Consider the following 57,671-nt stretch of genomic DNA (forward strand, 5'->3'; position numbering starts at 1 on the left):
AGTTGCAACTTTTCTAAAAAGCTCGAAAATCATTTTAAAGCCTTTGATTTGACTTTCTTTTACCTTAATAACGGATTTGTTTAACGCTAGCATACTTTTTGAAACACCACCCAAAATCTTTTGCTCAACCTGATCATTTGGCAAAATATCACTGGCACAACCAGAATAAGTACATAAAAAAGTATCGGTTTCTATAGGTGAGCGGTCCACGTGATAGGAATACACATCTGTTGAAATGAAATCCAGCCCTTCATCCCGTTCATAACTTTTAAGTAAATTAAGAGATGGGGAGGCTCCGAAATCGGTTAATAGCTGGATATCGCTTAAGATCACTTCCCGAGCCAGATGACCTTGTTCTGAAAGTTGCAGCGCTAAAAGATCTTCCACAGAAACTTCAGTAATATTCTCTTTTAATTCCAGTTTAGTCACGATTTCTTTAAAATCACCAGCCAGATTTCTATACCAGCACATGGCATTTATATTTCCTTGAAACTTGGAATTGACCAGTTCAGGAAAAGTGGCAACCACACCAATTTGCTTGTGATCAGAAAGCGTATTTTTCATATGAGAATTAAATAATCAACCAAGTCTAATAATATACACTCAGCTTTACATAAATGCAGAATGATTCATGACACATGACCTGAAGAGAGTAAGGATGAAGTTCGCGATAAACCTAGGTTCACTCACCATAATTTCTGCACAATTATTGAAATCTTGTAATTTAGAAACGTGACATTTGCATAGATATGATAAAATTGCGAAAATTATTTTTTGCTTGATTGAATCAACTCTGTATAGAGTAAAGGTAAACCTATTTTGAACCCACCAAATATGCCAAATCAAATAGACTTTCAAAAAGTTGCATTAGAAACTTTGCGTATAGAAGAACAAGCACTGGAAATATTGGCAACACAAATTGATGATCGTTTTAGTCGTGCCTGTGAAATCATCTTGAAGTGTCGAGGGCGTTTAGTCATTACCGGTATGGGTAAGTCAGGGCATATCGGCCGTAAAATGGCAGCAACCTTTGCTTCTACAGGTACACCGTCATTCTTTATGCATCCAGGTGAAGCGGGACATGGCGATTTAGGCATGCTGGTTCCTGGCGATGTGCTGATTGCCATTTCTAACTCGGGCAAGAGTGATGAAATCATGATGCTTATGCCATTAATCAAGCGTCTGGAAATTCCTCTAATTACCATTAGTGGCGACAACAAAGGCCCTATGCCGCAAAATGCCGATGTGGCCTTAACTTTGGGGAATATTCAGGAAGCCTGTCCACTGGGTCTGGCACCGACATCAAGCACCACGGCAACTCTGGCTTTAGGCGATGCCTTGGCAGTTGCCTTGCTGGATGCACGTGGCTTTACTGCCGATGATTTTGCGCTGTCTCATCCTGCCGGCGCCTTGGGTAAACGCTTGTTGTTGCATGTCGAACACCTCATGCACACAGGTACAGAATTGCCAAAAGTTTCTCCAGATACACCAATGAACCAGGTTTTATACGAAATTTCAAACAAACGCCTAGGTTTAACCACAATTGTCGACCAAAATGACGTTCTATTGGGTATTTTTACTGATGGTGATTTACGTCGTTTAATTGATAAACAACAAGGCTTTGATGTGAACTTGCCGGTTTCTGAGGTCATGACTAAAAGTCCATTGACCATTTCGCAAGAGGCACGTGCCGTTGAAGCCCTAGAGCGCATGAACGAAAAGAAAATCAATCAATTTGTTGTAGTAGATAGTGCAAACAAGGTTATTGGCGTGATTAGCATGCATGACCTGATTCAAGCCGGGGTGAATTAAGAAATGGCATCTTATATTTTATTGGAACAGGCGCGCCATGTTGAAGCTTTGGTTCTTGATGTCGATGGAATTCTGAGTGATGGTTTTGTCACCCTGACCAATACTGGGGATGAAATCAAGTCCTTTGATATCCGTGATGGTTTAGGTATGAAACTCGTACAGAAAGCCGGTGTAAAAGTCATTATTATTACTGGACGTAAAAGCAATATTGTAGAAAAGCGCATGTCTGACTTGGGTGTAGACCTGGTTTTCCAGGGCCGTGAAGACAAAGGCACTGCATTACGCGAAGCCTGTGCCCAATTGAATGTTGCTCCAGAAGACTGTTTATATATGGGCGATGACTGGCCTGATCTTTCGGCATTTGCCATTGCCGGTATGAAAGTGACTGTTCCGAATGGTCATGTCGAAGTTCGACGCCGTGCTGACCTTGTCACTCAGGCCATGGGTGGTCGTGGTGCAGTGCGTGAAATCTGCGACATGATTCTGACGGCCAAAGGGGCTTATGAACAACTGCTTGAAAGCTATACCGCTGCCCCACATTAATTGTTAAACAATTCATTGAATTTGAGTTAAGTGCCACACTTATGGATACAAAAGTTTTATACCTGACTGCTATAGCAATTGCAGCTATAAGTGGTGGTTACTACTATTACAGTGGTAAGGGCAACAAGCTCGAGGTTGATTCAGCCAGAAGCATGACCTATTCCGCTGAAAAAATTAACCTGACTCAAACCGATGACAACGGTAATTTGTATGCCCGTGCTCAGGTCGACCGTATGGAACAGGACATGCAAAAGGAAACGGCCAAACTGGAAAACCTGAATGCCTCGCTGTATAAAAATGGCGCAGTTGATGCCACTTTTTATGCCAAAGTGGCGAACAGTTATGATGACAATCAACGGGTGATTCTGTCGGGAAATGTCGTGGCGACCAAGTTGATGCCACAGGGCAAAATGCAGTTTCAGACCCAGGAATTAACCGGATATCCTAAAACTCGGGAAATTGAGACAAATAAACAGGTCACTGTGCAATCTCCGCAAGCTGAATTTGTAAGCCAGGGGCTGAAAGCCAATCTAAATGACGGTCAATACGAATTTTTTAATATTCGAGGAAAATATGAACCACAATCTTAAGCTTACATTGTCTAAAACTTTGCTTAAACAGGCAGCTTTAGCCGGTTTGGTTGTATTCTCGTCGGCAGCGGCGTTTGCCATTCCATCTGACCGAAATCAGCCTATTTCACTGGTTGCTGACCGTGCTACCTATAATGAAAAATCCGGGGTGACGACCTATAGCGGAAATGTCATCATCGAACAGGGCACCATGAGATTGCAAGCCAACTCTATTGTTGCCAATCTGAACAGTCAAAAACAGATCAGTAGCATTACGGCGACAGGCGGTCCGGCACGTTTTCAACAACAAACCGAGGTGAATAAGGGTTTGGCAAAAGGTCAGGCGCAGAAAATTGTTTATAATGCCCAAACTGGCATTATCACCTTGTCTGGCAATGCATTTTTACAGCAGGATGGGGCAAGTATCCGCGGTAATACTTTGAAATACAGCATGAATAAGGGTGATGTTGAGGCAACGGGCACACCAAACAGTACCGGTTCATCTTCAGGTCGCGTACAAATTGTTATTCCGCCATCTAGCTCAAAATCATTCCCGGGAGCACGTGATTAATGGATCAATCGCTAAATCAACCCCAAACCTTGTGTATTAAACATCTGGCAAAAAACTATAGTAAAAGATGGGTCGTCAAGGATGTTTCTTTCCAGATGCAGAGTGGGCAGATTGTAGGCCTGCTTGGTCCAAATGGTGCAGGTAAAACCACAAGTTTCTATATGGTGGTGGGTTTGGTTCGAATGGACAAGGGCGAGATTCACTTGGATGATCTTGATTTGTCCGACTTGGCCATGCATGAGCGTGCGCGTAAGGGTATTGGTTACTTGCCGCAAGAAGCTTCCATTTTTAGAAAACTGACGATTTCTGAAAATATTATGGCGATTCTTGAAACCCGTAAGGATTTGAACAAACAGCAGCGTCAACAGCGTTTAAATGAATTGCTGGCTGACTTTAAAATCAGTCATATTAAAGATTCACTGGGCATGAGTGTGTCCGGTGGTGAACGCCGCCGTGCAGAAATTGCCCGTGCTTTGGCTGCCGATCCTAAGTTTATGCTGTTGGATGAACCTTTCGCCGGGGTCGACCCTATTTCTGTCGGAGACATCAAGGATATTATTCGTAATCTTAAAGACCGTGGAATTGGGGTGCTGATTACCGATCATAACGTCCGTGAAACTTTGGCGATTTGTGAGCATGCCTATATTGTCAGTGAAGGTGCGGTAATTGCAGAGGGTACACCTCAAGAAGTGCTTGCAAATGATACTGTGCGTAAAGTTTATTTGGGTGAAGACTTTACCGTTTAGTTAAAGTTTAATCAGAATGATCTAATCTTATAAATTACAGTATCATTTAACTTAAAATACTTTTTTAATTTAAAAACCTTCTTTTATAGAAGGTTTTTTTGTATCTGCAAGCCATTCAAAACAGGCTATACTGCCGTTGTGTTGTTATTTATTCCAGATTTATGCCATTTACCATTGCCTCATCCGTTACTTTTGAAGAAGACATTAAGAAAAGTCGCTTTCAGGCGATTGCTGCTCCTGTAGAAAATGAACAGGCAGTAAAAGATTTTTTAGAACTGCATAAAGATATCACCACCACACATCAGTGCTGGGCATGGAAAATTGGTCACAATGTCCGTTTTAATGATGCTGGAGAGCCGTCCGGCACAGCAGGCCGACCGATTCTGGCCACGATTGAAGGCAATGAATTGACCAATGTCATTGTTCTGGTCAACCGCTGGTATGGTGGTATTAAACTGGGAACTGGCGGTCTGGTTCGCGCCTATGGCGGTTGTGCCGGGCAGTGCCTGTTACTGGCGGAAAAAATTGAGCTGATTGAAAAGAAAAAAATCAGTTTTGCCTGCCAGTTTAATGAGTGGGCTATTTTTCAATATGAGCTGAACCAGCAACACATCGAATTTCAGGAACAATATACCGCCACAGGCGTACAGGTCGAAGCCCTATTACAAGTCCATCAGATTCAGCCTTTGACACTGAAAATACAGGATGTAACTCGCGGGCGCGAACAACTCAAAATTATAGAAGAGCCTGAACATGACTGAGCAAGACCCGCTTTTAAAATATCGTGAACAGCATAAGCACCGTTTGAATTACATGCCCTGGCTGTACTGGTCATTAAAACCGAAAAATCGCGGCTGGGCAGAGCAATGGCAAAAAGAATATCAAGCTTATTTGATGGAAATGGAAACCGTCGAAATTGGTGAAAACTGTTTTATTTCACCGCTGGCCCATATTTTTGCCGAGCCGGGCCGGAAAATAACGATTGGCGATAATACCTTTATTGCCGCAGACTGTACCTTGCATGGCCCTTTAGAAATTGGCAATGAAGTGGCCATCAACCATCACTGCATTCTGGATGGTGGACGTATGGGCATCAAGCTGCATGACCAGGTGCGTATGGCGGCATACTGTCATTTGTATGCCTTTGACCACGGCATGGAGCTTGCACAGCCCATTTACCAGCAACCGGTACGTTCTCAGGGCATCGAGATTGGGCAGGATGTGTGGCTGGGCGCGCATGTCGGTGTCAAAGATGGAGTAAAAATTGATGCTCATGCCATTGTGGGCATGAATAGCATGGTCACAAAAAATGTTGAAAAGGCGACTATTGTTGCCGGGAATCCGGCGAAGTTTATTCGTCATCGGGATTAAAAAATCCAATAAAATGAATATGAATCAGCCAGTAAGTTTAATTACATAAAAGCATGCACAGTGGTGAAGAGTTATGCTAAGTTAAAAATAACAATTAGACTTAAAGCCTGTATAGGCGAAAAGCGAGGCGAAAATGAAACGTGTAATCGCTTGTATTGATTCTTCTCCATGCGTAAATGCAGTTGCCGAAGCTGCAGCATGGGTCGCAAAGCAGACACAACGTGAATTGGTATTATTACAGGTTTTAGACTATTACCCAGCAAGTTATCATTTGGGTGAAATCAGTGGGGTGATTGGTTTTGAAAGTAATGCAATGTTACTGAAAGAACTGGCAGAACTTGAACAGAAACAAAGTGAACTGGCACTGGATTACAGCAACAATCTTTTAAATCATATTTCTGACATGATTCAGCAGAAGTATCAGATTAACGCCTCGCATCTTCAGGAAAAAGGCGATTTCCTGGAGCAAAGTTTTCATGTGCTTAAAGAAGATGACATTGCCATTATTGGCCGGGTCGGAGAGCGTTCTGCGGAACGCAACAAACCAATAGGCAGTAATGTGGAAAATTTTATCCGTGGCGCAAAATGTACCATCATGACTGTGGGGGAACAGTTTAAGCCACCCACACGATTCATTTTTGCCTATGAATATTCACCGACCTGCGTTAATCTGATGAAACGTGTCGCGCAAAGTGATTTACTCAGATTATTGCAATGTCACCTGTTATATGTAGGAGATCATCCGGAAATACTGAATGAGCCTTCACAGTATTTACGTGATGCCGGAATGGATGTGGTGACGGAATACCGTTATGGCGATGTCTCGGAAAATATACTGGAATACCAAAGCGAACACGGCATACAACTGATATTGCTCGGCGCATTTAGTCACAGTAAAATTCGCCAGTTCTTTTTGGGAAGCGTGGCAACCAGTATCTTCCGAAATTCAACCGTACCCTTACTGGTGGTGAAATAAGTTCATTCGCACTTGATCAGTGTGATGAATAATTGTACATAGTTATCCGCATAACTTGTGGATAACTATATGGACAATATTTGTAAGTTATTAATAAAAAAATAGAAAAACAAAAAGACTGTTTTTTAACCTTTGTGTCATATTATTTCACTATGGCCAGGGCAAATCCATCATGGCCTTTGCTGCCAACTGTTTGTAATGCGGTACAAGAGAGAATTCGAGGATGGTCTTGCAAGGCTGCAAACATATCGCGAATGCCCTCAATACTTGGTTTGTGATTGTCAGGATTAATGATCTCACCAGCGCGAATCACATTATCCAGCACAATAATGGTCCCTGAATGGGACAGGTTTAAGCTGAGTTCTAGATACTCTGCATAGCTTTGTTTGTCGGCATCAATAAACACAAAGTCAAAGGGCTCAAAATCGGCAGGTAATGCCTTTAATACGTCTGCAGCACGACCGACTTTAAGATCAATGGTCTGCGGAAGTTTGGCACGATCAATGTTTTCCTGACCCAAAGCTGCATGGGTATCACGACCTTCAATGGTCAGGATGTAGCCATCATCAGGCAGGGCACGAGCCAGCCACATGGTGCTGTAGGCAGCAAAAGTACCAAGTTCAAGCACGCGCTTGCATTTGTTCATCTGAATCAGCATTTGCAGCAGCATGCCCTGATTGGGCGCGACGGCGAGGTGATCTGGAAAACCTTTATCTTCAGTGTTTTTTAATGTCTGTAGCAGAATGGGGTCTTCTGGAATTAAATGTGCATCGATGTAAGCATCAATCTCTGTCCACATTTGTTGCATAGTCTGGTCACCTGTGTTGCGATGCATGCATTTTAAACCTTTCCATTCAGAGTGCAATTTATCGTTTTGATTTATTGAAAAAGGGAAAATAAAAAAGAGATCAGCAAGATCTCTTTTTTAACGCAATACACGGTTTTAAAAATTACACATCGAGCTGTGGCGTGACAGGTCTGGCCCCCAAGTACGGTAACCTTGAGTATCAATATGGATTTGACCAGAAGCATACAAGCCCAACCCCATATTCAGGCTTTGTCCGTACTGGGCCCAAAACTGGCACAATTTAAATTTGGTGTTTTCAATAAAAGCAAAATCTTCAGCTTGGGGAACTGCAGGTCCAATGCGAAAATCGATTGCCGAATTGAATAAGTGACGTGATGAATTTGCACCACCGGCACACTGGTTAAGCGGCAAATCCCGATAAACGGAGGTCACTTCAAAGTCGGTAAGCACTTTGGCGGCAACCAGATATTTAAAGACTCGTAAGGTTGCAATTTGATTGCTCCACAATTCACGATTTGGAATCATGTATTGGGCACGGCCACATTTTTGCCAGTCACGAGCAGAACGCAACAATTCGAAACTCGGAATAATATTGCCGACCCCATTGCGTTCCAGAAAACTTTCATATTCACGGACACGATGTAAATTATCGCCGATGGCAATCCATGAATTATAAACATAAGGTACTGTTTTAGGTGGAATTGGGCGCTCAAGGCTAATACGTTCTTGAGGAATGAAGATCCGTTTTCCATCGGGTATTTGCCCTTGTTTATGAGGAGATGTGCTACATCCAATCATGACAAGTGGGACTAGGCTTATGCCCAGTAAGCCCTTTAAAACATGCTTCATTATAGAAATCAAATATTTATAAATACGAGCTATTTTAATCCAATTTGAAGGATAAAATTTGAAAATATTGCAATCAAATGTTTTTTTAAGTATAAAAAAAGATCAGCATTTGCTGATCTTTTTTGCAAGTCCAAGAACAGTCTTATTTTTCCAGATACTGTAACTTGTCTGTTTTACCGTTCCATTCTTCACGATCGGCAGGCTGATCACCAATTTGAGTGATATTTGGCCATTTTTGCGACAGTTCAGCATTCAGTTCAATAAAGACTTCCTGACCTTCAGGTAACTCATCTTCCGAGAAAATAGCATTTGCCGGGCATTCAGGTTCGCATAATGCACAGTCAATACATTCATCTGGATTAATCACGAGGAAATTTGGACCTTCGTAGAAACAATCTACCGGACAAACTTCTACGCAGTCTTGGTATTTACATTTAATACAATTTTCAGTGACAACAAAGGTCATGGCGACAGCTACCTAAAAAATATGGTTCTAGTTACTCTTGCTGTATTTTAGGCAAAAATGCTGCTAACTAACAATTGCTTTTATTGATATTTATTATATATAAGGCTGTTAATTTTAATAAAAATTGAATATTTATTTAAATATATGTAGTAAATGAAAAAGACTTCTATTTAGAAGTCTTTTTCTGGCGCAGATTTAAACTAGCTTTCCAGGGCATCTTTTAAGGCATAAATCTGTTGCAAGGCTTCCCGCGGAGAAAGATTGTCCACATCCAGCGATCTTAACAGATTCAGTGCAGGCACATCTTTTTCAATTTCCACTACACGTTCTATAACTTCTACAGCCGGTTCATCGATTGCGCTAAACAGATCATTTTGTACTACCTTATTGACCTGTTGATGCTGCTGCTTTTCCAGAATCTTCAAGCGGTTTTGCGCCTCTTTGATCACGCTGGCAGGAATGCCGGCCAGTTTTGCCACCTGTAAGCCATGGCTTTGACTGGCAGGGCCATGCTGAACCTTGTGCAGCAGTATTAGATTACCGTTCAGTTCCTTGGCCGTGACATGATAGTTATCAATTCCCGATTCCTTGCCCAGTTCAGTGAGTTCAAAATAATGGGTGGCAAACAGGCACAGGCATTTAATCCGTTTGCTCAGGTCGATCACACAGGCCCAAGCCAAAGACAGGCCATCGTAAGTACTGGTTCCGCGTCCGACTTCATCCATCAGCACCAAAGACTGGTTGGTGGCATGATGCAGAATTTGTGAGGTTTCGGTCATCTCCACCATAAAGGTCGATTTACCAGTGGATAAGTCATCTGCTGAACCGATACGGGTAAACACCCGATCAATAGGCCCTAATACTGCGGACTGGGCAGGCACATAGGAACCGCAATAGGCCAGTAAACTGATCAGCGCGGTTTGGCGCATAAAGGTCGATTTACCACCCATATTCGGCCCGGTTACAATGGCCATACGGTGATTGTAATCTAAGCTGGTGTCATTCGGAGTAAAGGCGGTTTTGCTTAAGGCTTCCACCACCGGGTGCCGGCCTGCCACAATTTTGACCCCAATTTCAGGGCTGAATTCTGGACGGGACCAGTTGCGTAAACGCGCCTGATGGGCAAAATTGGCCAGCATGTCTATCTGTGCAATCGCGCTGCTCATCATTTGTAAATTGCCGATGTCCTGACGTAATTCATCCAGCAGCATTTCAAACAGCATTTTTTCACGCGCAAGGGCACGTGATTCACTCGACAAGACTTTATCTTCAAAAGATTTCAGTTCGGGCGTGATATAGCGTTCGGCATTTTTCAAGGTCTGACGACGGATGTAATGATCCGGTGCCTGCTCGGCTTGGGCGCGGGTCAGTTCAATATAGTAGCCACTGACCCGGTTATAGCCAATTTTCAGGGTTGAAATGCCGGTGTTGGCACGCTCTTGAGCTTCCAGATCAATCAGGAACTGGCCCGCATGATCGCGGATTTTACGCAGCTCATCCAGTTCACTGTCAAAGTCTTCTGCAATGACATTGCCATCACGGAGTAATACTGGTGGATTTTCGACAATCGCAGACATCAGGCGTTGATGCAGGCCATGAAAATCTCCCAGCTCATCTGTCAGTTGCTGAATCAGAACGGATTGCTTGGCTTGTACCATTGGCTGAAGGGCATGACGCAAGAAAGGAATTTGCGCACAGGCCTGACGTAGCTGTACCAGATCACGTGGACGTGCACTGCCTAAAGCGACACGACTCAGTACACGTTCAATATCACTGATCTCTTTAAGGACTAGACGAATCGGTGCTTCATGATAACCACCCAACATGGCGGCAATAGCATCCAGACGGGCATCAAGTATTTTGGTATCACGCAAGGGCTGCATCAGGGTACGGCTCAGCAGTCGAGCGCCCATGGCAGTCTGGCAGTCATTAATGAGCTGGAACAGGGAGGTTCCATGTTCGAATAAGGGTTCCACCAGTTCCAGATTACGTCGTGTGACCGGATCTAAAGCAATAAAGTCACTGCTTTGTTCCAGCTGAATGGAGCGGATATGCGGTAAAGCGGTTTTCTGGGTTTCTTTGGCATAATGGATCAGTGCCGCTGCCGCAGCCTTGGCCAGCGGTAAATGATCAATTCCAAAACCGGAAAGGGTAGCGACTGCAAACTGGTCACATAAGGTTTTTTGCGCATTATTTAAGTTGAAGTCGACATTGGGACGACGGGTCACAGGGCAGTCGAGCTGCTTTTTTATCTGCTCGATAATATTCGGATCGACAATATCTTCATCTACCACAATTTCACTTGGCATTAAGCGTGAAAGTTCAATTGCCAGTTGCTCTTGTTGAAATTCCTGTTGCTGCACCTTGAAAATACCGGCACTCAAATCCAGCAGTGCGATACCAATCTGCCCCTGATGTAAGCAAAGTGCAACCAGATTGGAAGACTGATGACTGTTCAATAACGCATCATCGGTCAGGGTGCCAGGCGTAATGATACGTACCACACCGCGTTCAACCGGACCTTTACCAGTCACTTCGCCCAGCTGCTCGCAAATGACCACGGTTTCGCCTTTTTTCACCAGGCGGGCCAAATAGCCTTCAGCGGCATGATAGGGAACGCCTGCCATGGGAATCGGTTCACCATTGGCCTTTCCGCGGTGGGTTAAGGTAATCCCCAATAATTTGGCGGCTTTATGGGCATCGTCAAAAAACAGTTCATAAAAGTCACCCATACGATAGAACATCAGGGAGTGCGGATGCTGCATTTTGACGCTCATGTACTGCTGCATCATCGGGGTTAAAGTGGAAAGATCAGCCATGATTTCCGGGTAACTCATTGAGGTAAAATCCTTAAATATTTAAATACATCGAATCTTTAAAAAACTTGGCTGTCTCACCAATTTCAAATTTATGCATGAAACGCTCATCGTAAAATCCTAGACGCTGGCTTGAGCATTATTGTTATTTTCAAGCCAAACCGAGCTATGAAAAAACGGCGTTTCAGTCGCTCAGACATCTTACCAAATTTGCATGAATTGCGAAAAATGCTTTGCAGTAAATGGATAAAAATTAGAAGAACAGTGTTATGCGGGCATAGCAGGGGCATCGGACCGGCAATGAACATGACGCTGCCGGTCGATGTGGCTGGAAAACTCAAGCGGACATTAGGGCTGATGCAGGCCCAGCCTGGTCAGATGCAGACGCAAGATACGGCGCAATTCTAAAACGGCTTCCGGTGTTTCCTGAATGGAATGCCCCCCCTTAATAATTTTTTCCGAAACGGCACCCTCCAGATGGGCACTCTTATAACGCACCACGTCATCCGTGATCACATTGATATCGCGACTATCGGTGATATTGCCAATAATGGAATGAAAGGCCAATCCTTTACGCGGGCTAATGTCTTTGCTCAGTTCAATAAACTTGGACTGATAACTTAAATCACTCGGCCCATTTTGAATCAGGCCATGATCGATCTGCTGTAACAGTTCTTTGAGGTCCAGGTCCTGAGTTTGTATGCTATCGCTAATCGCAGAGAGGAAAGCACCGGGAATACGGATGATTTTACGTGCTGCCTTGGTAAACCAGCGATCGGCATAATCGGTTCCCCGATGCGGAGTGGCCAGAAAAATCGCACGGGAGAAATTAGGAATGTCCTTGATGACCAGACGCTGCGAAATAATCGGTAATTTCTGAAACTTGTTTAACTGACGATTATTCATCATCGATAACGCTTTTTTGGTCACGTCTGCATCACTGACCAAAAGCCGGGCAATAATGCCGCCCATGCTATGTCCAACCAGCACTGCATCTTTTTTGGCCGGGGCATTGGCATCGACCTGCGCAAAGGCTTGGGTCAATAGGGCATAAATCTGGAAGCGGCTTTCCATAATCGGCATATTGGTTGAATAGAACACCTGCCAGACCTGAAAATTTTCCCGCAGTACCGTGTCACCCATAATGTCGTTTGTCAGGCGAATCCATGCTTCGGGACTACTGGCCAGACCGTGGATTAAGACAATCACTTTTTTATTCGGATTATACGGCTCCAGCATGTATAAATGCGGCATGGTGAGATGGTCATCTCGGTCAATCAGGGTTAAATAGGCTGCCCGACCGAGATTGTTCTGTGCCAGCCATAAGCCATAAGGCGTAGAAAAGTTTCCAGCCAGCGGATAGGTCTTGCCGGCCATATTGACCTGATCATATTTGTACGGATCAAAGGCTTTTATTTCAAATTCTGCATTGTTTAAAATGTCTTCTACATTGCTGGCTGCTTTGGGCTGTGCGGTCAGGGTTGCAGCCAAATAGCGGGCCTGATGAATATTCGGATTGACGCCGTTTTTGTAGCTGAAATTCATCGGGTCGATAATATATTTATTTTTTCCTTCGCCGATATCGTCCTTGACCTGCGGTAGAACCAGGACAAATTCTGAACCAAAACCATCACGACGGTTAATGGAGCGTAAGCCTGAAAAATTCAGGTTGTAACTGGAAAGCAGCTGCTCGATTTTCTGATTTTTGAGCTGTGGATAGTAATCAAAGTTGATCTGATAAATACTTTTGCCGACCTTGACCTGCGGCTCAACTACAGTAGGTTTATGCCGCAAGGCATAAGCAGTTACCAGCTTGGCCAGTGCCAAATTATAAAAATCACGTATTTGCACCTGCCGGTTGTCAAAAATCCGGTCTTTGGGCTGACGTTTGGTTTTAAACATGTAGGCATAACTGTAGCGGATGCTTTTATCCAGCATATACAGTTGCTGATCCAGACATTTATCATAGGTCAGTTGTTGCTGTTTCTGTTTTTCTTCGGATCGGGTGCTGGTTAAGGTACCGGTTTTACACTCAGAAGAATTTTCAAATTCCAAGGCTTTGGCCAGGTAGATTTCGCTGGAGGTAGAGAGCAGCTGTTCGTCCTGAATTTGCGGAATCTGTTGCAGTTCCTGAATACACTGGTCGGGTTGGTCGGAACAGATTTTAGCTTCACGACCGGTCATGGACAGTACATTTAAACTGGCTTCACTCAATTTATTGCGGGTAAGAATACTTTCACGTTCATTGGCAATCGTGACATTAATGCCTTGGCTTTTGACGCTCACAATTTGGCACCCAGTGAGCAGGTAACTACTCAGCAGCGAGGCAAATAAAACTTTATATATTTGTTTTGGCATAAAGATGGTCTACGTGAGTATTTGTTTGAGTTTTTCTTCATCATACGATATTTGTTTTAATTTTCAATTCGTGCATAAAAAATAGACCGTTCTGAACGGTCTATTTAAAAGGCTCATTAAAAAAGCAAAAATTAAGGTGCTTTAGCGGGATTAAGCACCTGCCATACATTCCAGCGACCTTGCTTTTCAATTTCGGCAATTAAACGGTCAGCAACTTCAGCTTCCTGCGGATATTTCACCTTGTAATTTTTCAAGACCTGAATCGCATTTTTCTTCTGCTCCATGGCAATGTAATTGTTTGCCGCAGATAAATACGCTTCCTGCACACCTGCCTTCATGGCTTTGTCCAAATAAGGAATGGCTTCACGTTGACCACCGCCTTCAGACAGGCCAAAACCGAACCAGAAGTTTGCCTCGGCATCTTCTTTGTTAATTTTTAAAATGCGCTGTGCGTAAGTTAAAGACTTGGTGGTATAGACTGAACCCAGGTCCAGGTTACGCGCCATAACACTGGCTTTAAATGCGCGAATCAATACATCAAAAGAAGCATTGTCTCTAGCAGCCAAGGTGTCAAGCTGCTGAGTCACTTGTTTGAGCTTGGCTTCAAAGCCTTTACGTTCCTGACGTTCAGTAAAACGAGGCGGGTAATGGCGTGCCTTGCCTTCGACCAGCTGCAAGAAATCATCAATTTCGGTAACATCAAATTCATTTTCACCCGCCATGACTGCATATTTTACATTACGCTGCTTGCTGTTGACGGTAGGGATAATCAGCTTGTTGACATCTAGGGTCACTTTTTTACTCGGGTCACCCGGAAGTGTGACTTCCATTTTGGTTACAGGTTGTGCAGCAGCTTTTTGTAAGGCAATTTCAAATGGAGGCGGTGCATCATAGTTAAATGGATTCAGTGCGTAAAATGGAGCGGTCAATTCAGGTTCAGTGAAAACGATTGGTGCATTTGATTTTTTATCTTTTGTCGGTGTCGAGCTACACGCTGAGAGTAAAGCAACAGCAATCAATGTACATGCCAAAGGCTTAAGGGTCATAGAGATCATCCGTTCATTTAATTTTAAAATTGGGAAATAGGTATGTTCCTCAGTCTAAAAAAACTCTCAGGAACATACAAGTAAGGGCTTGTTAATATTCAGAACAGCCAATTAGGCTTTGGATTGACTGCTTTGCGCTTCGCATTCACGGCGCACATCTTCAATAATTTTAAGTTCTTCAACACTATAAGGCTGTTCTTTTTGCTGCTGTTTTTTAAAGGTCGGGTCGAGCAGGGATAAACGCTGACATAAGGTGTTCATGCGTTTTTCATTGAGCTGAATCCGGTCAAGCAGCACACGCATGCCATCCAGAATCGGGTCTGACTGGTCCTGTGTGGCTGCATACGGCTGGAAGCCAATACTTTCTGCATAATCACGACGGCGGGCTTCTTCTGCATCTTTCGGCTGGTCTTTGGTAATGAAGCGGGCCGGGTTTCCTACAGCAGTTGTATTTGGAGGCACTGCTTTGGTGACAACGGCATTGGAACCGACTTTGGCATTTTTACCGACAGTAAATGGTCCCAGAATTTTGGCACCTGCACCCACCACCACGCCATCTTCCAGGGTAGGATGACGTTTGCCCTTGTTCCAGGTGGTACCGCCCAGGGTGACGCCGTGATAAAGTGTGACATCGTCACCAATTTCAGCCGTTTCGCCAATCACCACACCCATGCCATGATCGATAAAGAAACGGCGACCGATTTTGGCACCCGGATGGATTTCAATGCCGGTTGCAAAACGGCTAAAAGAAGACAGCAGGCGGGCAGAGCCCTTACACTCTTTTTGCCAAAGTTCATGGGCAATACGGTGCATGATCAGCGCATGAATGCCGGGATAGGTAGTGAGAACTTCTAAAGTGTTTCGTGCTGCAGGATCGCGCGCGAATACAGCTTGGATGTCTTCTTTGAGCTGTTTAAGCATTAGATTGATCCTCTGAGGAACCGGTTGTTTTGTCTGTAGATTTTTTCCATGTACCATTGTTCAATGCCTGTACACGGCTAAAGATGCCACGCAGTAAATGATATTCCATACGATCTAATTGTATACGTCCAAATAAACGACGCAAGCGTAAAGGCAATAATCGTGGGTTTTTCGGGTCCATAAATTCAATTTCGGCCAGCATTTTTTCAATATGCGGGTAAAACTGTTCCATCTGTTCATGGGTGACCAAAGGCTCATCCCACTGCATGTCAATTTCATCGGTGACATGCATGGCGGCTTCCGGATCTTTCTTCTGTTCAGTCAATGCCATGGCAGCCATGCGCATTTCATAGCAAATCACCTGAATGGCTTGGGCGACATTCAGTACGCCATAATCGCTATTGACCGGAATGGTCACATGATAGTTGGCCATTGCCAGTTCTTCATTGGTCAGGCCACGATCTTCACGGCCAAAAATCACCGCAACTTCCTGCTGTTTTTGCACCACAGCCTGCAATGATTTTTCCGCAGCCGGACGGGCATCCAGTAAAGGCCAAGGAATGGTGCGGCTACGCGCACTGGTGCCAAACACCAGATGGCAATCCTTAATCGCTTCTTGCAACGTCGGTACAATTTCAATCTGTTCAATCAGATCGGTTGCGCCTGCAGCCAGGGCATCAATATCGGGATGCGGATAGGTTTTAGGCTGCACCAGTACCAGCTTGGATAGGCCCATGGTTTTCATGGCGCGTAATGCACTGCCGATATTGGCAGGCAAGGTAGTATTGACCATGACAATACGCACATGAGAGAGATGTGCGGAAACCACAGCATTGTCAACTTGACTCATAAGGTGTCCGATTTGAATTTAAATATTTAAAAATTAGGAATATTGGGTGGCTTCAGCCTGATACAGGTCCATTGCTTCATCCATGCTCACATTGGCTGGCGGCGGCGGGACATTCGCAGGCATGGCCTGCTCGTAACTGACGGCCTTGGCTGCTTTGGATTTGACCTGATATTCAATGTGAATCACGTCTTTACCAAAATAGTCACGTAGTTTCGCCAGCAATTCATCCAGTGGAGCCACGTTCCAGTTTAAGCCCAGGTTGATATCGGCAGAGGCATAAGGATAATCGATGTGTAATTGCATCGGGATATGATTGCACATATCGACATTGCAGAATGGCGTTAAGATTTTGCGTAAATCCTGACTGAGTGAAGCATTCAGGTGTTCCGCATTCAGCTTGATTTGAATGCTGTTGGCACGTTTCTGACGGATTTCATTCAGGCTAAAGGCTTTGGTCAGTCGTCCCATAGGGCGGTCAAAACCTTCACGTTCGTAAATCTCGCCTTCAATCACCACCACTTTTTCATTTTGAATGATGTCTTTAAAGCGCTGGAAACGCTCGTGATTGGCCGATACTTCTATACGTGCAGTGCCGTCATCCAGAGTCACCATCATGCGGTTCGGGAAGTTGGCGACATCCACCACCAGACCGGCAAATACGGTAGTTACGCCACGGCGTGTAGGCGTGAGTTCATTAATCCGTGCAGGAATAAAAGACTTGAGTTCCGGGCGATACACATCAATCGGATGTCCGGTTAAATACAGTCCCAAGGTGTCTTTTTCACCTTTGAGGCGAACTTCATCTGACCACGGTTTGACCGGTTTGGCGGGTTTGCGCTGAACTTCCTCAACTTCACCAAACAGGTCCATCATGCCGGTTTCACGGTTAGAGCGAGCCTGTTCTGCGGCTTGAACCGCTTCAGGCAGTTGTGCCATCAGGCTGGCACGTTCAATGCCCAAACAGTCCATCGCACCTGCACGGATGAGTGCTTCAAGGGTGCGTTTATTGATTTTTTTCAAGTCTACGCGGTGGCAGAAATCAAACAAGTCTTTATAAGGACCATCCTGCATGCGTGAATCAATTACCGACTGCATTGCTGCTTCACCCACGCCTTTGATCGCGCCTAAACCATAGACTATGGTATTCGGACTGCTGGCATGGAAGTTATACAAGGACATATTGATGGATGGGGGAAGAACTTCCAGACCATTAATACGGCAGTCATCAATCAGGAACACGATGTTGTCGGTGTTCTGCATTTCCGAGGTCATCACCGCGGACATAAATTCTGCAGGATAATGCGCTTTTAGCCATGCCGTCTGATAAGCAACCAGGGCATAGGCGGCAGCATGCGATTTGTTGAAACCATAACCGGCAAATTTTTCCATATAGTCGAAGATATGGTTGGCGGTTGCTTCATCAATATCTTTTTCAGCAGCACCTTTAATAAAGATCTGGCGCTGTTTGACCATTTCCTCAGGTTTTTTCTTGCCCATGGCACGGCGCAGCAAATCCGCACCGCCCAGACTGTAACCGGCACAGAACTGTGCAGCCTGCATTACCTGTTCCTGGTACACCATAATCCCGTAGGTCGGTTCCAGAACTTTTTCCAGTAAGGGATGCAGGTATTCAAACTCACCGCCATGCATACGATGAATAAAGTCAGGAATCAGATCCATTGGACCCGGACGGTACAGGGACACGAAGGCAATAATTTCTTCAAACTTGCTTGGACGTGCCTCTTTCAGCATCTTTTTCATGCCGACGGATTCAAACTGGAATACCGCAGTGGTGTTGGCGTTGGCAAAGATTTCGTAGGCCGGTTTATCGTCCAGCGGAATATAGGAAATATTGACCGGTTCAGTGACATCCGCACGTGCATTGATATGCTTAATCGCATCTTCAATCACGGTCAGGTTACGCAGACCCAAGAAGTCGAACTTGACCAGACCGGCCGCTTCGACATCGTCCTTATCGAACTGGGCAACACGGTTCGTTCCGTCGGCATCACACATCACGGCTGAGTAGTCGGTCAGCTTGGTCGGTGCAATCACCACACCACCGGCATGCTTACCGGTATTTCGGGTAATGCCTTCAAGTTTGAGTGCCATTTCCCAGATTTCAGCGGCATCGTCATTGTCCGGGTTGGACGGATTGGTGACAATATCCTTGAGCTGCGGCTCAGCTTCCAGCGATTCTTCCAGGCTCAAACCCAAGGGCTTGGTTGGAATCATTTTGGAAATACGGTCCGCCAGACCATAGGATTTGCCTAAAACACGTGCCACGTCCCGAATTGCACCTTTGGCCGCCATGGTCCCGAAAGTGGCAATCTGCGATACCGCGTCCCGGCCATAAGTCCGTGCCACATAGTCAATTACGCGGTCACGGCCGGCAATACAGAAATCGACGTCAAAGTCGGGCATCGACACACGTTCCGGGTTCAAGAAACGTTCGAACAGCAGGTCGTAACGCAGGGGATCCAGATCGGTAATCTTCAAGCTATATGCCACCAGTGAGCCGGCACCTGAACCACGGCCTGGACCGACAGGGACGCCGTTGCCTTTGGACCACTGAATAAAGTCCATCACGATCAGGAAGTAACCCGGGAAACCCATGTCGAGAATAATCTTCACTTCGAAGGCTAAACGCTCGTCATAGGGTTTACGGATTTCCGGCCAGTCTTCACCGCGCTTTTCAGGTGGATACAGGAAGTTGAGTCGTTCTTCCAGACCTTGTTCGGATAAATGCGCAAAGTAGGTATCAATGGTATGACCTTCCGGAATCGGATAGTCCGGCAAGTCATTAAAGCCTAAACGCAGGCTGACGTTGCAGCGTTTGGCAATGTGGAAGGTATTTTCAATCGCAGTTGGAATATCGGAAAATAGTTCCGTCATTTCCTCAGCAGTTTTGAAATATTGCTCAGGACTGTAATTTTTCGGGCGACGGTCATCGCCTAGTACATAACCATCGGCAATACAGACCCGGGCTTCATGCGCTTCAAAATCATCCCGTGTAATGAAGTGCACGTCGTTATGCGCCACCACGCCTATATTGTATTTTTTCGCAAGTTTGACCGCTTCCTGAATGAAGTCTTCTTCACCTGGGCGGTTGGTACGGGTTAAGGCCAAATAAACACGGTTGCCGAATTTCTCAATCCACTCCTGCAATAGCGGTTCTGCTTTTTGCGGGTTGGAAGTCAGCAGCATTTTGCCGACATCACTGTGCTGGCCGAGTAGAACGATTAAATCTTCCTGCTGATTTAAAATCCATTCTTTTTGCACACAGGGAATATCCAGCTGTTGCCCGCTAATATAGCCTTCAGAAACCAGTTCGGTTAAGCTGCGCCATCCCTTTTTGCTCATGGCAAGCAAAGTAACTTTGTGCTCTGCATCATTCAGACGCAGGGTAGAACCAAAAATCGGTTTAATGCCTTTATCCAGACATTTTTTATAGAATTTTACCGCAGCATGCAGGTTGGACAAGTCGGTAATGGCCAATGCTGGCATTTCGTCATTTGCAGCAGCTTTAATAAGATCAGATACACGTACGATAGATTCTGTAATTGAAAATTCTGTATGTATACCAAGATGAACAAAGTGCATAAATGAGTCCCTGCAAAAACCACTGGATAGTTTAGCACGGGATTTATTGTTTCAGTTTGAAATTGAGGGGAAATGGCTAACTTTTAGGTCAAGTCTGGATTTGATTTTTTGGACTGATCATTTGGCTATAAGTGAGGAGACAGGGTCTTTTACTTTTAAAAGATGAGCCGTACTGCTGTGCAAGGCAACAAAAATCTTTTATTGGCTTGATGATAGATCCTGAAAAAACTTTAGGCACAGCGTTACAGCTGAAGGCAAGACAAGCCAACGGATGACATCCAGATGTCATTCTGTATAGCGCATGACAAGATGGATTCTATGGGAAGCTTTCTGGAAAAATCCGTAAATTTCGAATCTTTTCTTTATTCACTAAAATAAAACCCTCCGAAGAGGGTTTAAGTGTATTTTTATCTTAATCGTGACAGCCATTCGCCAAAGGTCTGAACAAATTGCACCAGCAATAACAGCACAATCACGGTCAAAATGACTACACTGGTGTCAAAACGCTGATAACCATAAGAAATGGCGAGGTCACCAATACCGCCTGCACCCACAGCACCTGCCATCGCCGTTGCACCAATCAGGCTAATGGTGGCAGTGGTCAGGTTTAAAATGAGAGAACTGCGTGCTTCAGGCAAAATAAACCTGAAAATGATTTGCATGGGCGAAGCACCCATCGCTTGTGCTGATTCAATAATGCCTTCATTCACTTCAAGCAATGAAGTCTCAATCAATCGGCCCATATACGGACCAATATAAATGGTTAGTGGCACAATTGCCGCCCATGTCCCAATCGATGTCCCTACAAGCAATTTTGTCAGGGGAATAAAGGCAATCAGCAAGATAATAAACGGCAATGAACGCAGCGCATTTACAATCGGGTTTAAGCCATGATAAATCACCCGGTTTGGCAGAATGCCCTCAGGACGGGTCACCAATAAAATGATGGCCTGGATAAAGCCCCAGATACAACCGAACAGCAGGGCAAAAAACACCATGTGGAAGGTTTCTTGCAGCGCGGTAACAAACTGGTCAATCGACAGGGAGCTTTTCCAGTAAGGTGCGGTGATTTCTGTTAGCCACTGAACAATTAAATCTCTCATGCACTGACTCCAGACTGTTCAACTTTGACGCCGTTTTGCTTGAAAAACGCAACGGTTTGCTCAATCACTGCAGGGTCACCTAGCAGCTGGACAAACATTTGTCCAATCACAGAGCCATTAATTTCAGTCATATTGGCAAACAGAATATTCAGGCTGATATCAAACTGCTTAATGGCCGCCTGTACCACAGTCTCTTGTGCAGAAGTACCCAGGAATTGCAGACTATAAATGCTGTTATGATTTTTGTTTTCCAGGCTATTTAAAATATTCACCGGTAACTGTTGTTGCAGCACGGTTTGAATAAAGCTTTTGGTGGTAGGATGCTGGGGCTGACTGAAAATTTCCAGCGTCGAACCGGTTTCGATCACTTTACCCTGTTCCATTACCGCAACATAATCACACACAGATTCAATCACGTCCATTTCATGGGTCACCATGACAATGGTAATGCCTTGTTCTTTATTAATCTTTTTAAGCAAATCTAACACAGACTTGGTGGTTTGCGGATCCAGTGCCGAGGTCGCTTCATCACAGAGTAAAATTTTAGGATGATTGGCGAGGGCACGGGCAATCCCCACACGCTGTTTTTGCCCACCAGACAGTTCATCCGGAAAAGCGTCTTTTTTATGCTTAAGATCAATAAACTCGAGCAATTCCGCCAAACGTTTTTCACGCTCGGCTTTGCTCCAGCCCAATAATTTCATTGGCATTTCGATATTGGCTGCGACAGTTTTGCTCTGCAACAAATTAAAATGCTGAAAGATCATCCCGATGTTGGCACGTTCCTGACGTAACGAGCGTGCATCCAATGCAGTAAAATCTTTTTGATGAATGATGACTTGACCATCATTTGGCCGTTCGAGCAGATTAATCAGGCGGATTAAGGTACTTTTACCTGCACCACTATAGCCAATAATGCCAAAAATACTGCCATCCGGAATCTGTAAATTAATCTGATCCAGGGCACGAATTGTTTGACCTTTAAGCTGATAGTGTTTTGAAATATTTTTAAATTCAATCATATGGTCAAAAACTATCTATAAAAAGAAAAACAGGCAAAGAGACTTTGCCTGTTTAGATGAACCAATTATATTACTATTTTGCTTCAGTGAGATAGCTAATCGGTTTATTTACGTCAACTTTAGTACCGCCAAATTTTTCCTGAACAAATTTGTTCACGGCTTCAGTGTGGTACAACGCGCCGACTTTTTTCAACAATGGGTCATTTTGGCGACCCTCGGCAACTGCAAGAATGTTGACATTCATTTTGGTGCTTTGGTCGATTGGCTCATAATAAATAGAATCTTTAAGCACATTCAAGCCGCCTTCCATTGCCAGGGTATTGCCTAGGACAATCGCATCAACTTCGTCTTTAACACGTACAGCAGTGGCCATCTGAATCGGTTTGATTACAATTTTTTTGTTGTTTTCAACAACATCGGCAGGGGTGCCTTTTACGTTGTCAAAATTAGGTTTTAATTTGAGCAGACCGGCAGATTGAAGCAGCAATAACGCACGTGATTCATTTGCGCCATCATTAGGAATGGCAATGGTCGCACCGGTTTTGAACTCATCCAGTTTCTTCACTTTACTTGAGTAAATGCCCATGGGTTCCAGGTAAGTGGTAGAAAGCGGAGCAATCTTATCTTTATTGGATTCATTGAAAGCAACCAGATAGGCATAAGACTGGAATGCATTCACATCAATTTCTTTATTCGCTACCGCTGTGTTCATGGACACATAATCGGTGAAGTTTTTCACTTCAAGTTTAATGCCGGCAGCTTTGGTTTCTGGAAGCGTGGCAATATAACGCCAGACTTCGGCATCCGAACCTGTTGAGGCCATAGTGACAGTCTGAAGACCGTTTGCGTCTTTCGTTTGAGCTGCATCATTTGCAGGCGCTTCTTGTTTACCACAGCCAGACAAGCCAACTGAAAGACCTAAAACAAGACCAAGGAGCTTTTTCATGTATATGTCCTAGTAAATCTAATTTGGCGATAAATTTACGAATATGTCATTGGAGAGATTAAATCAAGTGTGAATCAGATCAACTGATTGATGCAGATGACTTTAAAATGTCCCGCTCATCAATGCAATTAGAGATCGGTAGCATCATGAAGATGTTTTATGCTTGAATAAGGCAAATTACTGTAATCAAACAATTTTCATGATGACTTATTCCTAAAAATTGGACACATCATAACAATTTTTTTTTATACATAATAGTGATTATAAATCTGATATTTAGCTTAATTTTGCATAAGAAAGTGAGCTGTTTTTATAAATTAACTCATAAAACAATAGATTAAATTTATTGAAATGAATAAAACGGATAATTAAAAGAATTTTGTTTCTATATAAATTTTTTTAAAATACAAAGCTGAAAAAGGGATATTGATAAAAATACTCATTGTTTGGTATTGATTCATTCTCTAAAAGATAAAGTTCATTAATTAGCATAAATTCGCGTATTTGCATTTTATGGTGTTTATTGATTTCTCCGTGGGCGCGTTCGTTTATTTCTATATGCTGTAAAAATGTTGGTAAACAAGCATCCTATAGCAAGCAAAAAAACCGCACTCGGCGTAATGCTGATCAGTTAAGGAGTTTAGAAATAAACTCCTTAATTTTTTAGTGATTCATGGCGGAGGCTTACCGTTTTAAATCAAACTCTTGTAGCTCATTTGTTACTTTGGTTTCGCCCTGAGAAGCACTGCTTCGTAAGACCAAAGGCATCTTGCGGAGCAATGCTCCTCACCGCAAAACTCGTCAGCCACTATCAACTAGCAAATTTATCGCAGAAACAATCATTTTTTAATGGAGTCCGGCCTCAAACAGTTGCGGATGACTTTCCCACATATCAAATACAGGCATGAATTTAAAAAAGAAAATGCCAGTCAATTTCTTAACTGACTGGCATTACGCACTCGTCGGGTTTTTTGCTGAATTAAATCAATCAAGCATTTTCGCGTGCAATCGCGCGGTAACCAATATCCTTACGGTATTGAACGCCGTCGAATGTCACTTTCTGGCAAAGTTCCAAAGCTTTGGTTTGTGCTTCACCAATGGTATTGCCGAGTGCAGTCACACAAAGTACACGACCGCCAGCAGTCACAATCTCGCCATTTTCATTGGCTTTTGTGCCTGCATGGAATACTTTGGTATCTGTCATTTCAGTGTCTAGGCCAGAAATTACATCACCATTGCTAGACGTTTCAGGGTAACCACGTGAAGCAAGCACGATGCCTACAGTCTTACGCTCATCCCATTCAGCTTCCGCAGGCAAGTTACCCGCAATACCCGCTTCAACTAAATCAACCAGTGATGATTTTAAACGCATCATGATCGGCTGGGTTTCAGGGTCACCAAAACGGCAGTTGAATTCGATCACTTTCGGTTGATCTTGTTCATCAATCATCAGGCCAGCATACAAGAAACCTGTATAGACATGACCATCCGCTTTCATGCCATCAACGGTAGGACGCATCACTTCTTTCATGACTTTGTCGAACACGTCAGGGGTTACCACCGGAGCAGGAGAGTAAGCACCCATACCGCCAGTGTTTGGACCTTGGTCACCTTCAAAGATGCGTTTGTGATCTTGTGAAGTTGCCATTGGTAGAATGTTGTTGCCATCAATCATGCAAATGAATGATGCTTCTTCACCTGCCAAGAATTCTTCAATCACCACGCGAGAACCGGCATCACCAAATTTGTTGCCTGCAAGCATGTCATCAATGGCGTCGAAAGCTTCCTGATTGGTCATGGCAACAATTACGCCTTTACCCGCAGCAAGACCGTCGGCCTTGATCACGATTGGTGCGCCATTTTTCTCAACAAAAGCTTTGGCTGCATCGACTTCAGTAAATACGTCATAGAAAGCTGTTGGAATGTTATGGCGTTTTAAGAAGTGCTTGGCAAAGGCTTTAGAGCCTTCAAGCTGTGCAGCAAATTGAGTTGGACCCCAGATTTTAAGATCAGCCGCGCGGCATGCATCTACAACACCATTAACCAGTGGTGCTTCAGGACCCACCACGATCAAGTCAACTGCATTGTTTTTTGCAAAGTCGATAATTGCCGCATTATCTAAAATATTTAAGGCAACATTTTCGCATTTATTTTCGGTTGCAGTACCAGCATTACCCGGTGCTACAAATACTTTTGCGACTTTGTCATCTTGTGCGATTTTCCATGCAAGCGCATGTTCACGACCGCCATTACCTAAAACTAAAATATTCATCGGTTCATACTCCATGAATCGAAAATGACATAAAGTCCTCAGCCTAAAAATAGGAGAGGACTTTATGCAAGATTAGAAATCTATTTGTCTAAATGTAGATGACTTTGTCATTACATTAATATCCAATCACTTAGTGACGGAAGTGACGCATGCCAGTGAACACCATTGCAATACCGGCTTCATCAGCAGCAGCAATAGTTTCTTCGTCGCGCATAGAACCACCCGGCTGGATAATGCACTTGATACCCGCTTTCGCAGCGTTATCAATACCGTCACGGAATGGGAAGAATGCGTCAGATGCCATGACTGCACCTTCAACAACTAAGCCAGCATGTTCAGCTTTGATCGCAGCAATACGAGCAGAGTTCACGCGGCTCATTTGACCTGCACCGACACCAATGGTTTGACGGTTTTTCGCATAAACAATCGCGTTAGACTTCACGTATTTCGCAACTTTCCAGGCGAAGATCATGTCGTCAATTTCCTGTTCAGTTGGAGCACGTTTAGTCACAACTTTAAGGTCATCTTTAGTGATCATGCCCAAGTCTTGATCTTGAACCAGTAAACCGCCGTTTACACGTTTGTAGTCAAGCTGTGCTTTACGCTCATCAATTGCTGGCAATTCGCCACATACAAGAACACGAACGTTTTTCTTCGCGCCAGTCACTTCAAGCACGCCTTCAGCAACGCTTGGTGCAATGATCACTTCAACAAACTGACGGTCAACAATTGCTTGAGCAGTTGCAACGTCCAATTCACGGTTGAATGCAATGATGCCACCGAACGCAGATTCAGGGTCAGTTGCATAAGCAAGGTCATAAGCAGCTTTAATGCCGTCTAAAGATACTGCAACGCCACAAGGGTTGGCATGTTTTACGATGACACAAGCAGGCTTCGCAAATGATTTCACACATTCAAGTGCTGCATCAGTATCTGCGATATTGTTATAAGAAAGCTCTTTACCTTGAAGCTGTTTAGCAGTTGAAACAGATGCTTCGGTTGCATCAGCTTCTACATAGAATGCAGCAGATTGATGCGGATTTTCACCGTAACGAAGGTCTTGCGCTTTGTTCAATTGTGTATTGAAGGTACGTGCAAATTTGTCTGCTTGGCCTTCTTCTTTACCTACGCGAGCGCCTAAGTAAGATGCGATCATGCCGTCGTATTGTGCAGTGTGTTCAAATGCTTTCACTGCCAGGTCAAAACGTGTTGCATAAGACAAGCCGCCTTCAGCTTTAAGCTCGGCAATTACAGTGGCATAGTCAGAAGCGTTAACCACAATACCCACAGACGCATGGTTTTTTGCCGCAGCACGAACCATGGTTGGACCACCGATGTCAATATTTTCAATTGCATCAGCAAGTGAGCAGTTCGGTTTTGCAACAGTAGCAGCAAATGGGTAAAGGTTAACCACAACCAGATCGATCGCATCGATGTTGTGTTCAGCCATGACAGCTTCGTCTAGACCACGACGAGCCAGGATACCACCATGGATTTTCGGGTGAAGTGTTTTTACACGTCCGTCCATCATCTCTGGGAAACCGGTGTGCTCTGAAACTTCAACTACAGCGATATTGTTGTCTTTTAACAACTTGTAAGTACCACCAGTAGATAAAATTTCTACCCCAAGAGCAGCAAGGTCTTGTGCAAATTCGACAATGCCAGTTTTGTCAGAAACAGAGATTAAAGCGCGTTTAATAGTCATGATGTCGTCACAGTTATCAAGAATTAAATCAAAAAGCTAAATAGCAGGCCAAAAAAAATGCCTGCGGAAACCGCAAGCATTTTATCACTTATTCACTCATTAAACCGTGAGCTTTTAACTTTTTGCGCAAAGTACCGCGGTTAAGGCCTAGAATTTCAGCAGCGCGGGTCTGGTTGCCACGAGTGTATTCTAAAACAACAGATAAAAGAGGTTTCTCCATTTCTGCCAGCACCATGTCATACACCTGAGAGGGTTGCTCGCCTTGCAATTGTGCAAAGTAGTGGCGAACTGCGCGATCTACGTGAATACGAAGAGCGACATCAGATTGTGCAGTAAAAATAGGAGACTTGCTATTCATGCGAATTAATCCGAAAAATCAAATATCACTTGGGTAAAGAGATATATAAAAGTGGTCTATAGAAATTCAATGAACCCCGTTTTAGATCCTAAAACGGAAGTTCTAAAACTTGATCATTTAGCTTGCCACAACTCGACGTTTTTGATCGAAATTTAAGCGTAACAATAGATTAATATTTGTTACCACCCAAAATCAAAACAAAAAAATCTACTCTATACGCTATATTTAATAAAGCGCATTTCAGTTAGACGATTTTGTTGTAAAAATTTTCGAGGAGTTTGCAGCACTAAGCTTTCGTGGCGCGTATCATAGCATTGTCTAAGAAAAAGTGAGCAAGAAAACTGCATTTTTTTTACATTTTTTTGTATTTTTTAATAGTTTTTTTCAATATTACGGGCGAATTATTTCTAAACTATAAGTGTCAAAGCTTTTGCGTGGCATAGGAACGCTAAATTTGAATTTAAAAGGACTATTTTGGGGAATTCTTTGAATTCCTTGAAGACTGGTAATCAAATATTCAGAAGGCATAAAGGAATAGGTGGATACAGTTTCCCCACTCTTTTTTAAATTTACCTTGATCATCGGAAGAGCCTGGCTTTCGGTATGATAGTTAATCAGTTCTCCGCTAAACTGGGTTTCTTGTTTGGAAATCTGTTTAACCTTTAACTTGTTGGTGGAGATCAGGCGATAATTCTCTTCCATCACCGAACAATTAAAGGCCTGACATGCTGTATTAAATAAAGCACTGAATACCGGACTGTTATTTAAAATTTTCGGGTTAAACCAAAAAAATTGCAAAATCAGCAAGCTGGCCAGACATACGTTAATGGTTCCCCATAAAACATAATGCCACGTACCATATGTTTTTTCTTGTTCAGCTTTTTCTGACCAGTTCAGTGCAGGGTAGTTGCCAATGGGTTCTGTACTAAAATAATTCAGGTTATTGAGATAGGTCTTTAAATCGATATTCGAGTTTTCAACTTTACGATCGAAAATCTCCAATAAATGTTGTACCGGTTTCTGTTCCGTAATCAACTGCTCTTTAACGAGTGCATTGGATACAAAAGTTTGCTGGGATGGAACTGAAGAAGAAGCCGTTTGAGCGGGAGAGAAAGTTTCTTCTTTCTCTACGACCAGATGGGTCAATGCATTAAAATTGGTTGAGCATTTTGCACAACAAACCATACCGCGAGCAACTGTAAGTTGAGCCACAGAGACTTTGTACTTGGTCAAACAGTTAGGGCAGTAGGTTTGTTTTTCGCTCATAGTCTATTCAAGATTTTTAGGGGGTAGTTTGGCGTTTACCCGAAATTCGACACCAATGTTCGTCACGTTTTTCGATTTGCAGTATATCAAAAAATTCAGAATAAACACTAGAAACATCAGCAACTTGCTCTTCTAAAATACCAGCAAGTGCGAACTTACCCTCAGATTTGACCAAAGTTGCGAATTCCGGCGCAAGTGCCATTAAAGGGCCTGCCAGAATGTTTGCGACAAATACATCGGCTTTCTGGTTTTTCAGCTCTTCATTGAACTCGTCTGGTAGACCTACGTACAGATTTTCAAGCACACCATTCAGTTCAGCATTTTGTTGGGTCGCCAACACAGCTTGCGGATCGATATCTGTGGCATAAACTTTTTTTGCACCCAGCAATAAAGCGGCAACCCCTAAAATGCCTGAACCACAACCGTAGTCGATCACAATTTTATCTTTGAGATCGGTTTTGCCGAGCCATTGCAGGCAAAGGAAAGTTGAAGCATGGTTGCCGGTACCAAAAGCCAGGCCTGGATCAAGCTTGATATTGACCGCATCGGCTTCTGGAGCCTCCATCCATTCAGGGACAATCCAGTATTTTTCAGCAATTTGAATAGGCTCGTAGGCATCCATCCAGGTGCGTTCCCATTCTTGGTCTTCAAGAAATTCATAACGTAATGGTGCTTCAGGCATCTGTGCAGTAATAAAGGTAATTAACGCATCTACATCAATTTCTTCTTCATCTTCCTGCGCATAAATACCTGTCACAATGACTTTATTCCATAGCGGAGTTTCACCTGGAAGCGGTTCAAGCAAGTCCTGATTTTCAGCATCATCTAAAGTTACGCTCACTGCACCTAATGAATTTAAGAGTGTTTCAGTAAAATCGACTTGAGCCTGCTCGACAGTAATATGAATTTGTAACCACTTCACGGAGATAACCTAAATTTGTTTTATAAAAACGCCATTGTAACGGAACTCAGGTGGAAACCACTACATATTGATAAAAACTATCTTGAAAAAGGACGTGCAGCCACGTCCTCTATTTATTTAAGCTGCATCAGGTCGCTATGGGCGCTGGATGAGGCGCGAGTTTATTTAATAACATGCCAAATAGTGTGGCAAAGATATACATAAAAATGGAATATACCGCAGCAGGCATGGCAATAGTGGAGTTTGCCAGAACGGTCAGTGCAATGGTCATGGCCAGCACACTGTTGTGAATACCAATTTCAAATGCGCAGGCACGCGCCTGGGCACTAGGAATACCGAGTAGCCGAGGCACGAAATAGCCGATACACAGGCTAAACATACAGAACAGTGCTGTAGCTGCTCCCACTTGAGTCAAGTACTCGGCAATATTCTGACGTTCACTCACAATTGCGCCAATAATAATCAGTATTAAAAATATAACCGCGAATATACGTAGCGGTTTATTTAACTTTTCTGTGAACTGTGGGGCATAGTGTCGAATCAGCATGCCTATGCAGACCGGGATAATAATAATGGCAAAGACTTGTAATATCTTACTGAACTGTAAGCTAATCTGTTGTCCGTCATTGATAAAATGCTGGATGGCAAAATTGGCAATTAAAGGTAGCGTAAAAGTAGCAATGACAGAATTAATTGCGGTTAGGGTGATATTCAGTGCAATATCACCCTTGAACAGATAGCTAAACAAGTTGGCTGTGCTGCCACCAGGTGAAGCTGCAAGCAGCATTAATCCTACCGCAAGTAATGGTGGAAGCGCCAAAACCTTACAGATAACAAATGCAATACTGACCAAAACAACCAGTTGACAAAATAGCGCAATTAAAACGGCTTTAGGATGTTTGCTGACTCGGGCAAAGTCTTTGGGGCTTAGCTCCAGACCCAGGCCCACCATAATAATAGCAAGTGCCGAAGGCAGTAAAATGGTAATGATTCCTGAATCCATTTCAAGTCTCCTATATTTATTCTTGTTGAGCTGAGTTTTTAGTGTTTTTTATCATGCAACTTTACTGGCAATATAAATGTATGAATAGACTTTTTTCAGCAGTCATTTTTTAAACAGTGAATCAATCGTGAAAATCCCTTTATCCTTTTCTTCTTTTAAAGAGAGAAGGAACTTTTAATCCCAGGTTTATTGACACTTAATCATCACTTTGTGACTTATGCATGAGATGTTTTTTGTATAACAGCTTTTTATATAACTGTTTTTGTATAAGTATGCTTACAACAGGGCAGTTGTATTTTAGCCATTAAGCGTGCGTACCTTGTCTTTATTGAGCAGTTGTGGATTTTTGCTCAGGATATAACCAAAAGCAAAGGCAAAAATATACATAAAAATAGTATAAATTCCTGCGGGAATGGCAATTGTGGTATTCGATAACACAGAAAGCGCAATAGTCAGTGCAATGCTTGTATTGTGAATGCCGACTTCAAATGTGCATGCACGAGCCTGCCGATCGGAAATTCCAGATAAATGTGGAACCAGATAACCCACTAAAAAACTGATGAAGCAAAACAGCGCGATGGCAACGCCAATCTCGGCAAAGTATTCGGTAACATTAAATCGTTCTCTATAGAGGGCGTACGAGAAAAGCGCAACTAAAAAAATCACAGAAAATAACCGCATAGGTCTGTTCAGCTGCAATGCTATTTGTGGGACAATCGAACGAATCAGCATCCCTAAACCCACCGGAACCAAAATAATTAAAAACACCTGAATGATTTTTTCAACAGGCATGGTAATGCTTTGCGACTCGCCTAAAAAATAAAGCATGGATAAATTGACAATAAAAGGCAGGGTAAAAGTGCAAATAATAGAATTAAGGGCTGTAAGGGTAAGGTTTAAGACCACATCTCCCTTAAAAATATAGCTAATCAAATTTGCTGTAGGGCCACCAGGAGAAGCGGCAAGCAACATTAAGCCAACCGCTAAAAGTGGAGAAGGCTTAAATAAAATGCAAATAAAAAATGCGACACCCACCAAAATGACTTGTTGTGAAAATAAAGCTAAAAAAATGGCTTTAGGATGATGACGGATACGAAGAAAATCTTTAACTGTAAGTTCAAGCCCTAAACCAATCATCATAAAAGCAAGTATAAGAGGTAAAAAAAGGGTAAAGAGTCCTGAATCCATGGAATATCCTTTATTGTTTTTATCCTTTGATATTCTTAGAGTTTAAACAAGATTTTTAAATAAGCAATATATGAAACGGGTAAAAACCAAGTATTTTACCCGTTAATTATTTGAATAAAATTAACTTTTTATGGAGATTGTTGTGGCTGCATCTCAGGTTGGGGCTGCATTTGAGGCTGGGTTTGCATTTCCGGTTGAGACTGCTGCATGTGCATTTGATGTTGTGGTTGCATTTGATGTTGTGGTTGCATTTGTGGTTGGGATTGTTGCATTTGTGATTGAGAAGGACGAGGAGCCATAAAACCTAAAGCACATTTACCTTTAACTTCAGTCCCGTTGATGTTTACAGATGTCGCGCCAGTATCTCCACTGCATGCACTGGTTAATTCGGGTTCATCTCCGGCAATGGATGAGTTTTTTGCTGAAGGAAAGAATTGAGGTTCGCAGGTACCATTCCAGATAATGCCTCGATATGCAAAACTGACCGGTGCACCCTGACTTTTACCTTTACACACCTTTTGGTACCTTTGAGAATCATATACTTTTTCGACCTTATCATTTGCGGAAGCTGCAAATGGTGCGAAACATAAACCGCAGAGCATGGATGAGAGGAAAATATTCTTATTCATCTTTTATACCTTTGTTCGTAATGTACCCAACCTATAGCTTAAAAAGTAATCAAATTTAAACAATGCTAATCAAGTAAAAAAATTTACTTAAATGTTTAATTTCTATAGCGAGTCTGAAAAGTCGGATTACATTGCAACATTAAAACGCTGAAAATCGTTTCAATCTTCCTCATGAAATTCGACTCATTTTGTCAACTTATTTTGCTTAATTTTGATATAATGCTCCGTCATCATTTTTTATCTCTCAAACCATTATGCATTATCCTAAAGTTTACGATGTCATTGTTATCGGTGGCGGTCACGCAGGTACCGAAGCAGCCCTTGCTGCAGCGCGTATGGGTCGACAGACTCTGCTCTTGACTCACAACATTGAGACTTTAGGGCAGATGAGCTGTAACCCGGCTATTGGTGGTATTGGGAAATCACATCTGGTCCGTGAAATTGATGCCCTGGGTGGTGCGATGGCATTGGCTGCCGATAAGGGCGGTATCCAGTTCCGTATCCTGAATTCACGTAAAGGTGCGGCGGTACGTGCAACACGTGCCCAGGCTGACCGTGTACGCTTTAAGGCAGCAATTCGTCATACCCTGGAAAACCAGGCGAATCTGGATATTTTCCAACAGGCGGCAGATGATCTGATTGTTGAAGGTGATACCGTTAAAGGTGTAGTCACCCAGATGGGCATCCGCTTTGACGCGAAAACTGTCGTGTTGACGACCGGTACCTTCTTGGGCGGTGTGATTCACATTGGCTTGAATAATGCCTCTGGTGGTCGTGCCGGTGATCCACCTTCAATTTCACTGGCTGCACGCCTTCGTGAACTGAAACTTCCTGTAGGCCGTTTAAAAACAGGTACACCGCCGCGTATTGATGCACGTTCAGTGGATTTTTCTGTCATGACTCCGCAGCCGGGTGATTTCCCGTCTCCGACCATGTCATTCATGGGTGATGCATCCATGCATCCGGAACAGATCAACTGCTATATCACGCATACCAATGAGCGCACGCATGACATTATCCGCGGCGGACTCGACCGTTCCCCAATGTATACTGGTGTGATTGAAGGTGTAGGTCCACGTTACTGCCCGTCAATTGAAGATAAAATTCACAAATTTGCCGATAAAGATTCGCACCAGGTATTCCTTGAGCCTGAAGGTCTGGATACACATGAGCTTTATCCAAACGGTATTTCGACTTCATTACCTTTCGATGTGCAGTTTGAACTGGTTCGCTCAATCCGCGGTATGGAGAATGCACACATTCTGCGTCCGGGTTATGCCATTGAATATGACTATTTCAACCCGCAGGCGTTGAAATTCTCTTTGGAAACCAAGGCCATTAATAACCTGTACTTTGCAGGTCAGATTAACGGTACAACCGGTTATGAAGAAGCGGGTGCACAAGGTTTGTTGGCAGGCTTGAATGCTGCACGCCGTGCATGGGATCAGGAGCAATGGACACCGAAACGTGATGAAGCGTACATGGGTGTACTGGTTGATGACCTGATTACCCTGGGGACCAAAGAACCGTACCGCATGTTTACCTCGCGTGCCGAATACCGTTTGATGCTGCGTGAAGACAATGCGGATCAGCGTTTAACTCCAATTGGCCGTGAAATGGGTCTGGTGGATGATGCGCGCTGGGCATCTTACTGTGAAAAAATGGAAGCAGTAGAAACTGAGAAAGGCCGTTTGCAACACCTTTGGGCTGCGCCAAACAATCCAATGGGTAAAAAATTCGTTGAAATGACGGGGGCAGATCTGTCGAAAGAATGCTCAGCCATTGATTTGCTCAAACGTCCGAACATCAGCTTCGCGCAAATTGCTGAACTTACTGGCTCTGAAGTATCTGCTTTTGTCGGTGAGCAAATTGAAATTGCGGTGAAATACGAAGGTTATATCAACCGTCAGCAAGAAGACGTGGCGCAAATGAAGCGTCTGGAAGAAACCCGTATTCCTGCAGACTTTGATTATGATGTGGTTTCTGGTTTATCGCGTGAAATTACGCTTAAGCTAAAAGATGTTCGTCCTGAAACCCTTGCTCAGGCAAGCCGTATTCCGGGGGTGACACCAGCGGCAGTTCAACTGGTGATGATTACCATTCGTAAGAATAATCAGGCGAAAAAATCTGCTTAATACAATGTGAGTTAAGTTGGTAAAAAGCCAGCTAAATGCGTAATGCTGATCAGTTAAGGAGTTTAGTAATAAACTCCTTAATTTTTAGTCATTCATGGCGGAGTCTTACCTTTTTAAATCAAACCCTTGCAGCCCATTTGTTACTTTGGTTTCGCCCTGAGAAGCACTGCTTCGTAAGACCAAAGGCATCTTGCGGAGCAATGCTCCTCACCGCAAAACTCGTCAGCCACTATTAACTAACAAATTCATCGCAGAAACAATCATTTTTTAATGTAATCCTGCCTCAAACAGTTGCGGATGACTTTTCCACATATCAACTACGGTCATGAATTTAAAAAATGCCAGTCAACTTCTTAACTGACTGGTATTGCGCTAAATGCGGGCTTTTTTATCGTTTAATTTTAAACCATTGCTTTTGACTATGGTTTAATCATAAATAACTACCGAAAATATAAGTTTTTGAAAATATTATTGAATTTATATTTGTAAGATTTAAAAAGTCTATTTATGTAATCTTTTACGTCTAATTCAATCGCTGTTTGCCAGGCGGATGCTCAATAAACCCGACCATTGTAGTGGTATTTATTTCAAGAGATTGATCTGAAAATAGTGAAGCAAATTGCTGCTGGCTAATTTGCTTACTATGGACGGAGTTCAATCATGGCACAAATACAAACAGGTAAAATGCAAAAATTCTTAACAGTGTTCTTGTGTTTTTGGGTCGCATTTTTTGAGGGTTTTGATCTCCAAGCCCCGGGTATTGCAGCAAAAGGAATTGCTGAAACATTTGCTCTCGACCAGGTGCAAATGGGCTATGTATTTAGTTTGGGTGTTTTTGGGATGTTGTTTGGTGCGTTCTTTGGTGGACGTGTTGCCGACTATTTGGGACAGAAGAAAGTTTTAATGCTTTCAATTGCAATTTTCGGCCTATTTATGTCGCTTACCGCAATCGCACCGAGCGTTGAAATTTTATACGCAGCACGTTTCTTTACCGGCTTAGGTCTGGGTGCGGCAATGCCAACTATGATTTCCGTGGTGGGAGATGAGGCGACAGAAGCCAACCGCGGCAAGCTGAACAGCTTGATGTATTGCGGATTACCGGTAGGGGCTATCTTTGTTGCGGGCTTGGCCATCTTATTTAAAGATATTTCTTGGCATACCTTGTTTTTAATTGGTGGTTTAACCCCTTTGGTTCTGTTGCCATTTATGGCGATTATTCTTAAAGACAAACCTAAGAAAGTCGCTGTTGAGCAAACTGCGACTGAAGCTGTTCCATCTATGGTGCAGGTATTATTTAAGCATCAGCAATATAAATATACGATGCCGCTTTGGGTGGGTTTCTTCTTTACCCTGATGATCAATTATATCTTGATTAGCTGGTTACCTAATCTGCTGATGGAACAAGGTTTGGAAAAGCCACAGGCTTTCATGGTGATGCTGGTATTCCAGGTAGGTGCTGTCATTGGTACTCTGGCTTTGGGTTATTTGCTGGACCGTTTAAAATTGTGGCAGATGGCGGCAATTATCTATACTGGTTTATTTATTGCCCTTGTATTGTTATTTACCTCTACCTCTATTCCAGTACTTATTCTGGCAGGGTTTATGGGCGGGATTTTCTCGACAGGCGGACAATCAATTCTATATGGTATTTCCCCAATTTTCTATTCGGGTACAGGTAAAGTCACAGGCGTAGGCAGTGCGATTTCTTTAGGCCGATTAGGTGCAATGACAGGACCATTACTGACAGGAAAAATCTTGGCAATCGGTTTGGGAACCACGGGGATTTTAATGGCAAGTTTACCTGCCGTGGCTATCTCGGCAGTAGCAGTAACTGCACTCTCGCGTTATAAAGCAGCACATAAATAAAAGCATAACGCTTTAAAAAGGGGAATCTTGAGGATTTCCTTTTTTGTTGATTATTTTTAAGGATTCACTTTTGAGTTTGTTAATATGGTTGGATAGAAAACTGAATTTAAAATGTTATGAGCTATCAACTGATCGAACTCGATATTCAAGCCACAGATAATATCCAATGTCCACACTGTCAGCAGCACGTGATCAATTGGGCAGAAGGGCAATATATACAACCCTGCGAGCATGTATTGTTTATCGCTATGGATATTGGCTTTGAATATATGACTGATGAATTTGAGCAAACTATGCCGCGTTCTGTGGATGATCTGCATGCCCATGATGATCAGGTGAATATGTTTGCCGAAATTGTCAAATCAACTTATCCCGATTATTTGATTTTTAAATCTGATCTAGGGATTGAGGGATATTTCCGCTATGTAGGTTTTACCGCATAAGTATATTGACCCCTTGAAAACCCAATAATGAAAAAGCGCCCTGAGGCGCTTTTTTATGGACAGAAAAGTTTAGCTTTCTATTTCTTCTTCTACATCATCATCGGCAGTATCCATGCCTAGCTCTTTCAGTTTACGCGTCAGGGTGTTGCGTCCCCAGCCGAGCAATTCCGCAGCATGGCGCTTGCGACCACGGGTTTGCTGTAAAGCTGCAGTAATTAAAGTGCGTTCGAACATTGGTGTGGCAATGTCCAAAATCTTCATCTCACCATTTTTCAGTTTCTGGATGGCCCATTGACCCAATAGCTCATCCCAGTGATGCAGTGAAATGCGGTCAAAGGTACTGTGTGACTGTGCATCTTCACCTGAACGCTGAATTGGAATCTGTTTCAGTTCCGAAGGCAGGTCTTCTGGATAAACTTCACGTCCGGTAATCATGACAGTCAGCCAGCGGCAGGTATTTTCGAGCTGACGCACGTTGCCTTGCCACGGTAGCTGTTGCATGTATTCCTGGGTTTCTGGACGCAAGATTTTAGGATTTACGCCCAGTTCTTTACCCGCACGGGCCAAGAAGTGCTGCGCCAGCATAGGGATGTCTTCACTGCGATGGGCTAGTTTGGGAATATGGATACGGATCACATTCAGGCGATGATACAAGTCTTCGCGGAAGCGTCCGTCATGTACCAGTTTTTCCAGATCCTGATGCGTTGCCGCGACAATACGCACATCGACCTTAACTGGGATATGTCCACCAACACGATAAAACTCGCCATCTGCCAGAACACGCAGTAAACGGGTCTGGGTTTCAAAGGGCATGTCACCAATTTCATCTAGAAATAACGTGCCGCCATTGGCCTGTTCAAAACGGCCTTGACGCTGCGAGTTGGCACCGGTGAATGCACCTTTTTCATGACCGAAAAGTTCGGTTTCAATCAGGTCTTTCGGAATGGCTGCCATATTCAGGGCAATAAAAGGTTTGCTGCTGCGTGGCGAATGACGGTGCAGCGCATGTGCCACCAGCTCTTTACCTGTGCCCGATTCACCGTTGATCAGGACCGTAATGTGCGACTGCGATAAACGGCCAATGGCACGGAATACTTCCTGCATGGCAGGCGATTCGCCAATAATTTCAGTCGACTGAATGGCCGGGGTGACTTTGGCAGATTCCTGCTGCTGCAATTTGGCAATATGCAGGATGGCGCGGTTGACCAGTGCCAGGGCTTCATCAATATCAAACGGTTTAGGTAAATATTCAAAAGCACCGGTTTGATAGCTGGAAACAGCAGATTCCAGATCTGAATGCGCAGTCATGATAATGACCGGTAAATCAGGATGCGTGCCTTTGACTTTGCCCAGGAAAGTCAGACCATCGATGCCTGGCATGCGAATGTCGGTGAGAATCACATCGGGGGCATCTATGCTGAGCTGATCCAGTGCAGACTGTGCCTCTTCAAAGCTGGTTACGTCAAAGCCTTCTTCTTTGAAGGTTTTTTCCAAAACCCAGCGCATGGCACGATCATCATCAATGACCCATATTTTATTTCGCGACATGGTTAGACTCCCAAGGTAAATATAAGCTAAATACTGTTTTTCCCGGAACGGATTGGCATTCAATCATTCCGCTATGTTGATGCATGATGTTTTGTGCAATGCTCAAACCGAGCCCGGTGCCTTTAGCACGTCCTGTGACTAATGGATAAAATACCGATTCCAGGATTTCTTCAGGCACACCCGGACCATTGTCTTCAATATCAATACGAACTGCCGAACGCTTTAACACCCCATTAATGGTGACAAGGCGCTGAATCCGGGTTCTTAAAATCAGTTCCGGCTGATGATCAACAAAGAATTCCTTATTTTCCATCATGGCTTGTACGGCATTGACACTGATATTGAGCATGACTTGAATGAGCTGGTCACGATCCGCTAAGACTTCGGGCAAGGACAGATCATAATCCCGGGTAATTTTGATTTTCTTTTTGGTCTGATTGGTAATCAGTGAACGCACACGTTCTAAAGGTTCATGCACATTGACCAGTTCATAACTTGGTAGCTGGCGGGAACCCAGCATGGTGTCGGCCAGATTACGTAAACGGTCTACTTCACTGATAATAATGTCGGTAAATTCTTCATATTGCGGATCATTCAGGCTGCGTGCCAAGAGCTGGGTGGCGCCGCGGATGCCGCCTAAAGGGTTTTTAATTTCATGGGCGACGCCACGAATCAGCTGCCTGGCGACCTGATGTTGCTGAATCAGGTTTTCTTCTTTGGATATTTTCAGCATCCGGTCAATCTGGTTCAATTCAATCAAGAGCAGCGGATGATAGGGTTTCTGTGAATTAATCAGAGATACGGTGTAATCCACATGTATATCTTTAAAGTTGACGCTAATGGCTGCTTCACGACGCGTATAAGGTTGTCCGGTTTTAAAGGTATTGAGTAAGGCTTCTTCTGTATTAAACTCATCATCTGGCATATGCAGCAAATTTAACACCGGCTGCCCCGCCGCACGCAGTAAACTGATGTCGAACAAAGATTCACAAGAAGAATTCAAATAAAAAATGTTCAGATGACTGTCGACCAATAAAATCGCAGTGGTTAAATTATCCACTAAAAGGCGGTAGTCGATAGCGACGGGTTGATCCATTTGCGAAAGCATCCTGTGTTAAAATAGCGCAATGGCATCTGCACTTCTTGTCATTTCTCCCTGTTATGGGACATTCAACGAGTTAAACGTTGTCGAAATAAAGCAAAATGCACGCCAACTTTGAGCATGGGTAAAAATATAAATTCTGTCGCTATAAAAGTGTGCTTTTTTGTTTTTGATAACAGAATTTCAATTCCATAGTAATAGAAATAAAATCATTAGTGAACCAAAATGGTGCGTTTAAAATATTTGGTAAAAATATAGACATATTTTGGTGCGTAATACAAAGAGTCGGGTTTTCACCTGTTTTTATGATTCGAAAAGACATACAATACGCGCATTATAGTGGAGCGCAGATTCATGAAATCCCCCAAAGTCGGTTTTGTTTCTTTAGGTTGTCCTAAGGCATTGGTAGATTCCGAACGAATTTTAACTCAGTTAAAGACTGAAGGTTATGATGTGGCATCGGATTATGACGGTGCCGATTTAGTTGTTGTGAATACCTGTGGTTTTATTGAATCTGCAGTACAAGAATCTTTAGATGCGATTGGCGAAGCCATGAGCGCAAACGGTCGTGTGATTGTGACTGGCTGTTTGGGTAAAGATGAAGACAAAATTCGCCAGATGCACCCGAATGTCCTCAAAGTGACGGGTGCTGCAGCATATCAGGAAGTGATGGAAGCCGTACACCAGTACGTGCCTGAACCACCAAAGCATAATCCATTTATTGACCTTGTACCTGAACAGGGTATCCGCTTAACTCCAAAACATTATGCCTATTTAAAGATATCCGAAGGCTGTAATCATCGTTGTACCTTCTGCATTATTCCAAGCATGCGCGGTGACCTGGTATCACGTCCAGTCGGTTCTGTACTTGAAGAAGCAGCAGCGCTCAAGCGTGCAGGTGTGAAAGAAGTCCTGGTTATTTCTCAGGATACTTCCGCTTATGGTGTAGATACAAAATACAAGTTGGATTTCTGGAACGGCCAGCCGGTAAAAACCAAATTCTATGACATGTGTGAAGCATTGGGTCAGTTAGGCATCTGGGTGCGTCTGCACTATGTCTATCCATATCCGCATGTGGATGCAGTCATTGATTTGATGGCACAAGGTAAAATCTTGCCTTACCTGGATATTCCATTCCAGCATGCCAGCCCTAAAATTTTGAAACTGATGAAACGTCCGGCGCACAGTGAAAATACACTGGAGCGTTTAAAATTGTGGCGTGAAAAATGTCCGGATCTGGTGATTCGTTCAACCTTCGTGGTGGGTTTCCCGGGGGAAACCGAAGAAGATTTCCAAATTTTGTTAGAGTGGCTCAAAGAAGCCCAGCTTGATCGCGTCGGATGCTTTACTTATTCACCAGTTGAGGGTGCGACAGCAAATGACTTGCCGGATCATGTGCCGGAAGAAATCAAGCAAGATCGCTATGAGCGTTTCATGCAAGTACAGCAGGAAATTTCTGCAGCCAAACTGCAAAAACGTATTGGTCAAACCATGACCGTACTGGTTGATGATCTGGAAGAAGAATTCCCGGTTGCTGTGGCTCGTTCGTATGCCGATGCGCCTGAAATTGATGGCAATGTCTTTGTGGAAGACATTGATAAAGGCCAGATAAAAGCCGGCGATTTGCTTGAAGTCGAAATTACTGATGCAGATGAATATGATTTATATGCAAAGTTAATTCAGATTAAATCAGCTTAAATCTGTAGTTGAAATATACGAAAAAAAATTTAGATATTGGAAGATTCGGAGATTTCCTGATGTTGGACTCAAAAAAGCCCCGTTATGAACGTATTTTATTGAAACTGTCGGGTGAAGCATTAGCTGGCAATAAAGACATGGGTATTGATGCAACTGTGCTTGATCAAATGTCTTTAGCGATTGCTCACTTGGTTGGTTTGGGTGTACAAGTGGGTATCGTGGTAGGCGGTGGTAACCTGTACCGCGGCAGCCAGTTGCAAAAAGACGGTCTGGTTGGCCGTGTAACCGGTGACCAGATGGGTATGCTGGCTACCGTGATGAACGGCTTGGCATTACGTGATGCTTTGGTACGCCGTAACATCAAAACCCGTTTAATGTCTGCACTTCCAATTGGTGCTGTGGTTGAGTCTTATTCTAGCCGTGATGCGATTCGTCATCTGACTCAAGGTGAAGTCTGCGTATTTGTTGCTGGTACAGGTAATCCGTTCTTTACTACAGATACAGCAGCCTGCTTGCGTGGTATTGAAATTGAAGCCAACCTGATCTTGAAAGCAACCAAAGTGGATGGTGTTTATAATAAAGACCCAAGCAAATACGATGATGCGGTGAAATATGAAACCCTGACTTTCGATCAGGTACTTGATGAAAAATTGGGTGTGATGGACTTGACTGCAATCTGCCTGTGCCGTGACCATAATGTGCCACTTCAAGTTTTCGACATGAACAAAGCAGGTTCATTGCTTTCAGTCGTTATGGGTGAAAAAGAAGGGACTCACGTTACGAATTAATGTACGTGAGCCTGAAAGCTCTTTATACTACACGCTATTTAGTTATTACATCTCTTAGAATTAAGTAAGGAAGATCACATGATTAACGATCTTAAAAAAGACGCTGAAGACCGTATGAACAAGACGCTTGAGTCTTTGGAGCATGGTTTTGCCAAGGTTCGTACAGGACGCGCGCATCCATCAATCTTAAACGGTGTTATGGTTCCTTACTATGGCTCGGATGTGCCATTAAACCAGGTGGCGAACGTGGGTGTTGAAGATTCACGTACCTTGTTGGTTCAACCTTTTGAACGTAACATGGTCTCTGCAATTGATAAAGCGATCCGTGAATCGGACTTGGGTCTTAACCCGATTACTGCTGACGCGATTCGTGTACCGATGGCGGCACTGACTGAAGAAACACGTCGTGACATGCAGAAAGTGGCACGTAATGAAGCGGAAAATGCCAAAGTTGCCATCCGTAACATTCGTCGTGACGTATTGGGTGACATCAAGGCATTGTTGAAAGAAAAAGAAATTTCTGAAGATGATGAGCGCCGTGCAGGTGATGACATCCAAAAAATCACCGATAAATTTGTTGCTGAAGTTGAAAAGCGTCTGGCTGCTAAAGAAGCTGAATTGATGAAGGTCTAAGATTTAATGACCGTATCAGAAGACAGTATGCTTCTTCCAAAACATGTTGCCATCATCATGGATGGCAACAATCGTTTTGCAAAAAAAAAGCAAATGCAAAAAGGTGCAGGCCATCGTGAAGGGAAGAATGTCCTGGATCCGATTGTTGAGCACTGTAGAAAAAATCACATTCAAGCATTAACCGTTTTTGCATTTTCCAGTGAAAACTGGAATCGTCCTCAGTTTGAGGTCGATTTACTCATGGCATTGTTGGAAGAAACCATACATGAGCAATTGCCACGGATGGAAAAATTCAATATCGCCTTGCGTTTTATTGGCGACCGTTCACGTTTGTCTGACCGTTTACGCGAGTTAATGTTGCAAGCTGAACAAAGGACTGCTAAGTTCGACAGCATGACTTTAACCATTGCCATCAGTTATGGTGGTATGTGGGATATGGCTCAGGCTGCAAAACAGATTGCGGCAGACGTGCTGGCGAAAAAAGTTGCGCTTGAAGATATTGATGCTGAACTGTTTGGGCAGCATGTCTGCATGGCCGATTTGCCTGCTGTGGATTTACTGATCCGTACAGGGGGTGATTATCGCTTGTCGAATTTCTTGCTGTGGCAAGCGGCATATGCTGAACTATATTTTACCCCAACCTTGTGGCCTGAATTTACCGTAGAAGAATTAGATGATGCATTCGCGGTCTTTGCTGGGCGTGAACGTCGTTTTGGTAAAACTTCAGAGCAAATCCAACAAGAGAAACTTGAGAATTAATAAATGTTAGAGCGGATTATAACCGCATTGGTATTGGTAGCAGTCGTACTGAGTTGTATGTTTGCTACACAGTCTCAGTATCCAATGTTTATGCTGATGATTGTTGCAGCAGGGGTTGCAGGGTATGAGTGGTTTAAGCTTATGCCAAGAAAAAATAAAAATCTTGTTAAGCCTCTAGCTTGGGTTTATGGACTTGCCACTGCTGCTTTAGCAACTTTAGCATTGTATTTTAATGATATCGCTCTGCTGCTTTGGGCTGCTTCCATTCTTTGCTGGATCTGCAGTATCTTTTGGGTTAAATCATATCCAGACTATGATGGGTGGTACAATCCCAGCTTAAAGATTATTGGATTTATTCTGGTTTCTGCTGCGGTCACCGCAATTTTCTCTGTATGGCATAGCTCGCCATGGTGGCTCATGTACCTGTTTTTACTGGTATGGGGGGCAGACAGCGGTGCCTATTTTGTTGGGCGTAAACTGGGCAGGAAAAAACTGGCTCCGGATGTCAGTCCCAATAAATCGGTAGAAGGTTTGTACGGGGGTATTTTTACCGCCATGCTGATTGTTGTGGCAGTAGAAATCCTATATTTGGATTTAACCCTGGCACAACATATTTTATTTTTAATTTTATCTGTGGTTACGGTATTCAGTTCTGTTCTGGGCGACCTTTTTGAATCCATGATCAAACGTCGTGCTGGAATTAAAGATTCAGGTCGTATTCTGCCAGGGCATGGTGGGGTGCTTGACCGTATTGATTCATTGCTTGCTGCTGCTCCAATTTTTGCCGCAGGCATGTATATTTTAAAATTTATTGGTGTAGATCTATAGATGTCACAATCTGTTTGTATATTAGGTGTAACGGGTTCAATTGGTCAAAGTACCTTAAAAGTTCTGCAACAGCATCCTGAAAAGTATTCTGTTTTTGCAGTCACGGCGCATAGCCGAATTTTAGAGCTTGTTGAAATATGCAAACAGTACCGACCAAAAGTCGTGGTTGTTCCTTCCAGTCAGGTTAAGGAATTACAGCAATATTTTCATGATCAGTGCTTAACTGATATTGAAATTTTAACCGATGAAGCAGGCTTGATTGCTGTTGCCGAACATGCAGATGTGGACGTGGTGATGGCGGCAATCGTCGGTGCTGCAGGCTTATTGCCGACCTTGGCTGCGGTTAAAGCCGGAAAACGTGTCTTGCTGGCCAATAAAGAAGCCCTGGTGATGTCCGGTGACATCATGATGCAGGCAGCACATGATTATCAGGCTGAATTGTTACCTGTTGATTCTGAACACAATGCTATTTTCCAGTGCTTGCCTGCGGGTTATTTTCAGGCAGAGCGCAATGGACAGCCGAAACAGGGTGTGTCGCGCATTCTGCTGACTGCATCTGGCGGACCATTTTTAAACCATAGTCTGGAGCAACTGCAAAGCGTGACGCCTGCACAGGCCTGCAAGCATCCGAACTGGTCTATGGGGCAGAAAATTTCTGTTGATTCAGCAACTTTAATGAATAAAGGCTTGGAGCTGATTGAAGCCTGTCATCTTTTTGCAATTTCAGAACAGTTTGTAACAGTGGTGGTACATCCACAGAGTATTATTCATTCTATGGTTCAATATGTGGATGGGTCGACTTTGGCACAAATGGGCAATCCTGATATGTGTACGCCAATTGCGCATGCACTTGCATGGCCAGAGCGTATTCAAACCCAAGTGCCCGCACTCAACCTGTTTGCCAATCAGCAACTGGATTTTCAGGAACCTGATACACTGCGTTTTCCGGCATTAAAGCTTGCGCGTCAAGCCATGCAAACGGGTGGCTTGGCTCCTGCAATTCTAAATGCTGCCAATGAGATTGCTGTAGCTGCCTTTTTGAAAAATGACATTGGCTTTACAGAAATTTCTCAAGTGGTGGAACAGACTCTAAATCAGGTTGAAGGTGGCGCTGCAGAATCGATTGAACGTATTTTACAGGTCGATCAAATGGCCCGTTCTGCTGCCCAGCAAATTGTCATCAATAAAGGAAGCTAAAATATGAGTGCCTTGTTTATTATTGTGGCAGCAATTTTACTCCTGGGACCGCTCATTGCGATTCACGAGTTTGGACATTATATTGTTGCCCGTAAACTGGGTGTTAAAGTTTTAGTTTATTCCATTGGCTTTGGTCCTACATTGCTCAAGTGGACCTCAAAAAAATCGGGCATTCAATATCAGCTTTCAGCCTTGCCATTAGGTGGCTACGTGAAAATGCTAGATGAACGGGAAGGCAGTGTTGCTGAAGAGGATTTACCCAAGGCATTCAACCGTCAGCATCCTTGGAAACGGATTGCGATTGTTGCTGCAGGGCCGCTAATCAATCTGGTTTTTGCAGTGTTATTGTTCTGGGTTTTGTTTATTCCATCGCAAGAACAATTGAACACTCGTGTAGGTAAAGTGTTACCGGATACACCGGCTGCGACAGTTCAAATGCAGGTTGGTGACAAAATTACAACAGTTGACGGAACGCCAGTTACAACCTGGGAAAAGTTAAATTTTGCTTTGGTGGACCGCGTTGGTGAAACCGGTTCAATTGAAATTCAGGCAGACCGTCATGGTCAGTTGCAAACCTTTCACTTGCCTATCCAGAACTTCCTCAAAAATCAGAACCAGTCTGCATTAGACAGTTTAGGCTTCTTGCCATACCGTCCATATATTGCTCCCGTGGTCAGTAAGCTGAGTGAAGATGGTGCGGCCATTCGTCAAGGAATGAAAGAAGGCGATAAAATAGTGGCCATTGATGGCGTGAAAATGAATGACTGGTTCGATGTTGTGAATGTTGTCCAGGCTTCCCCGGAAAAATTATTAAAAATAGATGTATTACGTCAAAATCAACTGGTACATTTAGAGGTGATGCCAAAAGCCAAACGTGACAGCATGGGTAATGTTTCAGGTATGCTAGGTGTGCAAAATACCCCTGGAAAAATAACCATTCCGGAAGAATATAAGCAAACCATTCAATACAGCCCGACTGAAGCACTGGTGATGGCTGTTGATAAAACAGGTCAAATTTCAGGTATGATCTTGAATTCGATCGTCAAAATGGTACGTGGTTTAATTGGGCTGGACAATTTATCTGGACCAATCACTATTGCTAAAGTCGCAGGGCAAAGTGCGGAAATGGGTTGGCAAACATTTATCTCATTTATGGCTTTAATGAGCGTGAGTTTGGGTATCTTAAATTTATTGCCCATACCAATGCTGGATGGTGGACATTTAGTTTACTATGTGATTGAGTTAATTCGTGGTAAACCTGTTTCTGAACAAATACAATTGGTTGGTTTAAAAATTGGTATGGTACTGCTCGGTAGCATGATGCTCCTTGCATTATTCAATGACTTCATGCGTTTATAACAACGTACATATGTAATAAATTAACATCGGAAAAGACTGGCATGCAGCACACACATTTATTTATGCCTTTGGCACTCGTTAGTGCAATGGCAGCAGTACAACAAGTATATGCAGCAGATGAATTCATTGTCCGCGATATCAAAATTGACGGACTTGTTCGCTTAACGCCAGAAAATGTTTATGGGATGTTGCCTGTCAATGCTGGCGATCGTGTCAATGATGCAACCATAGCAAATGCCATTCGTGCCTTGTATGCCACAGGCCTGTTTGACGATATCAAGGCATCACAACAAGCAGATACGCTCGTTTTTACCGTAGTCGAACGTCCGGTTATTTCCAAGGTTGAGTTTAAGGGAAATAAACTTATTCCTAAAGAAGCCTTGGAAGAAGGGCTCAAAAAGATGGGGATTGCAGAAGGCGAGGTTTTGAAAAAATCTGCTTTGCAAACCATCGAAACTGAACTTGAACAGCAGTATATGCAGCAAGGTCGTTACGATGCCGATGTTAAGGTAATCACGACTGCCAGACCGAATAACCGTGTTGATTTAACCATTGATTTTGTTGAAGGTAAGGCAGCCAAAGTTGTTGATATCAACATTATTGGCAATACCGTTTTTAAAGAAAGCGAAATCAAGCAGGCTTTTGCGGTTAAAGAAAGCGGCTGGAGTTCAATTGTTACCCGGAATGACCGTTATGCGCGTGAAAAGATGGCAGCCAGCCTTGAAGCTTTGCGTGCCTTGTATTTAAACAAGGGTTATATCAATTTCAATATCACCAACTCAAGTTTGAACTTGAGTGAAGATAAAAAGAATATCTTTGTCGAAGTGTCTGTAGATGAAGGCGAGCAATTCAAATTTGGCCAAAGCAAGTTCTTGGGTGATGCGCTTTACCAGCCTGAAGAATTACAAGCGCTGCAAATTTATAAAGATGGCGAAATTTATTCGCAAGAAAAAGTCAATGCAGTCAAACAGCTATTACTGCGCAAGTATGGTAATGCCGGTTATTACTATGCTGAAGTCAATATTGTTCCTGAAATTAATAAAGAAACCAAACTGGTTGATTTGAATTATTATATTAATCCGGGTCAACAAGTTACGGTGCGTCGTATCAATTTTACCGGTAATACCAAAACTGCCGATGAAGTATTGCGTCGTGAAATGCGCCAGATGGAAGGTGCATTGGCGAGCAATGAAAAAATTGATTTGTCTAAAGTCCGTCTGGAGCGTACAGGTTTCTTTAAAACGGTTGATATTAAACCGGCACGTATTCCGAATGTCCCTGATCAGGTAGATCTGAACGTCAATGTTGAAGAGCAGCATTCAGGGACCAGTACACTGGCAGTCGGTTTCTCGCAAAGTGGTGGTGTAACCTTCCAGGCGGGCTTAAGTCAAACCAACTTCCTGGGGACGGGTAATAGCGTTTCGATTGATTTATCCCGTTCAGAAACACAAGATTATTATAATTTAAGTGTAACCGATCCGTACTTCACCATTGATGGTGTGCGTCGCGGTTATAACATGTACTACCGTAAAACCAAGCTGGATAATGACTATAACGTCAATAACTATGTGACGGACAGTTTTGGTGGCGGGATCAACTTTGGTTATCCAATTGATGAAAACCAGAGTGTCAGTGCAGGTTTAAATATCGACCAGACAGAAGTAACGACTGGTCCATACGTTTCGACTTACGTTCGCGATTATTTGTTAGCGAATGGCGGTAAAGCGACTGGTACAGGTACTGGATGTAGTGTTGCTCTAGTTCAAGATCCGGCAACAGGGCTATTTTCTTGTCCTGCAGGATCAGAACTTCCATTTGATAACAAGTTCAATGGTGATTTCTTAACCTATAATCTCAATTTAGGTTGGTCTTACAATACTTTAAACCGACCTGTCTTCCCGACATCAGGTATGTCACATCGTGTGAATGGTGAAATTGCATTGCCAGGCAGTGATGTGGAATATCAAAAAATCACTTATGATGCCCAGGCTTTCCAGCCTTTAGGTAAGGGCTTTGTACTGCGTGGTTATGGTAAGCTGGGCTATGGTAATGACCTGCCATTCTATAAAAACTTCTATGCCGGCGGTTTTGGCTCGGTTCGTGGTTATGACAACAGTACATTAGGTCCTAAATATCCTGGCGTGACCTTTAATGAAACTCAAACCCAAGATTATGATCCTGAAGAAGTGGGCGGTAATGCTCTAGTTCAATTTGGTGCCGAGCTTGCACTCCCTTTACCATTTAAAGGGGATTGGACACGTCAGGTTCGTCCAGTGCTGTTTGCTGAAGGTGCACAGGTATTTGATACTCAGTGTGATATTCCAAAAGGAAACTTATACCTGAATTCGAGTAATACTCAAGTCAATGCGAAACAGTATTGTGAAGATAACTTCGGCTTTGATGCAGGCAATATGCGTTATAGCGTAGGTGCAGGTTTTACCTGGATTACCATGATTGGGCCATTATCTCTCAGCTATGCTTATCCGTTAAATGAAAAAGACGGCGATAATACTAAAAATATCCAGTTTGAGATTGGTCGTACTTTCTAAGTGCGACCTTCAATGGGTTTAAAAAAGGATATTTGCATGAAAAAAATATTAATGAGCCTGGTTTTTGCTGGTTTGGCAAGTACCTCAGTGGTACATGCCGCTGGTTATGGTGTGGTTGATCTGGAAAGAGTGGTCGAAAACAGCACCTATTTAAAACAGCAGAACGTTTCTTTGCAGCAAAAGGTCAAGCCGCAAACCACCAAGCTGGAACAGTTGGCAAAAGAACTGGAAGCTCTACAGCAACGTGCTCAGCAAACGCCTAATTTATCCGATGCTGAAAAGCAGAAAATGTCTGCACAATTTCAGACGCAGCTAAAAGAGTTTAATACGCTGCAGCAAAGTGTACAGTCAACCGTTCAATCTACTATTCAGCTGATGAACAAGACTTTAGGGGATCGAGTCAAGCAAGTAGCAGAACAATTGCGTAAAGAAAACAACTTGGATATTGTTTTGAATAAAAATTCCGCGCTTGCTTATGACCCTAAATATGATTTAACTGATAAAATGATTCAAAAGGTTAACGTTATTAAGTAATCAATGAATCCTAAACAATTTCGCTTAGAAGATCTCGCCCGTTTAGTACAAGGCGAGCACGTAGGTCAATCTGATTTAATCTTGGAAGGATTGGCCAGCTTAGATGCGGCTCAAGCGAAACATATTGCATTTGTAAACGCTGATAAATATCTGGATCAGGCACGTGCTTCAAAAGCAGGTGCCTTGATTGTTACTTCAACTCTAAAAAATCAGTTAGATACGCACAATAATTTTATTGTAGTGGATAATCCTTATCTTGCTTTTGCCATCCTGACCCATGTATTTGAAAAGAAAAATCAGCATCAGGGAATAGAAAGTACAGCACAAATTCATCCTTCAGCCATGATCGCCGATAGTGCCTATATCGGGCATTATGTTGTTATTGGTGAGCATTGCGTAGTGGGTGATCATACCATTATTCAGTCACACGTTAAAATTGATGATGATGTTGAAATAGGTCAGCACTGCTTTATTGATTCACATGTCACTATAACCGGTGATACAAAAATCGGTGACCGTGTCCGTATTCATGCCAATACCGTGATTGGCGGAGAAGGCTTCGGTTTTGCGCCTTACCAAGGTAAATGGCATCGTATTGCACAATTGGGTTCAGTTAAAATCGGTAATGATGTCCGAATTGGGTCAAATTGCAGCATAGACCGCGGTGCACTCGATGACACTATTCTGGAAGATGGGGTTATTATTGATAATCTTGTGCAAATTGCCCACAACGTAAAAATTGGTGCAAATACAGCCCTGGCTGCAAAATGTGGTATTGCCGGAAGTACCACAATTGGCAAAAACTGTGTATTGGCTGGGGCAGTTGGGGTAGTAGGCCATATTAATATCGCCGATAACGTGACGATTACCGGGATGTCAATGGTCACAAAAAGTATTTCTGAGGCGGGAAGCTATTCTTCAGGTACACCAATGCTGGAAAGTTTGCACTGGAAACGGGCTGCGGTACGCTTTAAACAATTAGCAGATGTGCCATTGACCCAATTACTCAAACGGCTTGATCATATACAGGCTCAAATCGAGTCCCTTGAATCAACTTTTAAGCGTAAATAGATTATGATGACTGAGTCGAATACTGCTGCATTTACGAAGCCTGAATTGCCAATGTACATTCAACAAATTCGTGAATATTTACCTCACCGCTATCCTTTCTTATTGGTCGACCGTATTGTTGAAGTGACTGATAATGGCATTGTGGGCTATAAGAATGTTTCAATCAACGAAGAGTTTTTACAGGGACATTTTCCGGATTATCCGATTATGCCAGGTGTTTTGATTGTTGAAGCATTAGCTCAAGTCTCTGGTATACTTGGCTTTATCATGAATAATGAAAAACCGGGTCCAGGTTCATTGTTTCTTTTTGCGGGCGCTGAAAAAGTCCGTTTTAAAAAACAGGTCGTTGCTGGTGACCAATTGGTATTAAAAGCAGAATTGGTTATGCACAAACGTGGCATTTACAAATATAATTGTATAGCCACAGTGGATGGCGTTGTAGCAACAACCGCGGAAATTATGGTTTCGCATCAGAAAATAGAGCAGGCATGAGTAAAAACGATTTAATTCACCCAACCGCCATTATTGACTCATCTGCAGTCATTGCTGCAGATGTACAAATTGGTCCTTATTGTATTATTGGGCCACAGGTCACCATTGGTGAGGGCACCAAGCTGCATTCACATGTAGTGGTTGGTGGCTATACTCGTATTGGGAAGAACAACGAAATATTCCAGTTTGCGAGTGTGGGTGAAGTTTGTCAGGATTTAAAATATGCTGGCGAAGAAACCTGGCTTGAAATCGGCGATCATAACTCAATTCGCGAGCATAGCAGCTTGCATCGTGGTACTGTTCAAGATCAAGGACTTACCAAAATTGGTAGCCATAATTTATTGATGGTCAATACTCACATTGCACATGACTGTGTGGTGGGCGATCATAATATTTTTGCCAATAATGTCGGTATTGCTGGGCATGTACATATTGGCGATTATGTGGTTGTTGGTGGAAACTCGGGTATTCATCAATTCTGCAAAATCGATTCTTATAGCATGATTGGTGGTGCTTCGTTAATTTTAAAAGATGTGCCTGCTTATGTCATGGTATCTGGTAATCCAGCGCATGCTTTTGCAATGAATGTTGAAGGCATGCGTCGTAAAGGCTGGTCTAAAAATGTCATCCAGGCATTACGTCAAGCCTTTAAATTGATTTATAAAGAAGGTTTAACCACTGAACAGGCAATTCAGCAGATTCGTGAAGATATTTTGCCAGAAGCGCCAGAAGCACAGCTGTTGATTGATTCTTTAGAGCAATCCAAACGCGGTATTGTTCGTTAATCGAATCTATTGCTATAAAAAGACACCTGTTAAGGTGTCTTTTTTTTATTGTTTTAAATATCCCACTTCTTCAGATTTGGGATAATTTTTTTGCAGTTTGGTTTTAAGCTGGTTGGCAAGCGTTGTATTGTGATCGACATCTTTGGCTATATTGTAGAGTTGATATAAAGAGCGTGATGCCTTTGCAGAATTGGGGTATTGATTGACCACAATATTGTAGTTCTTTTTCGCTTCTGCATAATTGGTCGGTTCAATGGCCAGATTAAATTCAGCGAGCCAGAAATAAGCGTTACTGATGTAGACACTATTGGGATTATTCTTGATAAAGTTTTGCATTGGAGCAATGGCTTTTTTGGCACCGCCTTGTTTATAAGCATCCAGCGCTACAGTATAGGCGGCTTTATCCAGTTCAGCCGAAGAGGGTTGAGCACTGGCAGGAGCAGCCTGTTGTGCGGGGACAGAAGCCGCTTGCTTGACGGTGGTATTAGAGGCTACTGGGGCTGGGCTGTTTGTGCTGCTGGGAGAAGTATCCTGTTGGTTATCCTCCTCAGGAGCTGCACTTTCTGGATCCACTTTCTGTTGCAGCAGTTCGAGCCGCTGATCCAGATCGGTATAGCGATTGGTCAGTTCGTGTTTCAGCTGTTCAATTTCGTTGTCCTGTTCTTCAATTTTTCCTCGCAATGTGCGAAGGTCATTTTCTAATTGCTGGTTTTTCTGCATGAGTTGCCAATTCAGATTGGTGGGTACATTGGCAACCGCTGCACCTGAATTGATGGCGACATTATTGGCGCTGAGGTCAATGCTGTTGTTTTGACTCAAGCCGCGTGATTCAATCGGGACATTGGCATAAAGTGAAGTGGAACCCAACAGGGTGAGTAAACATAAAGCATGCTGTTTGAGCATCATAAAAACATCCATTTTGTATTTTTCGGTACTTTCTAAACGCAAGATTTTAGAGCGTGACCATTTAAAAGACATGACGACATTAAAAACGTCCGGCCCATGAAATGCAATATGTGTTTACAATCTTGTCATAGTTTTAAAGTAATTGATTGTGCAGATAAAAAACATCCAAAAATGCTGTTTTTAATCAATATTGTTTTTTTAATAATCAAATAAAAGCAATGTTGCTGGAAAACAGCTTGGGGTACTTGCAAGTTAACTAAAAATCTCTATACTCTGTTCTTGCAATGGTAGCCCTGCCGGTTACTTCGCAATTGTACTCTACGAACTCCGCCAGGACCGGAAGGTAGCAACGGTAGTAGAACTATGATGTGCCGAAGCTTTGCTGGTAGGGTTGCCACCATATTTATAATTAAAAAAATAATTTAACCTGCCTTCCTTTTTTCTCATCTATCATTCTATATTTTAAAATTACACATCGAATATTCTATGTGATGGCTTTGCTTGTCTCTATCTTAATAAGATTGTTATTTATTAAATTTCAACCACTTAAGATTAAAATCTTCATTGTATTATTGTCAGTATAATTTGCCGTCTATCTTCCGTCTATATCATTCATTTATGGCGTTATAGGCATCTTTTAGATGATCAACATTTAACGGTTCATGGCTTAAAAACAATAATCATTGACTTGGCGCAATATGATGAGCTTCGTCGTTATTTTTTAACGAACTATTCATATCGTGAGCGGGATTGACCCAAATTTCGAATTTTACGAATGCAGGGCATTAATCCTCAGCTTTGCGGCTAATCGCTTGCATAATCGCATCCATTTCAAACCCGCGATACATCAAAAAGCGTATTTGTTTGGCTTTCAGTTTTGGCTCTTTTTCAACCTCCAGACCAAACTTTTTCACTTTCAGTTGATAAGCCTGTTCAATCCAGTCGGTTTCTTTCAATTCGTCCTGAATCAGACTACTATCAATTTTTTTTGCTTTTAACGCCATCTTGATGCGGTTTGGACCTTTGCCTTTACGTTTCTGGCTCGACAGCATCATTTCAGCGACACGCTGGTCACTCTGATAATTTTCTTTTGCCAGTTCATCCACCAGTTTTAGCACTTCATCGCGATCCAGGGCATAAAGTGCAAGTTTCTCGATCAAATCTGCCTTCGAGTATTCCTTACGGGTCAATACGGCAAACGCGTAGGAACGTAAGCGTGTGCCCGTCAGGCCTTGGGGTTTGGGCCGGGTTTCGGTTTCAATGTGCAAAGCATCTGAGTCTTGAGATGGATTCGAACAGACGGGCAATTCGCCAGGCGACTCATCAAATTGTTGCTTGAGTGCTTGGTAATCCAGCATGTTGGGAAATTTGGGATTGCTCATAAGGTGGTCTATATCGCATCAAATGTAAAACGCCCCGTAGGGCGTTTTACAGTTTAACTTTTATTATGCTGGAAATTAAGCATCTAAAAAGTCTGGTTCAGCTTCGTCATGGTCTTCTGCCGGTGCTGTACCGGTAGTGAGGAGCTGTTCACGGATCAGTTTTTCAACTTCTACTGCAATTTGTGGATTCTCTTCCAGATGGCGAATGACGTTGTTTTTACCTTGGCCGATTTTATCGCCCTGATAAGAATACCATGCACCCGCTTTCTGGATGATCTCTTGCTGTACTGCCAGGTCGATCAATTCGCCTAAATGGTTCACGCCTTTACCATACAGAATCTGGAACACGGCTTCTTTAAATGGAGGAGCCATCTTGTTCTTCACGACTTTTACGCGGGTTTCGGAACCGATGATTTCATCACCTTCTTTCACCTGGCCAATACGGCGAATATCCAGACGTACAGAAGCATAGAATTTAAGTGCATTACCACCCGTTGTGGTTTCAGGGCTACCAAACATCACGCCAATCTTCATACGGATCTGGTTAATGAAGATCACCATACAGTTAGAACGTTTTGCATTACCGGTGATTTTACGCAGTGCCTGGCTCATTAAACGGGCTTGCAGACCCATGTGCGAGTCACCCATTTCACCTTCAATTTCCGCGCGTGGCGTTAAGGCTGCAACGGAGTCGACCACGATCAGGTCAATCGCGCCAGAGCGTACCAGCATGTCGGCAATTTCCAGGGCCTGTTCACCATTGTCAGGCTGTGATACCAACAGGTTGTCGATATCTACGCCTAACTTGCGGGCATACTGCGGATCAAGCGCATGTTCGGCATCGATGAAGGCACATGTACCACCCGCTTTTTGACATTCTGCAATCGCCTGTAACGTCATGGTAGTTTTACCTGAAGATTCAGGGCCGTAGATTTCAACGATACGACCTTTAGGCAGACCACCAATACCAAGTGCGATATCCAGGGTTAAAGAACCTGTAGAGACCGCTTCAACGGCTTGTACAGTATTGTCACCAAGGCGCATTACTGTATTTTTACCAAACTGTTTTTCAATCTGGCTTAGGGCAGCATTTAGCGCCTTGCTTTTATTATCATCCATCTCACAACCTCAAAACGATGTCACCAAAATATTCACTTAAGTGGATGTGTTGCTTTCAAACGTGTTCCACCCAAGTATAGTGACAGATTCATTCTTTATGTACTATATCAATTCAGTCGAATGCGACAGAATGTGACGCTTAAATATCAACAGCTTCTAATCATGATATGACCAGTGCTGATCGAACTGCTGATCATTATCTTGTTTGAATTTACTGATTTGTCTTCGATCTTTTTTACTCGGCCGATGTTCAGGTCGCGCTAGATTATGCAACTTTCTTTGGGTGGCAATCAACTCTCGTCTTGCAACGCTCACTTCGGTTTCTTCGTAAAGCTGCTGGGCAATCGGTGCGGCACCACGAACTGCAGATAAGGCCTTGATGACGACGGTTTTACGGTCAAAACCCAGCTGAATGGTGAGTTCCATCCCAACCCGAACATCTTTGGAGACTTTAACCCGTTCACCATTATGATGCACCTTGCCGCCTTCAATGGCAGCTTTGGATATTGAACGTGTTTTAAAAAAACGTGCTGCCCATAACCATTTGTCAACACGCATACTTTCAACATGGTTCTGTTGAGAAGAATTAGGCATATTTTTTCAGATCCTCAGCTTGTTTTAAGATCACCATTAAATCGGTCAGCTCTTGTAAAATAGGATAGGAGCTTTCAGTCCTTATTTCTTTTTGAGATGAGGGCTGAGCAATGGTAATTAAATGCTGGATACCAAATTTTTCTGCACCTTTGAGCACTTTTTCAGTGTCATCAATAAAATAGGTGTGTTCGACCTGAAAGGGATGCAGTGAATGGAGTTTTTGCCAAAATTCGACGCACTCTTTGGCATAACCGATGGTTTCACTACTGATAATGACATCAAAGTAATGCTCAATCCGGGTCTGTTCGAGTTTAAATTTTAAACCTTCACAATCGGCATTGGTCGCTATCCAGCAGGCATAGCCGTGGGCTTTAAGATATTCCAGCAGTTCAATGCAACCTGGACGTAAAGCCACCTTGTGCTTAAATTCCTGTTGCAGGGCCAATGTATCCACCCCTACCTTTGCACTCCAGAAGCGTGTGGAATACCAATTTAAGGTATGATTGTGTTGCTGGTAAAACTGAAATAACGCTTGGGTACTCTGTTCGAGTGTACAGTTATGCTGTTCTGCATAGCGAATAGGAAGCTGATGATTCCAGATAAAATCATCGTAAGCAAGATCAAGAAGGGTACCATCCATATCAAAAATGATGGTGGGTTTTTCTGAATAATTCGGCATATGAAGGTAATCTATGTTTAAAGCGACCACGGCACCGCAAGATGCCTTGATTTTACAGTTGGTTCCCATTGTGACACAGGCATGTGAAATTTTGCGAGCAGAATATCAGGCCTATTGTGCGGGTAAAGTTTTTGATGTGGAGCATAAGCAGGACCAGTCGCCAGTCACCCAGGCGGATTATCGGGTCAATGAATTTATCACCCATGCATTAAAACAGACTTTCCCGCTCATCCCTTTATTGTCGGAAGAAGGTGACAACAGTCAGCGCAAGCAATGGCAGAACTTCTGGTTGCTCGATCCCCTGGATGGCACCAAAGAATTTCTGCATAAGCGTCCTGAATTTACCATCAACCTGAGCCTGGTAGAGGGTGCCAATACCACCTTTGCGCTATTGGCTATACCGGGTGAGCAAAGCATATATTTTTGTCCCAAACAGGGCGTACCTTTAAAATTTGAAATCCAAACCCGGCAATGGCTGCACTATG

At 43.2% G+C, this 57,671-nt stretch carries 50 protein-coding genes, 1 other RNA gene and 3 pseudogenes (1 of these 54 running past the window's edge); 26 read left to right on the forward strand and 28 right to left on the reverse strand.

The annotated features are described in order from the left end of the window. A pseudogene (locus tag ACPUEY_RS05470) lies at nt 1–84 on the forward strand (IS1 family transposase); the annotation flags it as partial. 27 nt (nt 85–111) lie between these two features. Here the strand turns inward: ACPUEY_RS05470 and ACPUEY_RS05475 are convergent. After that, nucleotides 112–564: pseudogene (locus tag ACPUEY_RS05475) on the reverse strand (DUF1826 domain-containing protein); the annotation flags it as partial. Nucleotides 565–834: 270 nt separating this feature from the next. Between ACPUEY_RS05475 and ACPUEY_RS05480 the strand changes: the two are divergent. The 8 genes from ACPUEY_RS05480 (at nt 835) to ACPUEY_RS05515 (ending at nt 6,588) form a co-directional block, all read left to right on the forward strand. Next, the gene (locus tag ACPUEY_RS05480) at nt 835–1,812 is read left to right on the forward strand and encodes a KpsF/GutQ family sugar-phosphate isomerase (RefSeq protein WP_425121426.1); all 978 of its coding nucleotides are present in this window, start codon (nt 835–837) and stop codon (nt 1,810–1,812) included. Between the two features lie 3 nt (nt 1,813–1,815). Then, nucleotides 1,816–2,355: a KdsC family phosphatase gene (locus ACPUEY_RS05485; RefSeq protein WP_425121427.1), complete on the forward strand. Its 540-nt coding sequence runs from the start codon at nt 1,816–1,818 to the stop codon at nt 2,353–2,355. A 41-nt stretch (nt 2,356–2,396) separates the two neighbouring features. After that, the gene (lptC, locus tag ACPUEY_RS05490) at nt 2,397–2,945 is read left to right on the forward strand and encodes an LPS export ABC transporter periplasmic protein LptC (RefSeq protein ID WP_425121428.1); all 549 of its coding nucleotides are present in this window, start codon (nt 2,397–2,399) and stop codon (nt 2,943–2,945) included. After that, nucleotides 2,929–3,495, forward strand: coding sequence for a lipopolysaccharide transport periplasmic protein LptA (gene lptA / locus ACPUEY_RS05495; protein WP_092819356.1), 567 nt, complete (start codon nt 2,929–2,931; stop codon nt 3,493–3,495). Before lptC ends, lptA begins: the two co-directional genes overlap by 17 nt. Next, complete coding sequence (lptB, locus tag ACPUEY_RS05500; protein WP_131274062.1) at nt 3,495–4,241, forward strand: LPS export ABC transporter ATP-binding protein; 747 nt, start codon at nt 3,495–3,497, stop codon at nt 4,239–4,241. Before lptA ends, lptB begins: the two co-directional genes overlap by 1 nt. A gap of 161 nt (nt 4,242–4,402) precedes the next feature. Then, nucleotides 4,403–5,002, forward strand: a complete 600-nt coding sequence (locus ACPUEY_RS05505) for an IMPACT family protein (protein ID WP_425121429.1) — start codon at nt 4,403–4,405, stop codon at nt 5,000–5,002. Beyond that, nucleotides 4,995–5,612 (forward strand): acyltransferase, encoded by a 618-nt coding sequence (locus ACPUEY_RS05510; RefSeq protein WP_131274060.1) that lies wholly within the window; start codon nt 4,995–4,997, stop codon nt 5,610–5,612. The genes ACPUEY_RS05505 and ACPUEY_RS05510 overlap by 8 nt, the downstream gene beginning before the upstream one ends. Before the next feature lie 133 nt (nt 5,613–5,745). After that, complete coding sequence (locus tag ACPUEY_RS05515; protein WP_131274059.1) at nt 5,746–6,588, forward strand: universal stress protein; 843 nt, start codon at nt 5,746–5,748, stop codon at nt 6,586–6,588. A gap of 142 nt (nt 6,589–6,730) precedes the next feature. On the opposite strand, the gene ACPUEY_RS05520 is transcribed toward ACPUEY_RS05515, so the two are convergent. The 20 genes and pseudogenes from ACPUEY_RS05520 to ACPUEY_RS05615 all read right to left on the reverse strand — a co-directional run. After that, complete coding sequence (locus ACPUEY_RS05520) at nt 6,731–7,396, reverse strand: O-methyltransferase (RefSeq protein WP_092819502.1); 666 nt, start codon at nt 7,394–7,396, stop codon at nt 6,731–6,733. Between the two features lie 135 nt (nt 7,397–7,531). Then, the gene (locus ACPUEY_RS05525; protein ID WP_131274058.1) at nt 7,532–8,245 is read right to left on the reverse strand and encodes a D-Ala-D-Ala carboxypeptidase family metallohydrolase; all 714 of its coding nucleotides are present in this window, start codon (nt 8,243–8,245) and stop codon (nt 7,532–7,534) included. A gap of 142 nt (nt 8,246–8,387) precedes the next feature. Continuing rightward, complete coding sequence (gene fdxA, locus ACPUEY_RS05530) at nt 8,388–8,711, reverse strand: ferredoxin FdxA (RefSeq protein ID WP_067729501.1); 324 nt, start codon at nt 8,709–8,711, stop codon at nt 8,388–8,390. Between the two features lie 200 nt (nt 8,712–8,911). After that, the gene (gene mutS, locus ACPUEY_RS05535) at nt 8,912–11,548 is read right to left on the reverse strand and encodes a DNA mismatch repair protein MutS (RefSeq protein WP_131274057.1); all 2,637 of its coding nucleotides are present in this window, start codon (nt 11,546–11,548) and stop codon (nt 8,912–8,914) included. 327 nt (nt 11,549–11,875) lie between these two features. Further along, nucleotides 11,876–13,885 (reverse strand): esterase/lipase family protein, encoded by a 2,010-nt coding sequence (locus ACPUEY_RS05540; protein ID WP_425121430.1) that lies wholly within the window; start codon nt 13,883–13,885, stop codon nt 11,876–11,878. Between the two features lie 131 nt (nt 13,886–14,016). Next, nucleotides 14,017–14,931: an ABUW_2363 family tetratricopeptide repeat lipoprotein gene (locus tag ACPUEY_RS05545; RefSeq protein ID WP_131274056.1), complete on the reverse strand. Its 915-nt coding sequence runs from the start codon at nt 14,929–14,931 to the stop codon at nt 14,017–14,019. 111 nt (nt 14,932–15,042) lie between these two features. Continuing rightward, nucleotides 15,043–15,852 carry a serine O-acetyltransferase gene (cysE, locus tag ACPUEY_RS05550; RefSeq protein WP_092819365.1) on the reverse strand — a complete coding sequence of 270 codons (810 nt, stop codon included), beginning with the start codon at nt 15,850–15,852 and terminating at the stop codon, nt 15,043–15,045. Next, nucleotides 15,845–16,702, reverse strand: coding sequence for an RNA methyltransferase (locus tag ACPUEY_RS05555; protein ID WP_425121431.1), 858 nt, complete (start codon nt 16,700–16,702; stop codon nt 15,845–15,847). Before ACPUEY_RS05555 ends, cysE begins: the two co-directional genes overlap by 8 nt. Nucleotides 16,703–16,735: 33 nt before the next feature. Continuing rightward, on the reverse strand, nt 16,736–20,305 hold the full coding sequence (gene dnaE, locus ACPUEY_RS05560; RefSeq protein WP_425121432.1) for a DNA polymerase III subunit alpha: 3,570 nt from the start codon (nt 20,303–20,305) through the stop codon (nt 16,736–16,738). A 407-nt stretch (nt 20,306–20,712) separates the two neighbouring features. After that, nucleotides 20,713–21,408, reverse strand: coding sequence for a methionine ABC transporter permease (locus ACPUEY_RS05565; RefSeq protein WP_131274054.1), 696 nt, complete (start codon nt 21,406–21,408; stop codon nt 20,713–20,715). Continuing rightward, nucleotides 21,405–22,430 carry a methionine ABC transporter ATP-binding protein gene (locus ACPUEY_RS05570; RefSeq protein ID WP_092819369.1) on the reverse strand — a complete coding sequence of 342 codons (1,026 nt, stop codon included), beginning with the start codon at nt 22,428–22,430 and terminating at the stop codon, nt 21,405–21,407. Before ACPUEY_RS05570 ends, ACPUEY_RS05565 begins: the two co-directional genes overlap by 4 nt. Before the next feature lie 73 nt (nt 22,431–22,503). After that, on the reverse strand, nt 22,504–23,376 hold the full coding sequence (locus tag ACPUEY_RS05575) for a MetQ/NlpA family ABC transporter substrate-binding protein (protein ID WP_425121433.1): 873 nt from the start codon (nt 23,374–23,376) through the stop codon (nt 22,504–22,506). Between the two features lie 988 nt (nt 23,377–24,364). Then, complete coding sequence (gene purD / locus ACPUEY_RS05580; RefSeq protein ID WP_425121434.1) at nt 24,365–25,648, reverse strand: phosphoribosylamine--glycine ligase; 1,284 nt, start codon at nt 25,646–25,648, stop codon at nt 24,365–24,367. 130 nt (nt 25,649–25,778) lie between these two features. Continuing rightward, on the reverse strand, nt 25,779–27,353 hold the full coding sequence (purH, locus tag ACPUEY_RS05585; protein WP_425121435.1) for a bifunctional phosphoribosylaminoimidazolecarboxamide formyltransferase/IMP cyclohydrolase: 1,575 nt from the start codon (nt 27,351–27,353) through the stop codon (nt 25,779–25,781). 88 nt (nt 27,354–27,441) lie between these two features. Next, on the reverse strand, nt 27,442–27,711 hold the full coding sequence (fis, locus tag ACPUEY_RS05590) for a DNA-binding transcriptional regulator Fis (protein WP_001086304.1): 270 nt from the start codon (nt 27,709–27,711) through the stop codon (nt 27,442–27,444). Nucleotides 27,712–28,101: 390 nt separating this feature from the next. Continuing rightward, a complete protein-coding gene (locus ACPUEY_RS05595; RefSeq protein WP_425121436.1) occupies nt 28,102–28,977 on the reverse strand; it encodes a DUF3426 domain-containing protein in 876 nt (291 codons plus the stop codon). A gap of 16 nt (nt 28,978–28,993) precedes the next feature. After that, a complete protein-coding gene (gene prmA, locus ACPUEY_RS05600; RefSeq protein ID WP_425121437.1) occupies nt 28,994–29,899 on the reverse strand; it encodes a 50S ribosomal protein L11 methyltransferase in 906 nt (301 codons plus the stop codon). 127 nt (nt 29,900–30,026) lie between these two features. Beyond that, nucleotides 30,027–30,902: a bile acid:sodium symporter family protein gene (locus ACPUEY_RS05605; protein ID WP_425121438.1), complete on the reverse strand. Its 876-nt coding sequence runs from the start codon at nt 30,900–30,902 to the stop codon at nt 30,027–30,029. Nucleotides 30,903–31,199: 297 nt separating this feature from the next. Then, nucleotides 31,200–32,090, reverse strand: a complete 891-nt coding sequence (locus ACPUEY_RS05610) for a bile acid:sodium symporter family protein (RefSeq protein ID WP_425121440.1) — start codon at nt 32,088–32,090, stop codon at nt 31,200–31,202. Between the two features lie 284 nt (nt 32,091–32,374). Beyond that, nucleotides 32,375–32,719: pseudogene (locus tag ACPUEY_RS05615) on the reverse strand (hypothetical protein); the annotation flags it as partial. A 254-nt stretch (nt 32,720–32,973) separates the two neighbouring features. On the opposite strand from ACPUEY_RS05615, the gene mnmG reads away from it, so the two are divergent. The 3 genes from mnmG to ACPUEY_RS05630 all read left to right on the forward strand — a co-directional run bounded on the left by mnmG (nt 32,974) and on the right by ACPUEY_RS05630 (nt 37,163). Next, entirely contained in the window at nt 32,974–34,854 is a 1,881-nt protein-coding gene (gene mnmG / locus ACPUEY_RS05620) for a tRNA uridine-5-carboxymethylaminomethyl(34) synthesis enzyme MnmG (RefSeq protein WP_425121441.1), read from the forward strand. Nucleotides 34,855–35,514: 660 nt separating this feature from the next. Next, complete coding sequence (gene mhpT / locus ACPUEY_RS05625) at nt 35,515–36,720, forward strand: 3-(3-hydroxy-phenyl)propionate transporter MhpT (protein ID WP_425121442.1); 1,206 nt, start codon at nt 35,515–35,517, stop codon at nt 36,718–36,720. A 116-nt stretch (nt 36,721–36,836) separates the two neighbouring features. Then, nucleotides 36,837–37,163, forward strand: a complete 327-nt coding sequence (locus ACPUEY_RS05630; protein ID WP_425121443.1) for a hypothetical protein — start codon at nt 36,837–36,839, stop codon at nt 37,161–37,163. A 69-nt stretch (nt 37,164–37,232) separates the two neighbouring features. Here the strand turns inward: ACPUEY_RS05630 and glnG are convergent, their stop codons facing one another. Both glnG and glnL read right to left on the reverse strand, forming a co-directional pair. Continuing rightward, nucleotides 37,233–38,711, reverse strand: a complete 1,479-nt coding sequence (gene glnG, locus ACPUEY_RS05635) for a nitrogen regulation protein NR(I) (RefSeq protein WP_425121444.1) — start codon at nt 38,709–38,711, stop codon at nt 37,233–37,235. Beyond that, nucleotides 38,698–39,807, reverse strand: a complete 1,110-nt coding sequence (gene glnL, locus ACPUEY_RS05640) for a nitrogen regulation protein NR(II) (RefSeq protein WP_131274042.1) — start codon at nt 39,805–39,807, stop codon at nt 38,698–38,700. The genes glnG and glnL overlap by 14 nt, the downstream gene beginning before the upstream one ends. 360 nt (nt 39,808–40,167) lie before the next feature. On the opposite strand from glnL, the gene rimO reads away from it, so the two are divergent. From rimO to lpxA, 12 genes are all read left to right on the forward strand, one after another. Next, the gene (gene rimO, locus ACPUEY_RS05645; RefSeq protein WP_425121445.1) at nt 40,168–41,511 is read left to right on the forward strand and encodes a 30S ribosomal protein S12 methylthiotransferase RimO; all 1,344 of its coding nucleotides are present in this window, start codon (nt 40,168–40,170) and stop codon (nt 41,509–41,511) included. A gap of 59 nt (nt 41,512–41,570) precedes the next feature. Beyond that, entirely contained in the window at nt 41,571–42,299 is a 729-nt protein-coding gene (pyrH, locus tag ACPUEY_RS05650) for a UMP kinase (RefSeq protein WP_174559024.1), read from the forward strand. A gap of 78 nt (nt 42,300–42,377) precedes the next feature. Further along, nucleotides 42,378–42,932, forward strand: a complete 555-nt coding sequence (gene frr, locus ACPUEY_RS05655) for a ribosome recycling factor (protein ID WP_131274040.1) — start codon at nt 42,378–42,380, stop codon at nt 42,930–42,932. A gap of 6 nt (nt 42,933–42,938) precedes the next feature. After that, the gene (gene uppS, locus ACPUEY_RS05660; RefSeq protein ID WP_131274039.1) at nt 42,939–43,691 is read left to right on the forward strand and encodes a polyprenyl diphosphate synthase; all 753 of its coding nucleotides are present in this window, start codon (nt 42,939–42,941) and stop codon (nt 43,689–43,691) included. A 3-nt stretch (nt 43,692–43,694) separates the two neighbouring features. Beyond that, a complete protein-coding gene (locus tag ACPUEY_RS05665; protein ID WP_261180934.1) occupies nt 43,695–44,519 on the forward strand; it encodes a phosphatidate cytidylyltransferase in 825 nt (274 codons plus the stop codon). Beyond that, nucleotides 44,520–45,716: a 1-deoxy-D-xylulose-5-phosphate reductoisomerase gene (gene ispC, locus ACPUEY_RS05670; protein WP_425121446.1), complete on the forward strand. Its 1,197-nt coding sequence runs from the start codon at nt 44,520–44,522 to the stop codon at nt 45,714–45,716. It abuts the gene before it with no gap. Nucleotides 45,717–45,719: 3 nt separating this feature from the next. After that, the gene (gene rseP / locus ACPUEY_RS05675) at nt 45,720–47,075 is read left to right on the forward strand and encodes an RIP metalloprotease RseP (RefSeq protein ID WP_425121447.1); all 1,356 of its coding nucleotides are present in this window, start codon (nt 45,720–45,722) and stop codon (nt 47,073–47,075) included. A 41-nt stretch (nt 47,076–47,116) separates the two neighbouring features. Next, nucleotides 47,117–49,624 carry an outer membrane protein assembly factor BamA gene (gene bamA, locus ACPUEY_RS05680; protein WP_425121448.1) on the forward strand — a complete coding sequence of 836 codons (2,508 nt, stop codon included), beginning with the start codon at nt 47,117–47,119 and terminating at the stop codon, nt 49,622–49,624. 36 nt (nt 49,625–49,660) lie between these two features. Continuing rightward, the gene (locus tag ACPUEY_RS05685) at nt 49,661–50,158 is read left to right on the forward strand and encodes an OmpH family outer membrane protein (RefSeq protein ID WP_425121449.1); all 498 of its coding nucleotides are present in this window, start codon (nt 49,661–49,663) and stop codon (nt 50,156–50,158) included. Between the two features lie 3 nt (nt 50,159–50,161). Further along, entirely contained in the window at nt 50,162–51,229 is a 1,068-nt protein-coding gene (gene lpxD, locus ACPUEY_RS05690) for a UDP-3-O-(3-hydroxymyristoyl)glucosamine N-acyltransferase (protein ID WP_425121450.1), read from the forward strand. A 6-nt stretch (nt 51,230–51,235) separates the two neighbouring features. Next, nucleotides 51,236–51,721: a 3-hydroxyacyl-ACP dehydratase FabZ gene (fabZ, locus tag ACPUEY_RS05695; RefSeq protein ID WP_171259679.1), complete on the forward strand. Its 486-nt coding sequence runs from the start codon at nt 51,236–51,238 to the stop codon at nt 51,719–51,721. Beyond that, complete coding sequence (lpxA, locus tag ACPUEY_RS05700) at nt 51,718–52,506, forward strand: acyl-ACP--UDP-N-acetylglucosamine O-acyltransferase (RefSeq protein WP_261180943.1); 789 nt, start codon at nt 51,718–51,720, stop codon at nt 52,504–52,506. Before fabZ ends, lpxA begins: the two co-directional genes overlap by 4 nt. A 45-nt stretch (nt 52,507–52,551) precedes the next feature. Here the strand turns inward: lpxA and ACPUEY_RS05705 are convergent, their stop codons facing one another. Then, nucleotides 52,552–53,412 carry a YbgF trimerization domain-containing protein gene (locus ACPUEY_RS05705; protein ID WP_425121475.1) on the reverse strand — a complete coding sequence of 287 codons (861 nt, stop codon included), beginning with the start codon at nt 53,410–53,412 and terminating at the stop codon, nt 52,552–52,554. Nucleotides 53,413–53,706: 294 nt separating this feature from the next. On the opposite strand from ACPUEY_RS05705, the gene ffs reads away from it, so the two are divergent. Continuing rightward, nucleotides 53,707–53,803: signal recognition particle sRNA small type (gene ffs / locus ACPUEY_RS05710), an RNA gene on the forward strand. A 394-nt stretch (nt 53,804–54,197) separates the two neighbouring features. Here the strand turns inward: ffs and ACPUEY_RS05715 are convergent. The 4 genes from ACPUEY_RS05715 to ACPUEY_RS05730 all read right to left on the reverse strand — a co-directional run bounded on the left by ACPUEY_RS05715 (nt 54,198) and on the right by ACPUEY_RS05730 (nt 57,186). Continuing rightward, a complete protein-coding gene (locus ACPUEY_RS05715; protein WP_425121452.1) occupies nt 54,198–54,794 on the reverse strand; it encodes a regulatory protein RecX in 597 nt (198 codons plus the stop codon). 75 nt (nt 54,795–54,869) lie between these two features. Further along, the gene (gene recA, locus ACPUEY_RS05720) at nt 54,870–55,913 is read right to left on the reverse strand and encodes a recombinase RecA (protein WP_092819397.1); all 1,044 of its coding nucleotides are present in this window, start codon (nt 55,911–55,913) and stop codon (nt 54,870–54,872) included. A gap of 156 nt (nt 55,914–56,069) precedes the next feature. Beyond that, the gene (locus ACPUEY_RS05725; RefSeq protein ID WP_425121453.1) at nt 56,070–56,507 is read right to left on the reverse strand and encodes an RNA-binding S4 domain-containing protein; all 438 of its coding nucleotides are present in this window, start codon (nt 56,505–56,507) and stop codon (nt 56,070–56,072) included. After that, the gene (locus ACPUEY_RS05730; protein ID WP_425121454.1) at nt 56,500–57,186 is read right to left on the reverse strand and encodes an HAD-IA family hydrolase; all 687 of its coding nucleotides are present in this window, start codon (nt 57,184–57,186) and stop codon (nt 56,500–56,502) included. Before ACPUEY_RS05730 ends, ACPUEY_RS05725 begins: the two co-directional genes overlap by 8 nt. 13 nt (nt 57,187–57,199) lie before the next feature. On the opposite strand from ACPUEY_RS05730, the gene ACPUEY_RS05735 reads away from it, so the two are divergent. Then, a protein-coding gene (locus ACPUEY_RS05735; RefSeq protein WP_425121455.1) for a 3'(2'),5'-bisphosphate nucleotidase CysQ family protein crosses the window boundary here: on the forward strand, nt 57,200–57,671 show its 5' portion. The gene runs 383 nt beyond the window's last position; 472 of the gene's 855 nt are visible here — the first part of the coding sequence; it begins with the start codon at nt 57,200–57,202; its stop codon lies off the right edge, out of view.

This window comes from Acinetobacter sp. G11, assembly GCF_049808495.1.
In the GTDB taxonomy this organism is placed as follows: Bacteria; Pseudomonadota; Gammaproteobacteria; order Pseudomonadales; family Moraxellaceae; genus Acinetobacter; species Acinetobacter kookii.

Excerpts from the sequence above, each read along its gene's own strand:
- ACPUEY_RS05540 (WP_425121430.1), bottom strand. The coding sequence starts at position 13,885 with ATGCCAAAACAAATATATAAAGTTTTATTTGCCTCGCTGCTGAGTAGT.
- purH (WP_425121435.1), bottom strand. The coding sequence starts at position 27,353 with ATGACTATTAAACGCGCTTTAATCTCTGTTTCTGACAAAACTGGCATT.
- frr (WP_131274040.1), top strand. The coding sequence starts at position 42,378 with ATGATTAACGATCTTAAAAAAGACGCTGAAGACCGTATGAACAAGACG.
- ACPUEY_RS05575 (WP_425121433.1), bottom strand. The coding sequence starts at position 23,376 with ATGAAAAAGCTCCTTGGTCTTGTTTTAGGTCTTTCAGTTGGCTTGTCT.
- fis (WP_001086304.1), bottom strand. The coding sequence starts at position 27,711 with ATGAATAGCAAGTCTCCTATTTTTACTGCACAATCTGATGTCGCTCTT.
- cysE (WP_092819365.1), bottom strand. The coding sequence starts at position 15,852 with ATGCTTAAACAGCTCAAAGAAGACATCCAAGCTGTATTCGCGCGCGAT.
- ACPUEY_RS05610 (WP_425121440.1), bottom strand. The coding sequence starts at position 32,090 with ATGGATTCAGGACTCTTTACCCTTTTTTTACCTCTTATACTTGCTTTT.
- ispC (WP_425121446.1), top strand. The coding sequence starts at position 44,520 with ATGTCACAATCTGTTTGTATATTAGGTGTAACGGGTTCAATTGGTCAA.
- recA (WP_092819397.1), bottom strand. The coding sequence starts at position 55,913 with ATGGATGATAATAAAAGCAAGGCGCTAAATGCTGCCCTAAGCCAGATT.
- rseP (WP_425121447.1), top strand. The coding sequence starts at position 45,720 with ATGAGTGCCTTGTTTATTATTGTGGCAGCAATTTTACTCCTGGGACCG.
- ACPUEY_RS05630 (WP_425121443.1), top strand. The coding sequence starts at position 36,837 with ATGAGCTATCAACTGATCGAACTCGATATTCAAGCCACAGATAATATC.
- lptB (WP_131274062.1), top strand. The coding sequence starts at position 3,495 with ATGGATCAATCGCTAAATCAACCCCAAACCTTGTGTATTAAACATCTG.
- ACPUEY_RS05555 (WP_425121431.1), bottom strand. The coding sequence starts at position 16,702 with ATGAGTCAAGTTGACAATGCTGTGGTTTCCGCACATCTCTCTCATGTG.
- lpxA (WP_261180943.1), top strand. The coding sequence starts at position 51,718 with ATGAGTAAAAACGATTTAATTCACCCAACCGCCATTATTGACTCATCT.
- ACPUEY_RS05480 (WP_425121426.1), top strand. The coding sequence starts at position 835 with ATGCCAAATCAAATAGACTTTCAAAAAGTTGCATTAGAAACTTTGCGT.
- glnL (WP_131274042.1), bottom strand. The coding sequence starts at position 39,807 with ATGGATCAACCCGTCGCTATCGACTACCGCCTTTTAGTGGATAATTTA.
- ACPUEY_RS05485 (WP_425121427.1), top strand. The coding sequence starts at position 1,816 with ATGGCATCTTATATTTTATTGGAACAGGCGCGCCATGTTGAAGCTTTG.
- lptC (WP_425121428.1), top strand. The coding sequence starts at position 2,397 with ATGGATACAAAAGTTTTATACCTGACTGCTATAGCAATTGCAGCTATA.
- ACPUEY_RS05605 (WP_425121438.1), bottom strand. The coding sequence starts at position 30,902 with ATGGATTCAGGAATCATTACCATTTTACTGCCTTCGGCACTTGCTATT.
- pyrH (WP_174559024.1), top strand. The coding sequence starts at position 41,571 with ATGTTGGACTCAAAAAAGCCCCGTTATGAACGTATTTTATTGAAACTG.
- ACPUEY_RS05515 (WP_131274059.1), top strand. The coding sequence starts at position 5,746 with ATGAAACGTGTAATCGCTTGTATTGATTCTTCTCCATGCGTAAATGCA.
- ACPUEY_RS05685 (WP_425121449.1), top strand. The coding sequence starts at position 49,661 with ATGAAAAAAATATTAATGAGCCTGGTTTTTGCTGGTTTGGCAAGTACC.
- fdxA (WP_067729501.1), bottom strand. The coding sequence starts at position 8,711 with ATGACCTTTGTTGTCACTGAAAATTGTATTAAATGTAAATACCAAGAC.
- ACPUEY_RS05570 (WP_092819369.1), bottom strand. The coding sequence starts at position 22,430 with ATGATTGAATTTAAAAATATTTCAAAACACTATCAGCTTAAAGGTCAA.
- ACPUEY_RS05725 (WP_425121453.1), bottom strand. The coding sequence starts at position 56,507 with ATGCCTAATTCTTCTCAACAGAACCATGTTGAAAGTATGCGTGTTGAC.
- ACPUEY_RS05715 (WP_425121452.1), bottom strand. The coding sequence starts at position 54,794 with ATGAGCAATCCCAAATTTCCCAACATGCTGGATTACCAAGCACTCAAG.
- uppS (WP_131274039.1), top strand. The coding sequence starts at position 42,939 with ATGACCGTATCAGAAGACAGTATGCTTCTTCCAAAACATGTTGCCATC.
- ACPUEY_RS05510 (WP_131274060.1), top strand. The coding sequence starts at position 4,995 with ATGACTGAGCAAGACCCGCTTTTAAAATATCGTGAACAGCATAAGCAC.
- ACPUEY_RS05705 (WP_425121475.1), bottom strand. The coding sequence starts at position 53,412 with ATGATGCTCAAACAGCATGCTTTATGTTTACTCACCCTGTTGGGTTCC.
- lpxD (WP_425121450.1), top strand. The coding sequence starts at position 50,162 with ATGAATCCTAAACAATTTCGCTTAGAAGATCTCGCCCGTTTAGTACAA.
- mnmG (WP_425121441.1), top strand. The coding sequence starts at position 32,974 with ATGCATTATCCTAAAGTTTACGATGTCATTGTTATCGGTGGCGGTCAC.
- ACPUEY_RS05730 (WP_425121454.1), bottom strand. The coding sequence starts at position 57,186 with ATGCCGAATTATTCAGAAAAACCCACCATCATTTTTGATATGGATGGT.
- mhpT (WP_425121442.1), top strand. The coding sequence starts at position 35,515 with ATGGCACAAATACAAACAGGTAAAATGCAAAAATTCTTAACAGTGTTC.
- ACPUEY_RS05595 (WP_425121436.1), bottom strand. The coding sequence starts at position 28,977 with ATGAGCGAAAAACAAACCTACTGCCCTAACTGTTTGACCAAGTACAAA.
- ACPUEY_RS05525 (WP_131274058.1), bottom strand. The coding sequence starts at position 8,245 with ATGAAGCATGTTTTAAAGGGCTTACTGGGCATAAGCCTAGTCCCACTT.
- fabZ (WP_171259679.1), top strand. The coding sequence starts at position 51,236 with ATGACTGAGTCGAATACTGCTGCATTTACGAAGCCTGAATTGCCAATG.
- lptA (WP_092819356.1), top strand. The coding sequence starts at position 2,929 with ATGAACCACAATCTTAAGCTTACATTGTCTAAAACTTTGCTTAAACAG.
- purD (WP_425121434.1), bottom strand. The coding sequence starts at position 25,648 with ATGAATATTTTAGTTTTAGGTAATGGCGGTCGTGAACATGCGCTTGCA.
- ACPUEY_RS05665 (WP_261180934.1), top strand. The coding sequence starts at position 43,695 with ATGTTAGAGCGGATTATAACCGCATTGGTATTGGTAGCAGTCGTACTG.
- glnG (WP_425121444.1), bottom strand. The coding sequence starts at position 38,711 with ATGTCGCGAAATAAAATATGGGTCATTGATGATGATCGTGCCATGCGC.
- ACPUEY_RS05520 (WP_092819502.1), bottom strand. The coding sequence starts at position 7,396 with ATGCAACAAATGTGGACAGAGATTGATGCTTACATCGATGCACATTTA.
- dnaE (WP_425121432.1), bottom strand. The coding sequence starts at position 20,305 with ATGCACTTTGTTCATCTTGGTATACATACAGAATTTTCAATTACAGAA.
- ACPUEY_RS05545 (WP_131274056.1), bottom strand. The coding sequence starts at position 14,931 with ATGACCCTTAAGCCTTTGGCATGTACATTGATTGCTGTTGCTTTACTC.
- ACPUEY_RS05565 (WP_131274054.1), bottom strand. The coding sequence starts at position 21,408 with ATGAGAGATTTAATTGTTCAGTGGCTAACAGAAATCACCGCACCTTAC.
- ACPUEY_RS05505 (WP_425121429.1), top strand. The coding sequence starts at position 4,403 with ATGCCATTTACCATTGCCTCATCCGTTACTTTTGAAGAAGACATTAAG.
- mutS (WP_131274057.1), bottom strand. The coding sequence starts at position 11,548 with ATGAGTTACCCGGAAATCATGGCTGATCTTTCCACTTTAACCCCGATG.
- bamA (WP_425121448.1), top strand. The coding sequence starts at position 47,117 with ATGCAGCACACACATTTATTTATGCCTTTGGCACTCGTTAGTGCAATG.
- rimO (WP_425121445.1), top strand. The coding sequence starts at position 40,168 with ATGAAATCCCCCAAAGTCGGTTTTGTTTCTTTAGGTTGTCCTAAGGCA.